The 56,234-nt window shown below is 60.8% G+C and carries 53 protein-coding genes and 1 tRNA gene (2 of these 54 running past the window's edge); 37 read left to right on the forward strand and 17 right to left on the reverse strand.

Going from position 1 to position 56,234, the window contains the following annotated elements:
* The 5 genes from AACW87_RS22265 to AACW87_RS22285 all read left to right on the forward strand — a co-directional run.
* Window positions 1-1,303, forward strand: the final stretch of a protein-coding gene (locus AACW87_RS22265; RefSeq protein ID WP_241326198.1) for a beta-galactosidase. The gene continues 1,763 nt to the left of window position 1, outside the view; the window shows 1,303 of its 3,066 coding nt (coding positions 1,764-3,066); its start codon lies beyond the left edge, outside the window; it ends in the stop codon at window positions 1,301-1,303.
* Window positions 1,304-1,538: 235 nt separating this feature from the next.
* On the forward strand, window positions 1,539-2,525 hold the full coding sequence (gene mglB, locus AACW87_RS22270; protein ID WP_043142734.1) for a galactose/glucose ABC transporter substrate-binding protein MglB: 987 nt from the start codon (window positions 1,539-1,541) through the stop codon (window positions 2,523-2,525).
* A gap of 53 nt (window positions 2,526-2,578) precedes the next feature.
* Entirely contained in the window at window positions 2,579-4,099 is a 1,521-nt protein-coding gene (gene mglA / locus AACW87_RS22275) for a galactose/methyl galactoside ABC transporter ATP-binding protein MglA (RefSeq protein ID WP_043142972.1), read from the forward strand.
* A 16-nt stretch (window positions 4,100-4,115) separates the two neighbouring features.
* Entirely contained in the window at window positions 4,116-5,126 is a 1,011-nt protein-coding gene (gene mglC / locus AACW87_RS22280; RefSeq protein ID WP_042870254.1) for a galactose/methyl galactoside ABC transporter permease MglC, read from the forward strand.
* A 51-nt stretch (window positions 5,127-5,177) separates the two neighbouring features.
* Window positions 5,178-6,911 (forward strand): methyl-accepting chemotaxis protein, encoded by a 1,734-nt coding sequence (locus AACW87_RS22285; protein ID WP_241326199.1) that lies wholly within the window; start codon window positions 5,178-5,180, stop codon window positions 6,909-6,911.
* 597 nt (window positions 6,912-7,508) lie between these two features.
* On the opposite strand, the gene AACW87_RS22290 is transcribed toward AACW87_RS22285, so the two are convergent.
* The 3 genes from AACW87_RS22290 to AACW87_RS22300 form a co-directional block, all read right to left on the reverse strand.
* Window positions 7,509-7,877, reverse strand: a complete 369-nt coding sequence (locus tag AACW87_RS22290; protein WP_043142730.1) for a hypothetical protein — start codon at window positions 7,875-7,877, stop codon at window positions 7,509-7,511.
* A 1-nt stretch (window position 7,878) separates the two neighbouring features.
* Entirely contained in the window at window positions 7,879-8,526 is a 648-nt protein-coding gene (locus tag AACW87_RS22295; protein WP_043142728.1) for an AAA family ATPase, read from the reverse strand.
* 100 nt (window positions 8,527-8,626) lie between these two features.
* On the reverse strand, window positions 8,627-8,803 hold the full coding sequence (locus AACW87_RS22300; RefSeq protein WP_103472280.1) for a hypothetical protein: 177 nt from the start codon (window positions 8,801-8,803) through the stop codon (window positions 8,627-8,629).
* Between the two features lie 747 nt (window positions 8,804-9,550).
* On the opposite strand from AACW87_RS22300, the gene arcA reads away from it, so the two are divergent.
* The 4 genes from arcA (at window position 9,551) to AACW87_RS22320 (ending at window position 14,396) form a co-directional block, all read left to right on the forward strand.
* On the forward strand, window positions 9,551-10,771 hold the full coding sequence (arcA, locus tag AACW87_RS22305) for an arginine deiminase (protein WP_042870246.1): 1,221 nt from the start codon (window positions 9,551-9,553) through the stop codon (window positions 10,769-10,771).
* A 62-nt stretch (window positions 10,772-10,833) separates the two neighbouring features.
* Window positions 10,834-11,760, forward strand: a complete 927-nt coding sequence (arcC, locus tag AACW87_RS22310) for a carbamate kinase (protein ID WP_043142723.1) — start codon at window positions 10,834-10,836, stop codon at window positions 11,758-11,760.
* Between the two features lie 102 nt (window positions 11,761-11,862).
* On the forward strand, window positions 11,863-12,867 hold the full coding sequence (gene argF, locus AACW87_RS22315; RefSeq protein ID WP_043142722.1) for an ornithine carbamoyltransferase: 1,005 nt from the start codon (window positions 11,863-11,865) through the stop codon (window positions 12,865-12,867).
* A gap of 122 nt (window positions 12,868-12,989) precedes the next feature.
* The gene (locus AACW87_RS22320) at window positions 12,990-14,396 is read left to right on the forward strand and encodes a YfcC family protein (RefSeq protein ID WP_103472279.1); all 1,407 of its coding nucleotides are present in this window, start codon (window positions 12,990-12,992) and stop codon (window positions 14,394-14,396) included.
* Window positions 14,397-14,563: 167 nt separating this feature from the next.
* Here the strand turns inward: AACW87_RS22320 and AACW87_RS22325 are convergent, their stop codons facing one another.
* From AACW87_RS22325 to AACW87_RS22340, 4 genes are all read right to left on the reverse strand, one after another.
* Window positions 14,564-15,055, reverse strand: a complete 492-nt coding sequence (locus AACW87_RS22325; protein ID WP_042870238.1) for an arginine repressor — start codon at window positions 15,053-15,055, stop codon at window positions 14,564-14,566.
* 201 nt (window positions 15,056-15,256) lie between these two features.
* On the reverse strand, window positions 15,257-15,721 hold the full coding sequence (pyrI, locus tag AACW87_RS22330) for an aspartate carbamoyltransferase regulatory subunit (RefSeq protein WP_005318436.1): 465 nt from the start codon (window positions 15,719-15,721) through the stop codon (window positions 15,257-15,259).
* A 17-nt stretch (window positions 15,722-15,738) separates the two neighbouring features.
* Window positions 15,739-16,659 carry an aspartate carbamoyltransferase gene (gene pyrB, locus AACW87_RS22335; protein WP_181003674.1) on the reverse strand — a complete coding sequence of 307 codons (921 nt, stop codon included), beginning with the start codon at window positions 16,657-16,659 and terminating at the stop codon, window positions 15,739-15,741.
* A gap of 274 nt (window positions 16,660-16,933) precedes the next feature.
* Window positions 16,934-17,476 (reverse strand): hypothetical protein, encoded by a 543-nt coding sequence (locus AACW87_RS22340; RefSeq protein WP_241326200.1) that lies wholly within the window; start codon window positions 17,474-17,476, stop codon window positions 16,934-16,936.
* A gap of 201 nt (window positions 17,477-17,677) precedes the next feature.
* On the opposite strand from AACW87_RS22340, the gene AACW87_RS22345 reads away from it, so the two are divergent.
* From AACW87_RS22345 to AACW87_RS22355, 3 genes are all read left to right on the forward strand, one after another.
* Window positions 17,678-17,754: transfer RNA gene (locus AACW87_RS22345), tRNA-Trp, on the forward strand.
* 319 nt (window positions 17,755-18,073) lie between these two features.
* Complete coding sequence (locus tag AACW87_RS22350) at window positions 18,074-19,444, forward strand: phosphatidylserine decarboxylase family protein (protein WP_241326201.1); 1,371 nt, start codon at window positions 18,074-18,076, stop codon at window positions 19,442-19,444.
* A 254-nt stretch (window positions 19,445-19,698) separates the two neighbouring features.
* Window positions 19,699-21,588, forward strand: coding sequence for a methyl-accepting chemotaxis protein (locus AACW87_RS22355; RefSeq protein ID WP_043554164.1), 1,890 nt, complete (start codon window positions 19,699-19,701; stop codon window positions 21,586-21,588).
* Between the two features lie 63 nt (window positions 21,589-21,651).
* On the opposite strand, the gene AACW87_RS22360 is transcribed toward AACW87_RS22355, so the two are convergent.
* Entirely contained in the window at window positions 21,652-22,164 is a 513-nt protein-coding gene (locus tag AACW87_RS22360; RefSeq protein ID WP_241326202.1) for a lipocalin family protein, read from the reverse strand.
* Between the two features lie 18 nt (window positions 22,165-22,182).
* On the reverse strand, window positions 22,183-23,085 hold the full coding sequence (locus AACW87_RS22365) for an AraC family transcriptional regulator (RefSeq protein ID WP_043142706.1): 903 nt from the start codon (window positions 23,083-23,085) through the stop codon (window positions 22,183-22,185).
* A 145-nt stretch (window positions 23,086-23,230) separates the two neighbouring features.
* On the opposite strand from AACW87_RS22365, the gene yqhD reads away from it, so the two are divergent.
* The 8 genes from yqhD (at window position 23,231) to AACW87_RS22405 (ending at window position 34,011) form a co-directional block, all read left to right on the forward strand.
* Entirely contained in the window at window positions 23,231-24,394 is a 1,164-nt protein-coding gene (gene yqhD / locus AACW87_RS22370; protein WP_043142968.1) for an alcohol dehydrogenase, read from the forward strand.
* Between the two features lie 507 nt (window positions 24,395-24,901).
* On the forward strand, window positions 24,902-26,425 hold the full coding sequence (locus tag AACW87_RS22375) for a Re/Si-specific NAD(P)(+) transhydrogenase subunit alpha (RefSeq protein ID WP_043142703.1): 1,524 nt from the start codon (window positions 24,902-24,904) through the stop codon (window positions 26,423-26,425).
* Between the two features lie 11 nt (window positions 26,426-26,436).
* Window positions 26,437-27,921: a Re/Si-specific NAD(P)(+) transhydrogenase subunit beta gene (pntB, locus tag AACW87_RS22380; RefSeq protein WP_043142701.1), complete on the forward strand. Its 1,485-nt coding sequence runs from the start codon at window positions 26,437-26,439 to the stop codon at window positions 27,919-27,921.
* Window positions 27,922-28,017: 96 nt separating this feature from the next.
* Window positions 28,018-28,770: a substrate-binding periplasmic protein gene (locus AACW87_RS22385; protein ID WP_241326203.1), complete on the forward strand. Its 753-nt coding sequence runs from the start codon at window positions 28,018-28,020 to the stop codon at window positions 28,768-28,770.
* 185 nt (window positions 28,771-28,955) lie between these two features.
* Window positions 28,956-29,624, forward strand: coding sequence for a helix-turn-helix transcriptional regulator (locus AACW87_RS22390; RefSeq protein WP_241326204.1), 669 nt, complete (start codon window positions 28,956-28,958; stop codon window positions 29,622-29,624).
* 25 nt (window positions 29,625-29,649) lie between these two features.
* On the forward strand, window positions 29,650-30,957 hold the full coding sequence (locus tag AACW87_RS22395) for an L-cysteine desulfidase family protein (protein ID WP_241326205.1): 1,308 nt from the start codon (window positions 29,650-29,652) through the stop codon (window positions 30,955-30,957).
* A 237-nt stretch (window positions 30,958-31,194) separates the two neighbouring features.
* On the forward strand, window positions 31,195-32,595 hold the full coding sequence (locus AACW87_RS22400; protein ID WP_241326206.1) for an L-cystine transporter: 1,401 nt from the start codon (window positions 31,195-31,197) through the stop codon (window positions 32,593-32,595).
* Between the two features lie 87 nt (window positions 32,596-32,682).
* Complete coding sequence (locus AACW87_RS22405; protein WP_241326207.1) at window positions 32,683-34,011, forward strand: CoA-disulfide reductase; 1,329 nt, start codon at window positions 32,683-32,685, stop codon at window positions 34,009-34,011.
* Between the two features lie 126 nt (window positions 34,012-34,137).
* Here AACW87_RS22405 and AACW87_RS22410 read toward each other — a convergent pair whose 3' ends face one another.
* Window positions 34,138-34,893, reverse strand: a complete 756-nt coding sequence (locus tag AACW87_RS22410) for an outer membrane protein assembly factor BamD (RefSeq protein ID WP_043119513.1) — start codon at window positions 34,891-34,893, stop codon at window positions 34,138-34,140.
* A gap of 117 nt (window positions 34,894-35,010) precedes the next feature.
* Here AACW87_RS22410 and rluD point away from each other — a divergent pair, with 117 nt between their 5' ends.
* The 4 genes from rluD (at window position 35,011) to AACW87_RS22430 (ending at window position 40,589) form a co-directional block, all read left to right on the forward strand.
* Window positions 35,011-35,991, forward strand: a complete 981-nt coding sequence (gene rluD / locus AACW87_RS22415) for a 23S rRNA pseudouridine(1911/1915/1917) synthase RluD (RefSeq protein WP_043142683.1) — start codon at window positions 35,011-35,013, stop codon at window positions 35,989-35,991.
* A gap of 194 nt (window positions 35,992-36,185) precedes the next feature.
* Window positions 36,186-36,923: a peptidoglycan editing factor PgeF gene (pgeF, locus tag AACW87_RS22420; RefSeq protein WP_241326208.1), complete on the forward strand. Its 738-nt coding sequence runs from the start codon at window positions 36,186-36,188 to the stop codon at window positions 36,921-36,923.
* Window positions 36,924-37,130: 207 nt separating this feature from the next.
* Window positions 37,131-39,704 carry an ATP-dependent chaperone ClpB gene (gene clpB, locus AACW87_RS22425; protein WP_043142678.1) on the forward strand — a complete coding sequence of 858 codons (2,574 nt, stop codon included), beginning with the start codon at window positions 37,131-37,133 and terminating at the stop codon, window positions 39,702-39,704.
* Between the two features lie 60 nt (window positions 39,705-39,764).
* Entirely contained in the window at window positions 39,765-40,589 is an 825-nt protein-coding gene (locus AACW87_RS22430; protein ID WP_241326209.1) for an MBL fold metallo-hydrolase, read from the forward strand.
* Window positions 40,590-40,920: 331 nt separating this feature from the next.
* On the opposite strand, the gene asnA is transcribed toward AACW87_RS22430, so the two are convergent.
* Window positions 40,921-41,913, reverse strand: coding sequence for an aspartate--ammonia ligase (asnA, locus tag AACW87_RS22435; protein WP_172955252.1), 993 nt, complete (start codon window positions 41,911-41,913; stop codon window positions 40,921-40,923).
* A gap of 153 nt (window positions 41,914-42,066) precedes the next feature.
* On the opposite strand from asnA, the gene asnC reads away from it, so the two are divergent.
* Window positions 42,067-42,528: a transcriptional regulator AsnC gene (gene asnC / locus AACW87_RS22440; protein WP_042870194.1), complete on the forward strand. Its 462-nt coding sequence runs from the start codon at window positions 42,067-42,069 to the stop codon at window positions 42,526-42,528.
* Between the two features lie 271 nt (window positions 42,529-42,799).
* On the opposite strand, the gene AACW87_RS22445 is transcribed toward asnC, so the two are convergent.
* The gene (locus AACW87_RS22445; RefSeq protein WP_241326210.1) at window positions 42,800-43,564 is read right to left on the reverse strand and encodes a substrate-binding periplasmic protein; all 765 of its coding nucleotides are present in this window, start codon (window positions 43,562-43,564) and stop codon (window positions 42,800-42,802) included.
* Window positions 43,565-43,649: 85 nt separating this feature from the next.
* On the opposite strand from AACW87_RS22445, the gene AACW87_RS22450 reads away from it, so the two are divergent.
* Entirely contained in the window at window positions 43,650-44,186 is a 537-nt protein-coding gene (locus AACW87_RS22450; protein WP_103472265.1) for a DUF2301 domain-containing membrane protein, read from the forward strand.
* 118 nt (window positions 44,187-44,304) lie between these two features.
* Here AACW87_RS22450 and AACW87_RS22455 read toward each other — a convergent pair whose 3' ends face one another.
* Complete coding sequence (locus AACW87_RS22455) at window positions 44,305-44,709, reverse strand: CBS domain-containing protein (protein WP_241326211.1); 405 nt, start codon at window positions 44,707-44,709, stop codon at window positions 44,305-44,307.
* Between the two features lie 133 nt (window positions 44,710-44,842).
* On the opposite strand from AACW87_RS22455, the gene AACW87_RS22460 reads away from it, so the two are divergent.
* Window positions 44,843-45,547 carry an SDR family oxidoreductase gene (locus AACW87_RS22460; protein ID WP_241326212.1) on the forward strand — a complete coding sequence of 235 codons (705 nt, stop codon included), beginning with the start codon at window positions 44,843-44,845 and terminating at the stop codon, window positions 45,545-45,547.
* Window positions 45,548-45,567: 20 nt separating this feature from the next.
* On the opposite strand, the gene AACW87_RS22465 is transcribed toward AACW87_RS22460, so the two are convergent.
* Window positions 45,568-46,080, reverse strand: coding sequence for a 2-amino-4-hydroxy-6-hydroxymethyldihydropteridine diphosphokinase (locus AACW87_RS22465; RefSeq protein ID WP_103472349.1), 513 nt, complete (start codon window positions 46,078-46,080; stop codon window positions 45,568-45,570).
* Window positions 46,081-46,207: 127 nt separating this feature from the next.
* Between AACW87_RS22465 and cydH the strand changes: the two genes are divergently transcribed.
* The 4 genes from cydH to AACW87_RS22485 all read left to right on the forward strand — a co-directional run bounded on the left by cydH (window position 46,208) and on the right by AACW87_RS22485 (window position 49,607).
* Window positions 46,208-46,300 carry a cytochrome bd-I oxidase subunit CydH gene (cydH, locus tag AACW87_RS22470; RefSeq protein WP_017409791.1) on the forward strand — a complete coding sequence of 31 codons (93 nt, stop codon included), beginning with the start codon at window positions 46,208-46,210 and terminating at the stop codon, window positions 46,298-46,300.
* Window positions 46,301-46,405: 105 nt separating this feature from the next.
* Complete coding sequence (locus AACW87_RS22475) at window positions 46,406-47,806, forward strand: sensor histidine kinase (RefSeq protein ID WP_043554143.1); 1,401 nt, start codon at window positions 46,406-46,408, stop codon at window positions 47,804-47,806.
* Window positions 47,807-47,814: 8 nt separating this feature from the next.
* Complete coding sequence (locus AACW87_RS22480) at window positions 47,815-48,330, forward strand: hypothetical protein (RefSeq protein WP_241326213.1); 516 nt, start codon at window positions 47,815-47,817, stop codon at window positions 48,328-48,330.
* Entirely contained in the window at window positions 48,327-49,607 is a 1,281-nt protein-coding gene (locus AACW87_RS22485; RefSeq protein ID WP_042870179.1) for a sigma 54-interacting transcriptional regulator, read from the forward strand. The genes AACW87_RS22480 and AACW87_RS22485 overlap by 4 nt, the downstream gene beginning before the upstream one ends.
* Before the next feature lie 72 nt (window positions 49,608-49,679).
* Here AACW87_RS22485 and AACW87_RS22490 read toward each other — a convergent pair whose 3' ends face one another.
* On the reverse strand, window positions 49,680-50,162 hold the full coding sequence (locus AACW87_RS22490) for a DUF1097 domain-containing protein (protein WP_043554141.1): 483 nt from the start codon (window positions 50,160-50,162) through the stop codon (window positions 49,680-49,682).
* A gap of 373 nt (window positions 50,163-50,535) precedes the next feature.
* Between AACW87_RS22490 and msrP the strand changes: the two genes are divergently transcribed.
* Together msrP and AACW87_RS22500 are read left to right on the forward strand one after the other, a co-directional pair.
* On the forward strand, window positions 50,536-51,540 hold the full coding sequence (gene msrP, locus AACW87_RS22495) for a protein-methionine-sulfoxide reductase catalytic subunit MsrP (RefSeq protein WP_241326214.1): 1,005 nt from the start codon (window positions 50,536-50,538) through the stop codon (window positions 51,538-51,540).
* Between the two features lie 97 nt (window positions 51,541-51,637).
* Complete coding sequence (locus AACW87_RS22500) at window positions 51,638-52,270, forward strand: protein-methionine-sulfoxide reductase heme-binding subunit MsrQ (RefSeq protein WP_241326215.1); 633 nt, start codon at window positions 51,638-51,640, stop codon at window positions 52,268-52,270.
* Window positions 52,271-52,318: 48 nt separating this feature from the next.
* On the opposite strand, the gene AACW87_RS22505 is transcribed toward AACW87_RS22500, so the two are convergent.
* A complete protein-coding gene (locus tag AACW87_RS22505) occupies window positions 52,319-52,567 on the reverse strand; it encodes a PepSY domain-containing protein (RefSeq protein ID WP_043142652.1) in 249 nt (82 codons plus the stop codon).
* A gap of 63 nt (window positions 52,568-52,630) precedes the next feature.
* Here AACW87_RS22505 and AACW87_RS22510 point away from each other — a divergent pair, with 63 nt between their 5' ends.
* The 4 genes from AACW87_RS22510 to AACW87_RS22525 all read left to right on the forward strand — a co-directional run bounded on the left by AACW87_RS22510 (window position 52,631) and on the right by AACW87_RS22525 (window position 55,765).
* Complete coding sequence (locus tag AACW87_RS22510; RefSeq protein WP_043142650.1) at window positions 52,631-52,963, forward strand: PepSY domain-containing protein; 333 nt, start codon at window positions 52,631-52,633, stop codon at window positions 52,961-52,963.
* 84 nt (window positions 52,964-53,047) lie between these two features.
* A complete protein-coding gene (locus tag AACW87_RS22515; protein ID WP_005318517.1) occupies window positions 53,048-53,704 on the forward strand; it encodes a response regulator transcription factor in 657 nt (218 codons plus the stop codon).
* 37 nt (window positions 53,705-53,741) lie between these two features.
* The gene (locus AACW87_RS22520) at window positions 53,742-55,091 is read left to right on the forward strand and encodes a sensor histidine kinase (protein WP_043142649.1); all 1,350 of its coding nucleotides are present in this window, start codon (window positions 53,742-53,744) and stop codon (window positions 55,089-55,091) included.
* 212 nt (window positions 55,092-55,303) lie between these two features.
* Window positions 55,304-55,765, forward strand: coding sequence for a hypothetical protein (locus AACW87_RS22525; protein ID WP_043142646.1), 462 nt, complete (start codon window positions 55,304-55,306; stop codon window positions 55,763-55,765).
* A 151-nt stretch (window positions 55,766-55,916) separates the two neighbouring features.
* On the opposite strand, the gene torA is transcribed toward AACW87_RS22525, so the two are convergent.
* A protein-coding gene (torA, locus tag AACW87_RS22530; protein WP_241326216.1) for a trimethylamine-N-oxide reductase TorA crosses the window boundary here: on the reverse strand, window positions 55,917-56,234 show its 3' portion. 2,163 nt of this gene lie beyond the right edge of the window; the window shows 318 of its 2,481 coding nt (coding positions 2,164-2,481); the start codon falls outside the window, past its right edge; the stop codon is at window positions 55,917-55,919.

Consider the following 56,234-nt stretch of genomic DNA (forward strand, 5'->3'; position numbering starts at 1 on the left):
CTATGGCGGTGACTTCGGCGACCAGCCCAATGACCGCCAGTTCTGCTGCAACGGCCTGCTGTTCCCGGATCGGACGCCCCATCCCGCCCTGTTCGAGGCGAAGCGGGCCCAGCAACCTTTTGTGCTGACGCTGCACAGCCAGCTGCCGCTGACGGTCGAGATCCACAATGAATACCTGTTCCGTGTGACGGACAACGAGTTGCTGCGCTGGCAACTGTGCGAGAACGGCCTTGTGCTGCAACAGGGTGAATGCCCACTCAGCCTGGCGCCCCGGGCCAGCGTGGTACTGACCCTGCTGGATGCGCTGCCGGCCTTTGCGGCGGGCTCCCTCGCCTGGCTGGATCTGGCCATAGTGCAACCCGCCGCCACGGCCTGGGCTGAGCCGGAGCATGAGGTGGCGCGCCAGCAATTTATGCTGCCAACGCCGATGGCGATACCGGCGGCGTTTAACCCCGCCGTGATAAAGGAGCTGCCGGATCATTGGCTCGTTTGCGCGGCTGGCAGCGAGTGGCAACTGGACAAAACCAGCGGCCGCATCCGCAGTTGGCAGAAACATGGCCGCGAACGGCTGCAGGATGCCATTGCCGATCACTTCTATCGCGCGCCGCTCGACAACGACATAGGTGCCAGCGAGGCGGATCACATAGATCCCAACGCCTGGATTGCCCGCTGGCAAGGCGTTGGACTCAACGAACTTGAGCATCGCTGTCTTGGGCTGGAGGTGGATCCCCATCATGGCCGCGTGCTGGTCAGGCACGGTTACTTCGTCCAGGGGACGCTCAAGCTGTCGACCCGTTGGCAGCACAGCTTCGGTGCGGACGGCGCCATGGCGCTCACCATAGCCGTCGAGGTTGCGGCCGGCATGCCGTCGTTGCCCCGCATCGGCGCCCTGCTCTGGCTGGTCGACGAGGTGGCAGAGTTGAGCTGGCTGGGTCTGGGCCCTCACGAGAACTATCCGGATCGTCTGCTCGGCGCCGATCTCGGTCGCTGGCAGTTGCCGCTGGCGAACCTGCATACCCCTTATGTGTTCCCGACCGACAACGGGCTGCGCTGTGATACCCGTCAACTGCAGCTTGGCGAGATTGCCGTCGAGGGCCAGTTCCACTTCAGCATCAGCCGCTACAGCCAGCAGCAGCTGACCCTGGCCCGTCACCAGACAGATCTGGTGGCCGAGGGGGGCCTGCATCTCTGCCTCGATGGCTTCCACATGGGGATTGGGGGCGATGACTCCTGGAGTCAGAGCGTGCGACCGGAATATTGGTTGCAGCCGGGCGGCTACTATTGGAACTGTGTTCTACGCTGAATCTGAGCCATGGTTGGGTCGACTGAGGCGGCGATAAGGCCTCAGTCGAAAATGATTACTCATAAACATATGATATTTAATTGTTTTGTTGCTATGTAACAGAGTGTAAACGTTTTCATTTTGTTGTCAGGATCACAGAACATCACACAACAAACTGATTACATTAGGCTGGCGCCAGTTCAATTGGTGTACAGCATTCCCTACAAAAAACAGATAGAGAGATCGGAGCATAACAATGAAAAAAATCACGACAATTGCCGCCGTGCTGATGAGCCTGATGGCAGGAGCCACTGCCCATGCCGAAACCCGTATCGGGGTGACAGTCTATAAGTACGACGACAACTTCATGGCTGTGGTGCGCAAGGCAATCGAGAAGGAAGCAGCGGCAAACCCGGGTGTGGAGCTGCTGATGAATGACTCCCAGAATGACCAGTCCAAGCAGAACGATCAGATCGACGTGCTGCTGGCCAAAGGGGTGAAGGCCCTGGCGATCAACCTGGTTGACCCGGCGGCGGCCCCTGTCGTGATCGAGAAGGCCCGTGGCGAAGATGTGCCCGTGGTGTTCTACAACAAGGAGCCGAGTGCTGCTGATCTGGCCAGTTATGAGAAGGCTTACTACGTGGGTACCGACTCCAAGGAGTCAGGCATCATCCAGGGTCAGCTGATCGCCAAACACTGGAAAGCCCATCCGGAGTGGGATCTGAACAAGGATGGCGTCATCCAGTTCGTACTGCTGAAGGGCGAGCCGGGCCACCCGGATGCGGAAGCCCGTACCACCTATGTCATCAAGACCCTGAACGACGGCGGCGTCAAAACCGAACAGCTGCACATGGATACAGGTATGTGGGATACCGCCATGGCCAAGGACAAGATGGATGCCTGGATCTCCGGCCCCAACGCCAGCAAGATCGAAGTGGTCATCGCCAACAATGACGGCATGGCGATGGGTGCCGTTGAATCCCTGAAAGCGCAAGGCAAGACCGCCATCCCGGTGTTTGGCGTCGATGCGCTGCCGGAAGCCCTGGCCATGGTCAAGAGCGGTGCCATGGCGGGTACAGTGCTGAACGATGCGGCCAACCAGGCCAAGGCCACCTTCGAGCTGACCAAGAACCTGGCTGAAGGCAAACCGGCCGGTGAAGGCACCAAGTGGAACATAGTCGACAAGGTCGTCCGTGTTGCCTACGTCGGTGTGGATAAAGACAACCTGTCCCAATTCGAGTAATTCCCCCCTCCAGGGCAAGGGAGATCCCCTTGCCCTTTTTTCAACCAGATGTGATGGCTGATATGACAACACAGCAACAATCAGAATGGCTGTTGGAGATGATTGACGTCAGTAAGAGTTTTCCTGGCGTCAAGGCACTCGATAAAGTCAATTTACGGGTCCGTCCTCATTCTGTGCATGCGTTGATGGGCGAGAACGGGGCAGGAAAATCCACGCTGCTCAAATGCCTGTTCGGCATCTATGAGAAGGATGAGGGCAAGATCTTCTTCAAGGGACAGGAGATCAATTTCACCTCCTCCAAAGAGGCGCTGGAGAATGGCGTCTCCATGGTGCACCAGGAGCTGAACCTGGTGTTGCAACGCACTGTAATGGACAACATGTGGCTCGGTCGCTATCCCACCAAGGGCTGGTTCATCGACCACGGCAAGATGTATGACGACACCAAGCACATCTTCGACGAGCTGGATATTGACATAGATCCCAGGGTCAAGGTGGGCACGCTTTCGGTGTCCCAGATGCAGATGATCGAGATCGCCAAGGCGTTCTCCTACGATGCCAAGATCGTCATCATGGATGAGCCGACCTCCTCCCTGACCGAGAAAGAGGTCAATCATCTCTTCAAGATCATCAACAAGCTGAAAGAGAAGGGCTGCGGCATCGTCTATATCTCCCACAAGATGGAAGAGATCTTCCAGCTGTGTGACGAGATCACCATATTGCGGGATGGCCAGTGGGTGGCGACCCAGCCGCTCGAGGGCATGACCATGGATCAGATCATCGGCATGATGGTTGGCCGTGAACTGACCCAGCGCTTCCCGGAAAAAACCAACCAGCCGAAAGAGGTGATCCTCGAGGTTGAGCATCTGACGGCCAAGAACCAGCCCTCCATTCAGGACATCACCTTCGATCTGCACAAGGGGGAGATCCTCGGCATCGCCGGGCTGGTGGGGGCCAAGCGTACCGATATCGTCGAGACCCTGTTCGGCATTCGCGATCGCAACGAGGGTGTCATCAAGCTGCACGGCAAGGTAGTGGCGAATCACACGGCGCACGAGGCCATTCAGAACGGATTCGCGCTGGTGACGGAAGAGCGCCGTTCCACCGGCATCTACTCCCGCCTCGATATCGCCTTCAACTCCCTGATCGCCAACATGGACAGCTACAAGAGTTCCATGGGGCTGCTCAGCAACAACAAGATGAAGAGCGATACCCAGTGGGTCATCGACTCCATGCGCGTCAAAACCCCGACCCAGCAGACCCAGATCGGCTCCCTGTCCGGTGGCAACCAGCAGAAGGTCATTATCGGCCGCTGGCTGCTGACCCAGCCGGAGATCCTGATGCTGGATGAACCGACTCGCGGGATTGACGTGGGTGCCAAGTTCGAGATCTACCAGCTCATCCTGGAGCTGGCCAAGAAGGACAAGGGCATCATCATCATCTCCTCAGAGATGCCGGAATTGCTGGGGATCACGGATCGAATCATGGTGATGAGCAATGGCCGGGTCGCCGGGATCGTCAATACCAAAGAAACTGACCAGAGCGAGATACTGCGCCTGGCATCTCTGTACCTTTAGAGACAGGAAGACATTTATGGAGTCGGCTAAAAATTTCAATCTGATGCAGGCGCTCAAAGAGAACGGCATCTATGTGGTGTTGCTGGTGCTGCTCATGATCATAGTGATCAAGGAGCCATCCTTCCTGAGCCTCACCAACTTCAGCAACATACTGACCCAGTCCTCGGTGCGGGTCATCATAGCGCTGGGGGTGGCGGGCATCATCATCACCCAGGGTACGGATCTGTCGGCCGGTCGCCAGGTTGGCCTGGCGGCGCTGATTGCGGCCACCATGTTGCAGGCGCTGACCAACGTCAACAAGGTGTTCCCCAGCCTGGGGGAGGTGCCGATTCCGGTGGTGATCCTGCTGGTGTGTGCCGTGGGTGCCCTGATAGGCCTGGTCAACGGTCTGATCGTGGCCTATCTCAATGTGACCCCGTTCATTACCACCCTGGGTACCATGATCATCGTCTACGGCATCAACTCCCTCTATTTTGATTCCGTGGGCGCCTCACCGGTGGCCGGCTTCGATCCTCGCTTCTCGAGCTTTGCGCAGGGCTTCATCAAGCTGGGAGGGTTCAAGCTATCCTATCTCACCTTCTATGCCGCCATCGCCAGCGTCTTTGTCTGGGTACTGTGGAACAAGACCCGCTTTGGCAAAAACATCTTCGCCATCGGCGGCAACCCCGAGGCGGCCAAGGTCTCCGGCGTCAATGTGGCGGTCAACCTGGTGATGATCTATGCCCTGGCGGGTGTCTTCTACGCCTTCGGCGGCATGCTGGAGGCGGGCCGCATCGGCAGTGCCACCAACAACCTGGGCTTCATGTATGAGCTGGATGCCATCGCGGCCTGCGTGGTGGGCGGTGTCTCCTTCGCCGGTGGCGTGGGGACGGTTGCCGGGGTGATCACGGGCGTGCTCATTTTCACCCTGATCAACTATGGTCTGACCTATATTGGAGTCAGCCCTTACTGGCAGTTCATCATCAAGGGCGGCATCATCATACTGGCGGTGGCCCTGGACTCCATGAAGTACGCCAAGAAGAAATAACGATTGGCAGAGGGGGCTGGCCATGCCGGCCCTCTCTTCTGGAGGGATCCCATGCCATTCAAGGTCAAGATTTACGTCTTGCTGCTGCTGGCCATTCTGGTCACCATCGGCACCGCCTGGCTCAGCGTGAATCACTTCATCAGTGGCTACATTCGCACTCAGGCCACCCAGAACATCAACGAACAGATAGCCCTGGTCAAAGAGAAGCTGGCGGGGGACATCAATCAGAAAATCCTGCTGGCGGCCAACCTCAACTTCGGGGTGACCAACGTCAAGAAGACCCTGGAAGAGACCGGCTTTCATAACATAGTTAAGGTGATCGGCGACATGGCGTTCGACGTGAGCGGCGTCATCAACGACACGGCCAGGGTCGACGCCCTGCGCAAGCTGATCCCTGAGGCGAACAACCGGATCACAGTCAGCCCGCTGCAGCAGCTGGATGGCAAACCCGTCATCTCCATCCTGGTACCGCGTGGTGCCGACTCTGCCTACCTTTATTACCTCGACATGAGCGAGTTCAAGAACCTGCTGGAGAAGGTGAGCGGGGAGGGGCGCTACTTCTCCCTTGCCGACGGTCAGGGCAATGTGCTCTACAGCAGCAAGCCGCAGGGTGAGAGCGAGTCACGCCCCAACCCGCTGGATATTCGCGGCAGCAGCTGGACGCTGACCGGCTACATAGACCTCGACTACATTCGTACCATGACCCAGGCGCTCAATGGCCAGATCGTCATGGCCCTGCTGGCGGTCGCCGTGCTGGTATTGCTGCTGGCCATGCTGGCGCTCAATGTCGCCTATCGTCCCATCCTCTCGCTGCGGGATCTGGTGCTGGAGCTGTCTCGTGGCAGTGGCGATCTGACCCGCCGCCTGACGGTGACCAGCACGGATGATCTGGGCCAGATCTCGGCCGGCATCAACCGTTTCATCGAGCGTCTGCAGGAGATGATGGGGGAGGTGCGGCAGGCGAGCGGCCAGCTCAACAACGGTATCGAGGGGTTGGCCAGCCAGACCGGGGCTGCGCAATCCCTGCTGGCGGACCATGTGCGCGAGACCGAGCAGGTGGTGACCGCCATCAACGAGATGAGCCGCACAGCGGTTTCCGTCTCGGAGAGTGCCGCCAGCACGGCCCAGCTGACCGGCCAGAGCCAGCAGCTGGCAAGCCAGTCCCGTCAGGTGGTTGATCAGGCGATGGCCAGCGTGATGGCGCTGGTGGACGAGGTGGAGGAAACAGCCCGCTCCATCGAAGCCATGCAGCAGGATGTGCAGCAGATTGGCTCGGTGCTCGGGGTGATCGGCAGCATTGCCGAACAGACCAACCTGCTGGCGCTCAATGCCGCCATAGAGGCGGCCCGCGCCGGTGAGCAGGGACGCGGCTTCGCTGTGGTGGCGGACGAGGTCCGCTCGCTGGCGGCTCGCACCCAGAAGAGCACCGCCGAGATCCAGACCATGCTGGCCAGTCTGCAGCGAGGTACCCGCACAGTGGTGGAGGCCATGAGCAACACCAAGCAGAGCTGTCAGGGCGCCGCCGAGAACACCACCAAGGTCAACGAGTCGCTGGACCTGATGGCCGGCGAGGTGGTGGAGATCAACGATCTCATCAGCCACATCGCCACGGCGGCCGAACAGCAGAGTGCGGTAGCGGAAGAGATAAATCGCAACATGAGCGCCATCGCCGAGGTGATCCGTCAGCTGACGCACAATGGGGAAGAGACTGTGACCAGCTCGGCTTCAATGCAGCAGACCTATCACAGACTGAGGGAGATAGTGGGGCACTTCCGGCTGGAATAACGGCATCTGGGGGGCCAGGTAAAAAAGGCCAAAAAGATGGGGGCGACTTGCGTCGCCCCCGATAGTCTTATCGCTCATGTCCTTGAACGAAGTTGCTCCCTGCAATCCCTGACTATACCTCTTCCTTTAGGTTTCCCCTTCCCAATCCTTTGGGGTGTCCTTTAGCCATCATGGCCTGACGAGTCATCCGTTCCCGTCGCACTTTCTCCGTCCTGGGAGGTGTCCTTTACCACATCCTGTGGTGAGTCCATTTGCCCAACCCTGGCAGCCAGTCTTCCTGACCGACTTCATTGCGTCCGTGCATGAGTAACTATAAGGATTTCGCAGGGGACGACAACGTCAGCATGAAAAACGTTTTTACGCATCTCGTTACGCAAGAAACTTGTTGTGATTTTTGTCATTTAAAATCATATGGTTGAGTGTTAAATGTTCAGGTTTTTAGATCCTATCTTCCGATTATCGCGGGATCTTTTTCGGCGTCTGGCTCACAGGGAGGATGGCGAATGTCTCACACGTCGTTTAACTCGGGTTCAGAAAGGGGGAAGAGGCAGATGTGTGGTTGCCGAATAAGGTGAGAATGACTACCAATATGGTGGGTCAGCTGTGCTCCTGCAGCCGTTCATAGATGGTCTGACGCTCTTCCGGGCTCAGTGAAGAGAAATAGTGGGTGAATAGGCGCAGCAACAGGGATTTGTTCATGCCGTCCTGCTGGGTCAGGCTGCCAAGCTCGTCGATGGCGGCCGTGCTCAGGGAGAAGGTGGCCTTTTTATAGCTGGGTTTCAGATAGTCGCCGCTTTCGATAAAGGCGAGTGCCGTCAGGGCTTCCTCCCGATGCAGGTTCAGCTCAAGGCTGACCACCTTGGGTTTGCCCTTGGCATAGAAGTCCGCATCCTCGATGAACTCGTCTATGGTGAACTTCTTCTGATGATGCAGATTGTGTTTCTTCTTCAGGTCGGCAAGGCCCATCTCACACCTCCAGCTCCAAAAACTCCTTGGCGATGGCCCGGATCTCCTCGGCCGACTTGCCATCGGGTTCGATCTCCATGACGGAAAGGCCCTTCTCCTCGCTGTCGTCATAGACGTTGCGACCATAGGTGATGGCGTTCAGCACATCGACCCCGAACGAGGCGCATACCTCCTTGGCCTCCAGGATCCGTTTTACCTGGTTAGGCAGGGCCGGGCACTGGGTCAGCACCACGGCGGCCTTGAGGGTGGGATTGACCATCTTGCAGGTGGTGATGAGATCTTCCATGTGTGGCAGGGTCTTGAGATCGCGGCGTTTGGGCCGCAGCGGGATCAGGCCATGGGTGGCCACCGCCATGGTGGAGCGCAGCGCCCGGTTGTCCTGGCCGCCACAGTCGACGATGACATAGTCATAGCGGTTCTTCAGGCTGAGCAGGTCGTTGCGAATATTGCCGTAGAGCTGAACGCAGTTTATCTGGGGCAGATCCGGGTTGTCGTTGCGCTCCTGGATCCAGTCCGAGGTGGTGCGTTGCGGGTCACAATCGACCAGCAGCACTTCGCCATGAAACCGGGTTCTGAGGTAGACCGCCAGATTCTGGGCCAGACAACTCTTGCCGCTCCCTCCCTTCTCTCCACCGACCAACAGGATCATGACTATCTCCTATCCCTATGAAAAATAGCTGCCTTGAGTATAGGAGGGGGTTGAAGCATGACAAGCCAAGAGGAGGTGACCTCCTCTTGGGCTCTCACTTTCAGTAGTGCTGGCTGCCGCCGTACCACTGGCACACGTACTCGGGGACCAGCATCTGGGGAGCCTGGTCGACATGGCAGACCACCATGGGGATGGCGGGCGCTCCCTCAGCGCTGACCAGCGATGGGGTCATGGGCAGGATCAGGGCGGCGAACAGGAACAGTGACTTGATCTTCATGGCTATCTCCTTGGTGACAGAACACGGCGTGATCTGGATCACTTTCTGAGTTAAGCCGAGCCGGCCCGCGACGCAAGGTTATGAAATAAATTCAACGAATGAAAAAAGTTTGAAAAGAGGGTGTAGCGGGGTCGCTGAGAAATACATGACCAAGATGCGGGCTTTGTGCATATCCATATAACAGGCATGTTGCTGACAACTTGTGCCGCGAGCCTGTGGCGGCGGCTTTGGCACAATGCCATGATCTGGGACAAGAAGCAGATTATTCAGCGCTCCACCCGCTTATGACTATTTATCTCGGTGCCCATCCCTTAAAAACCAGTGAAAAATTCAGTTTAATGCATATTAAATTCAGGTGACGAGTTTATGTTTTATATCACTTTGAAAATAATGGTTTTTTGTTTTTTGTTATATCCCTTAGTAGATATAGGTCGTGAATGAAATAGGATGAAATATGAAATAAAAGCGTGGATTAATGCGTGTTAATGCATGGTGTCTGAATGAGAGATTGTCAGTTCTGTTATCCTCATCAAAGAATAAACCGTGATTTTATTCAGTTCAGAGTGAATGTGATCAATGTCTAAGTTTATCGTGATTGGCAGGTCTAACCTCGGTCTCGAAAGGCAAGGGCAGGATAGAACACAAGCTGAGTACCCTACATAAAGAATATCCCGCCTTAGCCACGAGCATGAATAGAAGGAATCTATTCAATCACTCGCAGGGACCACTGCTAGACGGAATATAATCATGAGCAAATTTTATGTAGGTTCTGAAGTTGGCCAATTGCGCCGTGTCATGTTGCACCGCCCCAACCTCAGTCTGAAGCGTCTGACCCCTTCCAACTGCCAGGACCTGTTGTTTGATGATGTCCTGTCGGTTGAACGCGCCGGTCAGGAGCACGACAAATTCGCTCAGGTACTGCGCGATCAGAATGTCGAAGTTTTCCTGCTGACCAACCTGCTGGCTGAGACTCTGGATGTGCCGGAAGCCAAAACCTGGCTGCTGCAACATCAGGTCTCCGATTATCGCCTCGGTTCTTCCCTTGCCAACGACGTGCGCTGCTTCCTGGCTGACATGCCGCACCGCGAACTGGCCCGCATTCTCTCCGGTGGCCTGACCTACTCAGAGATGCCTTACAGCGGCGTCAACATGGTAGTGGGCATGCACGCCCCGACCGACTTCATCATAGAGCCGCTGCCCAATCATCTCTTTACCCGTGACACCTCCTGCTGGGTCTATGGTGGCGTCTCCATCAACCCCATGGCCAAGGCCGCCCGTCGCCGCGAGACCAACCATGTGAAGGCCATCTACCGCTGGCACCCGCAGTTTGCCGGTCAGGACTTCATCAAGTACTTCGGTGACGAGGATCGTGACTACGACAACTCCACCATCGAAGGGGGTGACGTACTGGTTATCGGCCGTGGCGCCGTGCTCATCGGCATGTCCGAGCGCACCACGCCGCAAGGGGTCGAGCACCTGGCGCGCAGCCTGTTCAAACACGGACAGGCCAAACAGGTCATCGCCATGCAACTGCCGAAACATCGCAGCTGCATGCACCTGGATACCGTCATGACCCACATGGACATAGACACCTTCTCCGTCTATCCGGAAGTCATCCGCAAGGATGTGAACTGCTGGAGTCTGACTCCGGGCGGTGCCACCGGCATGAACATCAAGGAAGAGGGTTACTTTGTGACCGCCATCGAGAAGGCGCTGGGCGTGGATCAGCTCAAGCTCATCACCACAGGTGGTGACACCTTCGAAGCCGAACGCGAACAGTGGAACGATGCCAACAACGTGCTGACGGTGCGTCCTGGCGTGGTTGTGGGTTATGAGCGCAACACCTACACCAACGAGAAATATGACAAGGCCGGCATCACAGTTCTCTCCATCCCGGGTGAAGAACTGGGTCGTGGCCGCGGCGGCGCCCGCTGCATGAGCTGCCCGATGGAACGTGACGGCATCTAACAAGACGGCGTGGCGCCGGCAGAGGCTGGCGCCACAGATACCAAGACTCGAGATCAACACTCATGAAAAAACCAACTGTCGTCGTCGCCCTGGGTGGCAATGCCCTGCTCCGTCGTGGTGAGCCCCTTGAAGCGGATATCCAGCGCAAGAACATCGCCACCGCCGCCAAGACCATCGCCCTGATCGCTCAGGAGTACAACGTGGTGCTGGTACATGGCAACGGCCCGCAAGTCGGCCTGCTGGCCCTGCAAAACAGCGCCTATACCAAGGTCGCGCCCTATCCCCTGGATGTGCTGGGTGCCGAGTCCCAGGGCATGATCGGCTACATGCTGATCCAGGAGCTCAAAAACCTGATGCCGAGCCGCAACGTCACCGCGCTGCTGACCCAGGTGCAGGTCGATCCCAAGGATCCGGCGTTTGCCAATCCGACCAAATTTATCGGACCCGTCTATGACGAAGCCGAAGCCCGCATCCTGGCCGAAGAGAAGCACTGGGTGGTCAAGGCCGACGGCAAGTTCTTCCGCCGCGTGGTGCCGTCCCCGCTGCCCCAGCGCATCGTCGAAGGCGATGCCATCGAAACCCTGATCGCCCAGGGACACCTCATCATCTGTACCGGTGGTGGTGGCATTCCCGTGACCTGGGATGGCCAGTGCCTGACCGGCATCGAAGCCGTCATCGACAAGGACATGTCTGCCGCCTACCTGGCCAAGCAGATCAAGGCCGATGCCCTGCTGATCCTGACCGACGCCGATGCCGTCTACCTGGATTGGGGCAAACCGACCCAGCACCCGCTGCGCGTCACCAGCCCGGCCGAACTGGCTGGCGTCAAGTTCGATGCAGGCTCTATGGGGCCCAAGGTCGAAGCGTCCTGCGAATTCGTCAAGGCGACCGGCGGCATGGTCGGGATCGGTTCTCTGGAAGATGGCCTGGCCATCCTCAAGGGCGAAGCCGGCACCAATATCGTTGCCACCCGCACCGTGAATGCCTAGTCAACAACACTGCCCGAATGGGGCCTGAACAAGTTTGTACTGTGTATGCGTAGTCAATAACACTGCCCAAATTGGTCTGAACAAATATAGAGAGAACTCATCATGGCTTTTAATCTGCGTAACCGTAACTTCCTGAAACTGCTGGACTTCACCCCGCGCGAAATCCAATACATGATCGACCTGGCCATCGACCTGAAGAAAGCCAAATACGGTGGCTATGAGCGCAAGCACCTGGTCGGCAAAAACATCGCCCTGATCTTCGAGAAGACCTCCACCCGCACCCGTTGTGCGTTTGAAGTGGCGGCCTTCGACCAGGGCGCTCAAGTCTCCTACCTCGGCCCAAGCGGTTCCCAGATCGGTCACAAGGAGTCCATGAAGGACACAGCACGTGTACTGGGCCGCATGTATGACGGCATCGAATACCGTGGCTATGGCCAGGAAATCGTGGAAGAGCTGGGTGCCTATGCCGGCGTCCCTGTCTGGAACGGCCTGACCAACGAATTCCACCCGACCCAGATCCTGGCCGACTTCATGACCATGCTGGAGCACGGCAAGGGCAAGCGTCTGGATCAGATTAAGTTCGCCTACCTGGGTGATGCCCGCAACAACATGGGCAACTCCCTGATGGTCGGCGCCGCCAAGATGGGCATGGACATTCGCCTGGTCGCACCGAAAGCCTTCTGGCCGGAAGAAGCGCTGGTTGCCAAGTGCCGCCTGATCGCCGAAGAGACAGGCGCTCGCATCACCCTGACCGAGGATGTGAAAGAGGGCGTGCTGGGTACCGACTTCCTCTACACAGACGTCTGGGTTTCCATGGGCGAAGCGAAAGAAGCCTGGGATCAACGGGTGAAACTGATGACCCCGTACCAGATCAACATGGATGTCATCAACGCCACCAAGAACCCGGATGTGAAGTTCATGCACTGCCTGCCGGCGTTCCACAACGATGAGACCACCATGGGCAAGGAAGTGGCTGACAAATATGGGATGAAAGGTCTGGAAGTGACCGAGGACGTGTTCGAATCCGAGCACAGCATCGTGTTCGACGAGGCCGAAAACCGGATGCACACCATCAAGGCAGTGATGGTTGCTACGCTGGGCGACTAAGGTCGCAGTAGTGGTGCCGGGGGGCGACCCCCGGCTTTTCGACCATGTGACGGCGGCATAATACCTCTAACCCTACGACCCGCAGCTTGCATGGATACCACACCACAGAAGGAAGCTGGACCATGACCAAATTCAAGTTCCCATCAGCCTACACCATACTGTTTGTGCTGATCGCCTTGGTGGCCGCCCTGAGCTGGGTAGTGCCAGCCGGCAAATACGACATGATCATGAACGACGCCCTCGGCAAGGAAGTGCCGGTGGCTGGAACCTACAAGCTGGTAGAGGGGAATCCCCAGGGGATAGTCGACGTGCTGCTGGCACCCATCGATGGTCTCTACAACCATGATACCTATCAGGCAGGCGCCATCGACGTCTCCCTGTTTATCCTGATCATCGGTGGTTTTCTTGGCATTGTGACCAAGACTGGTGCCATCGATGCCGGGATCGAGCGCGTTACCGACCGCCTGCGCGGCCGTGAAGAGTGGATGATCCCGATCCTGATGGCGCTGTTCGCCGCAGGCGGCACCATCTATGGCATGGCTGAAGAGTCGCTGCCTTTCTATACCCTGCTGGTCCCCGTGATGATGGCCGCCCGCTTCGACCCCGTGGTTGCCGCCGCGACCGTGTTGCTGGGCGCAGGTATCGGTACTCTGGGCTCTACCATCAACCCGTTTGCGACCGTGATTGCCGCCAACGCCGCCGGCATCTCCTTCACCGACGGTATCTGGCTGCGCGTCGCCATGCTGGTTGCCGGCTGGCTGCTGTGCGTGGCCTATGTCATGCGCTATGCCAAGATGGTGCGCAACGACCCCAGCAAGTCCTTGGTGGCTGACAAGTGGGAAGAGAACCGTGCCCACTTCCTCGGCAACAAGAGCGATCAGATGCTGGAGTTCACTCTTACTCGCAAGATAGTGCTGGGTATCTTCGTCGCCGCCTTCGCCGTGATGATCTACGGGGTGGCCGTGCTCGGCTGGTGGATGGCGCAGATCTCCGGCGTCTTCCTGGCCGCCGCCATCATAGTCGGCGTCATCTCCCGCATGAGCGAGGAGGAGCTGACCTCAAACTTCATCGACGGTGCCCGTGACCTGCTCGGTGTGGCCCTCATCATAGGTATCGCTCGCGGTATCGTAGTGGTGATGGACAACGGCATGATCACTCACACCATATTGCACAGCGCAGAAGGCATAGTGACCGGCCTCTCCACCGTAGTGTTCATCAACGTGATGTTCGTGCTGGAGCTGGTGCTCTCCTTCCTGGTGCCGTCCTCCTCCGGTCTGGCCGTGCTGACCATGCCGATCATGGCGCCCCTTGCCGACTTCGCCAACGTGGGTCGTGAGCTGGTGGTGACCGCTTATCAGTCCGCCTCCGGCCTGGTGAACCTGGTGACGCCGACCTCCGCCGTGGTCATGGGTGGCCTAGCCATCGCCAAGGTGCCCTATGTACGCTGGCTGAAGTGGGTTGCGCCGCTGCTCGGCATCCTGACAGTGCTGATCGTAGCCTGCCTGAGCCTGGGTGCCGTGCTGGCATAACAGGTGAAAGACGACATGAAACGGGAGCCAGTGGCTCCCGTTTTTTATGGCCGAGAAACAGGACAGGACGGGGAATCCGGCGCTCCCCTTACATGAGCCCGCAATCGGGTGGGCAAGACAACAAAAAGGCGACCCCGGGGTCGCCTTGTGCATTCAGGGGAGGAACGTCAGCGCGCCTGCTCCAGGGTACGCACCACGGCCGCGTGGGCCAGGCGGGTGCGGCTGATATGGCGCGGCGCGACCAGAACCACATCGTTGCCCGCGACGGCGCCCATGATCTCGGGATTGGCGTTGCGATCCAGCAGGCGGGCCACCACAGTCGCGGCACCCGGGGTGGTGTGGATCAACACCATCTGCTGGTTGTGCACCACCTCGCGCACCATGTCGTGGATGGAACGGGTGCTGCCGGCGGGCTCCAGCTGCTCGTCCACCAGGGTGTAGACCTTCTTGCCGTTGGCATTCTGGGCCTTGGCCACGCCGAGGCGGCGCAGCAGACGGGAGATGGTGGACTGGCTGATGTCGGCAAAGCCGCGCTCCGCCAGCTCGCGGCGGATCTCCTCCTGGGTGCTGTAGCAGTGCTGGCCGATGATCTGGCGACAGGCATCCAGCTGGGCCAGATCGGGCTCTTGTTCAACGGGACGACTGAGGGTTTTGACCACGGCGATTTCCTTTGACTGTGACCGAAGGCTATCGCTCGAAATCTGCCACCAATGCCTTTTAATAGCTAAAAGTTCTGATGGAAAGGAGTGAGGCAGGGAATGAGCGATGTTTAGCCTTTATAGGATGGCAAATTATAGCTAAACGGAAAATCTGTGATGTGACAGGGGTCAAAAATGGGCCCCACAGGGCCCATTCAGATATCAGTAACGTTCGCTGACTATGTCCTGGGTGAAGGACTTCTCGCAGTATTTGCACTTCATGCGCACCACGCCTTTCACCTCCCGCACCCGGAAGTAGCTGTCCACCGGCTCGTTGTGGGAGATGCAGTTGGAGTTGGGGCAGTGGAACACGCCCGTGATGAACTCCGGCAGTTCCAGCTGGTGCTTCTTCACCACGGCGAAGTCTTCGATGATGTTGACGGTTGCCTTGGGGGCAAACAGGGCCAGCTGGTTGGCCTGTTCCGCGGTCAGGCGGGTGTTCTCTATCTTGATGAGATCCTTCTTGCCCAGCGCGCCGGATTTCAGGTTGAAACCGACGGTGATCCGCTCCTGGGTCTCGATCAGCTGGAACAGCTTGAGGATCTTGATGCCTTGGCCGGCGGGGACGTGGTCGATGACGGAGCCGTGACGGATGGCTTCGACTTGCAGTTGATTCTTCTCGGACATGATGTTCCCCTTTTCCCTTAGACGGTTTCGTTCAGTACCAGAGCCAGCAGTGCCTGGCGCGCGTAGACCCCGTTCTCCGCCTGCTGGAAGTAGTAGGCGTGGGGAGTCTTGTCGACCGCCACCTCGATCTCGTCGACGCGGGGCAGGGGGTGCAGGATCTTCATGGTGGGCTTGGCCCCTTCCAGGGTGGCCAGCTCCAGCACGAACTTGGCGGCCATGTGCTTGTACTCGGTCTCGTCGAAGCGCTCTTTCTGGACCCGGGTCATGTAGAGGATGTCGAGCTCAGGCATCACCTCTTCCATGGTCTCGTGCACGCTGAACTGGATGCCCTTCTCTTCCAGCTCCTCGCAGATATAGTCCGGCATCGCCAGCGCTTCCGGGGAGATGAAGAAGAAGCGGCAGTTGAACAGGCTGAGGGCCTGGGCCAGGGAGTGGACGGTGCGGCCGTACTTGAGGTCGCCGACGAAGGCGACATTGAGGCCGTCCAGCTTGCCTTGCGTCTCATGGATCGAGAAGAGGTCGAGCAGGGTCTGGGTCGGATGCTGGTTGGAACCGTCACCGCCGTTGATGACAGGCACGCGGGAGAACTCGGAGGCGAGGCGGGCGGCACCCTCTTTCGGGTGACGCATCACCACGGCATCCGAGTAGGAGCCGATGATCTTGATGGAGTCGGCCAGGGTCTCGCCCTTCTTGGCGCTGGTGTTGCCACCGTCGGCGAAGCCGATGATGTTGCCACCCAGGCGCTGAACCGCGGTCTCGAACGAGAGGCGGGTACGGGTGGACGCTTCGAAGAAGCAGCTGGCAACCAGCTTGTCTTTCAACAGGCGGGTGTCGGGCTCGGCCTTCAACCGCTGTGCGGTTGCGACCACCAGTTCCATGTCGGGCCGGGTCAGGTCCGAAATGGAGATGACATGTTTCTTATAGAGTGGATTGGTCATCGTCTGCATTCCCTTTGACATCAATGAAGGTTTTTCGGGCACAAAAAAAAGCCCCTGAAACAGGGGCTTTTTTTAAAAATAACTGGGGATCTGTGGGTCGGGAACCGGAAACAACGGGGCCGCTCTGGTGCGCTCCACCCGTCTGCAAGGCTGTTTTCTGAATCAAAAACTGCATCGTCTCGTCTCGACCTTTTTCAAAACCGGACAGATTATAGAGTCGCATTTTGAATTGTCAAAAATTTATTTCAAAGGCAAGATTTGCACGGGAAAACGTTTAAGTGTCGTGAACGGGTCGGCAAACCCACACGCTGTGTTCCGTTTGCAGGGGCAGGGCATCTTCGGCCATGCAGCGCAGATAGGCGAGTCTGTGGTGCCCTTCCAGCAGGCAATAGGGTTGCGGCAGCGGCTGTCCGTCCGGGTAGCGGCTATCCGGTGCGGGGGCCAGCACTATGATGGGTTCGGACCAGGAGCCCTGGGTCAGCATGTATTCGCCGAGCCAGGATCGACGCACGTAACGATTGTGGCGCAGCATCTCGCCCCAGCGCTCGACCACCTCCATATGGCGGGAGCTGACCTGGGTCACGATCTGCTCCGTGGGCCAGCTCTCGCACTCGAACTGGTGACGGGCCAGGTCGATAAAGCTCCAGTTGGACTCAAAACCGCGCCAATGGCGATAAATCCACTGGGAAAGCACGCTGTGGGGAATGAAGGGCACTCGCGGCGCGACCCGGTCGAGATAGTCGGGCAGGGACTCCGTCTTGCGTTCATCCCTGAAGTTGAGCGGTGCCAGTTGTTGGAGCAAGCGGTAATTGAGCATGAGTAGCCTCCCGGATCCAGACTTAACCCTACCCCCATTTATGTGGCTTTCCTACCCTGACAAGGCTGTAAATACAGCAAGTTACCCCGTCAGGCTGCGCAAATTGCCGCGAGTTGCTCGTCATTTGTGCAATCGAATCGAAAGTGAGAAAAAAGCCTTTACCTTTGAACCCGGCTTTGTATAATTCGCCTCGTTTGTTGCAGGGGCGTAGTTCCAATTGGTAGAACAGCGGTCTCCAAAACCGATGGTTGCGGGTTCGAGTCCTGCCGCCCCTGCCATTTTCAGAAAAGCCAGCTCATTGAGCTGGCTTTTCGCATTTCTGCGTTCCCGGTTTTTCCTCCCGTCATACCTGCTCCTATGGTTGCCGTTTTACGGCGGCGTCAGCCCGTTCCCGGCGCCTCTTTCCCTTCAGATCCCGCACCGCCCCTGACCGCTAGTCGCTATTGCGCCAATTTGCCCTGTCGTTTCTGGCAATCGTGCTTCACTGGCTCGTGTGCTACACCACATGGGCGGTGTCATTGCGTGTTGATGGCAAACCGGTAGCCAATGCTCAAGCCGTGGATTGTGGGCGTGAACATCATTTGAGGAGATAGACTCATGAACAAGGCAGTTGAAACCCGACTGAACAAGTCTCGCCCCGGCGGCTGGGTGCCACAGGATAGTGCCCATATCGAGCGCTGGATCCGGCGGATCAGGCACTATGTCGCCAACCAGCCGAGCGCGCTTGTGCCGCCCATCGCCGAGCTGCGGGATCTGGTCAACGCCGACCCTTCGCTGCATGTCCAGGCCGAAGCCATGTTCAAGGAGGCCTGGCGCCACAAGCACCTGACCCCGCTCGGTCAGATCGAGGTGCGATCCTTCGAGGAGTTTCTGGGGCTGCTCAACGGCATCATGACCACGGCCCCCGAGGCGTATCAGGACATTCCGACGCACGAGCCCTCCGGCCTCATAGGTTTTCCCATCAATGCGCTGCTCGACTGGCCCATGGCGACCCAGTCCGGTTATCACTTCTTCGCCAACGCCCTGATCAACCAGCAGTTCAAGAAGATCCTCGATTACTGGGCGTTGTTTCTGCAAAGCCCGGCTTCACGCTACGTGTTGAACGAGCCGGTCAGCCGGCTGGATCATGAGACACTGGTGGTGCCCTGGCTCGGCAAGGTGGCCAAGGCCGAAATGGTCAAGGTGGCGACCGGCGCCCTGGGTGAGGGCCCCAATCCCACGCCAGCCAGCTTTGAGCAGATCTTCCAGTGCGATCCGGCGGCCGAGTATCATGGCTTCGGCAGTTGGGATGGGTTCTTCACCCGCACCTTCCGCCCCGGTGTGCGGCCTGTCTCGGCGCCGGCGGATGACAACGTCATCGTCAACGCCTGCGAATCGGCGCCGCTGCAGGTGAGAAAAGAGGTGAGCAGCAGCGATCAGTTCTGGCTCAAGGGTCAGCCCTATTCGCTGGACAACATGCTCGACTTCGATGATCTGGCGCCTCGCTTCGACGGCGGCACAGTGTATCAGGCCTTCCTCAGCGCCCTCAGCTATCACCGTTGGCACAGCCCGGTGAGCGGCACCATTCGCAAGGTGCGCGTGGTCAACGGCACCTACTATCTGGAGAACCAGTTCGAGGGCTTTGTCGACCCGCAGGGGGCGGATCCCAGCGCCCCCAACAACTCGCAGCCCTTCCTCACCTCGGTGGCAACCCGGGCGCTGATCTTCATCGAAGCCGACAATCCCAAAATCGGGCTGATGTGCGTGGTGCCTGTGGGCATGGCCGAGGTATCGAGCTGCGACATCACTGTGCGGGCGGGGGACAGGGTGAAGAAGGGGGATCAGCTCGGCATGTTCCACTTCGGCGGCTCGACCCACTGCTTGCTGTTCCGCCCCGGGGTCAAGCTGGAGTTCGACTTTTACGGCCAGACCCCGAGCCTGGATGCCGGCAACATGCGGCTCAACACCGCCATAGCCCGGGTGCGCTAGCGCGTTTTTCTGCGGGTTGAATGCACGCAGGCCACCTCCTGGAGGTGGCCTTTTTTACACCTGCTGAGGGGCATCGGCCGGGGTTCTGAGGGGATTTTCCCATGCCGGATGGCAAGGGGCATTGCCAGGGTTCACTTACTGATTCATTTAAAATCAACGGATTGAAATTCATGGATCGGGATTTTCTGTCGATATAGTCCACACAGGGCGTGCAGCTTTGTTTGACGCCATTGAGACAGCCATAAGGATATCCCATGAATCTCTCCCTTCGCGGCAAGTTGTTGGCCACCAGTCTTGGCGTGGTCCTGATCACGGTCTGCCTGCTGGGCATGACCGCCTTCTATACCCTGAAAAACCAGACCCTGAGCGCCATCGACAGCGAGGCGCGCAACTATGCCAGCGCCTACGCGGAGGGGATAGGCAAATGGATGCAGGACAGGCGCGAGAGCCTGACCGCCCAGGTCGATGTCATCGCCAGCCACCCGACCTCCGAACTGGTGCCCCATCTGCAGCAGACCCTGCGCTCCGGCGGCTTCGGGCTGGCCTACTACGGCTCGGAGGAGGGGGTGATGACCCGCAACGATCCCTCTCTCAACAAGGGCAACTATGACCCGCGCGAGCGGCCCTGGTATCAGGACGCGGTCAAGGCGGGCAAGCTCATCATCACCGAACCCTATGTCAGCGTGACCATGCAGCAACTGGTGGTGACCCTGGCCGAGCCCGTGATGCAGCAGGGCCGGCTGGCCGGGGTGGTCGGTGCCAACCTGGCGCTGGAACAGCTTATCAAGGATGTGCTGGCGATGCGGGTACAGGGGGATGGCTACGCCATGCTGCTGGACAAGGGCGGTCTCATAGTCGCCCACCCGGACAAGGCGCTGGCGCTCAAGAAGAGCCAGGATCTGGCCCCCGAGCTGGATGCCGGCCGACTGGTGAGCATGAGCCAGCAGGGCGGCCTGCAACTTGTGCAGATCGGCGGACGGGATGCCCAGATGCTGGTGCTGCCTATTCCCAACACCGACTGGCTGCTGGCCATGGTGATGCATGAAGATGTGCTGATGGCGCCGCTGCAGAGCCTGCTGTGGGAGCTGTCACTCATCAGTGCCGGCCTGATCCTGGTATTTGGCCTGGTGCTGACCAGCACCTTCAAGTTCCTGTTCCAGGATCTGGGGCGGGTGGCCGGGGCCTTGCACGACATAGCCCACGGCGAGGGGGATCTCACGGTCCACATCAATACCCGCAGCAAGGACGAGGTGGGCCAGCTGGCTGAGAGTTTCAACCAGTTCGTGGCGCGGCTGCACGGCATCGTCAGCCGCCTGCGTGACGTGACCCTGGAGCTGACGGCCCAGTCCCGCACCCAGGCGGCCGGTGCCCAGGCCCGCAGCCAGCGGGTGCGCCAGCAGCAGGACGAGATCGTCATGGTGGCGACCGCGGTGACTGAGATGGCCTCCGCCACCCAGGAGATTGCCGGCAACGCCGAGTTCGCGGCCACCACCTCCGGCGATGCGGTCAAGCTGGCCGTCGCCGGTCAGTCCCAGGTCGGCCAGAGTCAGCGCAGCATCACGGGGCTGGCGGACGAGGTGGCCGATGCCAGCCAGATCATTGTGGAGCTGGATGCCCACGCCCAGAAGATCAGCGGCATTCTGGCCACCATCAGCGGCATCGCCGAGCAGACCAACCTGCTGGCGCTGAACGCTGCCATCGAGGCGGCCCGGGCCGGTGAGCAGGGGCGCGGCTTTGCGGTGGTGGCGGACGAGGTGCGGGTGCTGTCGCGCCGTACCCACGACTCCACCGACGAGATCCAGCAGATGATAGAGACGCTGCAGCAGACCACTCGTCGCGCCGTAGGGGGCATGGAGACCAGCCGTCAGCTGGCGGGCACCAGCGTGGAGGATGCGGAAGCCGCCAATCTGAGCCTGGGGCAGATCAACGAGGCGATCGGCGCCATCAGCGACATGGCGACCCAGATAGCGGCGGCGGCGGAGGAGCAGACTTCGGTCACCAGCGAGATCAGCCGCAACACCGAGAACATACGCCACGTCTCCCAGGAGCTGGCCGAGCAGGCCAATCAGGAGGCGGCCCAGGCCGCCGAGCTGAAGGCGCTGACCGAGCGGCTGGAACAGGAGATAGGCCGCTTCCGCCTCTGATCATCCCGCCACTCCATCAACAAAAAGGGCAGCCTGCGGGCTGCCCTTTGCCATTTCTGGCGCTTATCCCGGCTGTTTGACCCAAATCAGCTGGTCGGTGGCAAAACCCAGCCCCCTGGCCTTGGCGATCAGCGCATCCACCTTGGCTTTCGGCGGATTGGGGGAGCGGGAGAGGATCCAGAGGTAGTCGCGGTTGTAGCTGGTCACCAGGGAGAGCTGGTAGTCAGGGTCCAGATCGATGACGTTGTAGCCGCCGTAGAAGGGGCCGAAGAAGCTCACCTTGAGCCGCGCCTCGTCCGGCTTGCCCACGAAGTAGGCCTTGCCCTCGGCCTCGCGCCAGCTGCCATCGCTTTGTTTGCCGCGATTGAGCACCCTGACGCCGCCATCGTCACGCAGGCTGTAGCTGGCGCTCACCTCTTCCAGCCCCCGCTCGAAGCTGTGGTCCAGGCGGGCTATCTCGTACCAGGTGCCGAGGTAGCGATCGAGCTGGAAGCCGGTGACGGGGCGTATGCCCTCGGCCACGCCGGTACAGGCCGTCAGTAGCAGGGCGGTGAGCAGGCAAAGCAGTGAACGCATAGGTAATCTCCCTCGTCTTTATCCTTCGATGATGCGCAGCTGGCCATCCCGAAAGCGGGAGGCCTGATCCGTCGGCGTACTGCCGAAGAAGCGCTTGTACTCCCGGCTGAACTGGGAGTTGCTCTCGTAACCGACCCTGGCCGCCGCGGCACCGGCCTTGATGCCGTCGTGCAGCATCATGATGCGCGCCTTGTGTAGGCGAAACGACTTGATGTACTGCAGCGGCGAGGTGGCCGTGACCGCCTTGAAGTGGTGATGAAAGGCGGAGACGCTCATGTTCACCTCCCGCGCCAGCTCCTCCATGGTGAGGTTGTCGGCGAAGCGCGACTCTATCATACGCAGCACACGGGCGATCTGGCCCACATGGTTGTGACGGTTGGCCAGCGCCTGCAGCGCCGGGCCGCCGCCCTCGTGCAGGGCGTAGAACAGCATCTCCCGCACCGTCTGCGGTCCCAGCACCCGGGCGTGGTGGGGCTTGTCCATCAGGTCGATCAACCGCTCGGCGGCGCAGAACATGGCCTCCGACAGGGGCACAGAGTGGACGCCGCTCTTCTGCGGGGCAGGGGCGGGCAGGGCGTCGCCCAGCTCCAGCAAGAGTGCCTGCAGGGTGACCAGATCGATCTCGAGAGAGAAGCCAATGAGAGGCTGCTCGGGGGAGGCGAAACACTCGCACTCGCACGGCAGCGGCAGCGTCATCAGCAGGTAGTGGTTGGGGTCGTAGCGAAACACCTGATCCGCCAGATAGCCCACCTTGTGCCCCTGCAATATCACTATCATGCGTGGCTGGTAGAGCACAGGAGTACGGCCGTGGTACTCGGTGGTGTAGATGAGGTTCACCTGCTCCACCGGAGAGGGGGTGATGCCGGGGGCTGTGACGTGACGGGTCAGCTTGGCGGCGAGGTCGGCGTAGCGGCTCTGCATTGTCTCTCTTTTGTTGTGGTTCTGGCCGCTTTGTAGAAATAGGCAAGAATCAAGCAGGATGTTGCCTTGATGGTAGAGGCTGTCTGGAGAAAAATGCAATCACATTTCGCGGCCAGACCGCTAGGAACATGAAAAGGCAATGTCGATGAACAATTTTACCCTGCATACCCCGACCAAGATCCTGTTCGGCAAGGGCCAGGTTGCCCAGCTGCGCGAACAGCTGCCTCCCGACGCCCGCATCCTCATCACCTATGGCGGTGGCAGCGTGGTGCGCACCGGTCTGCTGGCGCAGATCCGCAGCGAGCTGGCTGGCATGACACTGTTCGAGTTCGGCGGCATCGAGCCCAACCCCACCTATGAAACCCTGATGGGGGCGGTGGCGCTGGCCCGTGCTGAGCGCATCGACTTCCTGCTGGCCGTCGGCGGCGGTTCCGTGCTGGACGGCACCAAGTTCATCGCCGCCGCAGCCCACTACGACGAGGCCAGAGATCCCTGGCACATACTCGAGACCGTGGGCAACGAGGTGCGCTCCGCCATTGCGCTCGGCGCCGTGCTGACCCTGCCGGCTACCGGTTCCGAGATGAACATGGGTGCCGTGGTGACCCGTCGCAGCACCGGCGACAAGGTGCACTTCTTCTCGCCCTTCGTGATGCCGCGCTTCGCCGTGCTGGATCCCGTGCTCACCTACACCCTGCCGGCCCGCCAGGTGGCGAATGGCGTGGTGGATGCCTTCATCCACATTCTGGAGCAGTACCTCACCTATCCGGTCAACGCCAAGGTGCAGGATCGCTTCGCCGAAGGCCTGCTGCTGACTCTGGCCGAGGAGGGCCCCAAGGCGCTGCTGGAGCCGGAAAACTACGAGGTGCGCGCCAACATCATGTGGAGCGCCACCCTGGCTCTCAACGGCCTGATCGGGGCCGGTGTGCCGCAGGATTGGGCGACCCACATGCTGGGCCACGAGCTGACTGCCCTGCACGGTCTCGACCACGCCCAGACCCTGGCGGTGGTGCTGCCCGCCCTGCTGCAGGCCAAGCGCCAGCAGAAGCATGCCAAGCTGCTGCAATACGCAGAGCGGGTGTGGGATCTGCGCACCGGCAGCGAGGAGGATCGCATCGACGGCGCCATCGCCGCCACCCGTGACTTCTTCGAGCGGATGGGGGTCAAGACCCGGCTGCGGGACTACGGTGTCGCCTCGCTGGGGATAGACACCCTGATCGGCAAGCTGGCGGAGCACGGCATGACCGCCATCGGCGAGCACGGCGACATCGACCTGGTACAGAGCCAGCATATTTATGAAGCGGCCTGGTAAGAGCGTCGCGCCAGGGCATCAGGATCGAAACGATTGAACCTAGGGGGCCGGATCCTGCCATTTGGCGGGGGATCGGCCCCTTGTCTGTTACAAAACAGTTACTTTTTCCACTTTCACCCCGATATCTGTGATCGGAGTGAATTTCGTAAGAACAAAAAGCGCTAAGATAGAGGGCCGGTAAAACATTTTTTTTGACTGGTTGGATCACTTTTTCCAGCGCTTTTTACTGGTATAAGTCGCTAATTTGGTTTGTTTTTTTAAATCATGCTCCGGGATGGGCTGAATTCTGTACGCGCACCATCGGGACTGCGGTTGTAATAAAACTCCAAAATTTGATACTAATCACCTTCGCGCCTGAAAAGCGGGGGCCTGGCCATGACAGGAGGTTGAGGTAAAGCCTACTGATTTTCATAACAAAGGGCCCGTGACCTGCACTTTGGTCATGTCTTGTTTCGCCAGAAATGCGACACTGGGCAGCGATTGTTTATTAACCATCAGGGAATAGTCATGCAGATTGGAATACCGAGAGAGAGTCTCGCCGGTGAGACCCGGGTCGCAGCGACCCCGGCCACCGTTGAGCAGCTGAAAAAGCTCGGCTTCGAGGTCGCCATCGAGGCCGGTGCCGGCCAGCTGGCCAGCTTCGATGATGCCGCCTTCGAGGCTGCCGGTGCCAGCGTGGTGCCGAGCGTCTGGCAAGCCGACCTTATCTTCAAGGTCAATGCGCCGACCGATGCCGAGATCGCACAAATTAAAGATGGTGCCACCCTGGTGAGCTTCATCTGGCCTGCCCAGAACCCTGAGCTGGTCAAGAAGCTGTCCGAGCGCAACATCAATGTGATGGCGATGGACATGGTGCCGCGGATCTCCCGTGCCCAGTCCCTCGACGCCCTCTCCTCCATGGCCAACATAGGCGGCTATCGCGCCGTGGTCGAAGCCGCGCACCAGTTCGGTCGCTTCTTCACCGGTCAGATCACCGCCGCCGGCAAGGTTCCGCCTGCCAAGGTACTGGTGATAGGTGCCGGCGTGGCCGGCCTGGCTGCCATAGGTACTGCCGGTTCCCTCGGCGCCATAGTGCGGGCGTTCGATACCCGTCTGGAAGTGGCCGAGCAGATCGAATCCATGGGGGGTGAATTCCTCAAGCTGGACTTCGGCAGCGAAGACGGTGCCTCCAGCGATGGTTATGCCAAGGTCATGTCCGATGAGTTCATCGCGGCCGAGATGGCGCTGTTTGCCCAGCAGGCCAAGGAAGTGGACATCATCATCACCACAGCCCTAATCCCGGGTCGCCCCGCTCCCAAGCTGATCACCAAAGAGATGGTCGACAGCATGAAGCCGGGTTCCGTGATCGTGGATCTGGCGGCGGCCACCGGCGGCAACTGTGAATACACTGTGCCGACCGAGCTGTTCGTGACCCCCAATGGCGTCAAGGTGATAGGTTACACCGATCTGCCGGGTCGTCTGCCCGCCCAATCCTCCCAGCTCTACGGTACCAACCTGGTCAACCTGATGAAGCTGATGTGCAAGGAGAAGGACGGTCAGGTTGCCATCAACTTCGAAGACGTGGTGCAGCGCAACATGACGGTGATCCAGGCCGGTGAAGTCACCTTCCCGCCGCCCGCCATCGCCGTCTCCGCCGCGCCGCAGAAGCCTGCCGCTGCCCCGGTCAAGAAGGCCGAGGCGAAGCAGCCGTCCAACAAGAAGTTCGTGTTCGGTGCTCTCGGCATCGCCGCCTTCGGTTGGGTCGCAGCCGTGGCGCCTGCTGCCTTCCTCTCTCACTTCACCGTATTCATCTTGGCCTGCGTGGTCGGTTACTACGTGGTGTGGAACGTCTCTCACGCCCTGCACACGCCGCTGATGTCGGTCACCAATGCCATCTCCGGCATTATCGTGGTCGGTGCCCTGCTGCAAATCGGGCAAGGGTCGACTTTGGTCACCGCATTGGCCTTTATCGCCGTGCTGATTGCCAGTATCAACATCTTCGGTGGCTTCACAGTCACTCAGCGCATGCTGAAGATGTTCCGTAAGGATTAAGGGGGTTTAACGTGTCTCAAGGACTGGTAACAGCATCCTATATCGTTGCCGCCGTGCTCTTCATCCTCAGTCTCGCGGGACTGTCGAAGCAAGAAACGGCCAAGCATGGCAACTTGTTCGGTATCGCGGGTATGGCCATCGCCCTGCTCGCCACCGTCTTCAACCCGGAAACCAGTGGCGTGCACTGGATCATCCTGGCCATGGTCATAGGTGGTTCCATCGGCGTGCGGCTGGCACTCAAGGTCGAGATGACCGAGATGCCCGAGCTGGTCGCCGTGCTGCACAGCTTCGTGGGCATGGCTGCTGTGCTGGTGGGCTTCAACAGCTTCATCGATCTGCACCCGTCTGCTCCCGCCGAGGTGGTGGTTTCCGTCGGCTCCAACCTGGATGCGACTCTGGCTGCGGCCCGGGCGGCGTTCGAACAGGCGGCCAGCGTCGCTCAGGTCGAGCACCTCTCCGGCGCCATGCTGAACATCCATCTGGTCGAGATCTTCCTGGGCGTCTTCATCGGTGCCGTGACCTTCACAGGTTCCGTGGTTGCCTTCGGCAAGCTGCGTGGTCTCATCTCTTCCAAGCCGCTGATGCTGCCGCACCGTCACAAGCTGAACCTGCTGGCCGTGGTGGCCTCGCTGGTACTGATGATCTCCTTCGTCAACGCCGGTGGCTCCACCTTCGCCCTGTTGGTGATGACCCTGATCGCGTTCGCCTTCGGCTGGCACCTGGTGGCCAGCATAGGTGGCGCCGACATGCCGGTCGTGGTCTCCATGCTGAACTCCTACTCGGGTTGGGCGGCGGCGGCGGCGGGCTTCATGCTCTCCAATGACCTGCTGATCGTGGTCGGTGCCTTGGTGGGTTCCTCCGGTGCCATCCTGTCTTACATCATGTGCAAGGCGATGAACCGCTCCTTCATCTCGGTGATCGCCGGTGGCTTCGGCTCCGACGGCGTGGCCTCCACGGCCGACCAGGAGATGGGCGAATACCGCGAGACCAACGCCGAGGAAGTGGCTGACCTGCTGAAGAACGCCAGCTCCGTCATCATCACCCCGGGCTACGGCATGGCGGTGGCGCAGGCCCAGTACCCGGTGGCCGAGATCACCCACAAGCTGCGCGAGCGCGGCGTCAAGGTGCGCTTCGGTATCCACCCGGTGGCCGGTCGTCTGCCAGGCCACATGAACGTGCTGCTGGCGGAAGCCAAGGTTCCTTACGATATCGTGCTGGAAATGGACGAGATCAACGAGGACTTCAACGATACCGATGTGGTATTGGTGATAGGTGCGAACGACACAGTCAACCCGGCCGCTATGGAAGATCCGGGCAGCCCCATCGCCGGCATGCCGGTGCTGGAAGTGTGGAAAGCGCAGAACGTCATCGGCTTCAAGCGTTCCATGAACACTGGCTACGCCGGTGTCCAGAACCCGCTGTTCTTCAAGGAGAACACCCAGATGCTGTTTGGCGATGCCAAGGCCAGCGTCGAGGCGATCCTGAAAGCGCTGTAAGCGTGGTTCGGGAAAGACAAAAGGAGGCTCAGGCCTCCTTTTTTATTACTTACTTTTTGGTATATCCTCAGCCAATGCATGGGTGGAGAGAACGGCATGGTGTGGCGTAAAGGATGGATCCTGATCTGCCTCTGGTGGGGTTTGGCGGCACAGGCAGCTGAACAGCCAACCCTGACCCTGTTGACCGAGTTGTGGCCGCCCTATGTGATGCGGCTCGATGACGGCAGCCTGGGGGGCGCCGATCTGGAGCTGGCCCGCACCGTGCTCACGCGGATGGGTTATCGCACCACGGTCAAGGTGCTGCCCTGGAAGCGGGTGTTGCAGGAAGCCAGGTTGCAGCAGGGGGATGGCATAGTCGATGCCTTCTTCGAGGAGCGGCGACTGGAGTGGCTGCACTACCCGGATGAACCCCTCTCCCAGAGCGGTGAAGTGATCTTCTTCCCCCTGGACAAACCCGTGGATTACCAGAGCCTGGCCAGCCTCAAGGGGCTGCGCGTCGGTACCCAGACCGACTATGCCTATGGCGAAGCCTTCCTGACCGCCGCCGGGTTCACCCGGGTTCCCATGACGGGGGAGAGCAACATGATCAAGCAGTTGCACCTGATGATGGCGGGGCGGCTCGATGCCGTTGTGATGAACCAGATGGTGGGCCGCTACCTGGTCAGGGGGCAGGGGCTGCAGGATCAGATCGGCCATAGCGACAAGACGGTGACCGACAGCAACCGCAACTTCCTCGCCTTCACCCACAAGCCCGGCCACGAGAAGCTGGCCTATCAGTTCTCCCTCGCCCTCAAGGCCTTCAAGCAGACCCCAGATTACCAGGCCCTGTTGACCCGCTACGGACTCTGAATCGGGACGTTCAGGTTCCGTCTGTTGAGCCCTGCGACCCGTTCAGACCCTGCCGTTGTGCGCCAGTTCACAATCTGTGGCGCTTTGCCGCCAGTTGGGCATAATGCCTGCGAAAAAGCGATGCGGCTCAACTTTATTTGAGTCCCTTTGCTTTAGAGTTACCCCAAGTTGACTGGATGACCCCTATGATGCAGGCCACCCCATTACGCCAAGCCAGTGCGCTGACCGATGAAGAGCGTCACCTGATCGCCAGCTTCGAACCCGCCGTGGAGGCGCTCTCCGCCTTGTTCGGCCCGGGTTGTGAAGTGGTGCTGCACGCTTTCGACAGCCTGCACGCCTCCGTCATCAAGATCGCCAACGGCCATATCACAGGCCGGGAGGAGGGGGCTCCCGTCACCGACTTCGCCCTCAACAAGCTGCAGAGCGCGGCGGGCAGTCAGTGGAGCAGCTACTTCTCCCGCACTCGCGAGGGGGTGCTGCTCAAGTCCTCCTCCATCACCATCAGTAACCGGGAGGGCAAACCCGTCGGCATGCTGTGCGTGAACTTCAGCCTGGATACGCCGCTCGGCGCCCTGCTCGATACCTTCTCGTTGCCCGCCGCGCCGGCGCCGCTCAACAACGAGACCTTCGCCAGCTCGGTGGACGATCTGGTGGCCCAGGTGATCGACAAGGTGGATCAGGATGCCAGCCTCGGCAGCAGCGTGCGCAACAAGGCGATCGTGCACCGGCTCTACGACATGGGCATCTTCGAGATCAAGGAGGCCGCCCAGCTGGTGGCCGAGATGCTCGGCATCTCCCGTCATACCGTCTATCTGCATATCCGCAACCGCAAAGCGGATCTGACCGAACAATAAGAGCCCGCCCGTGGGCGACATGAACATGAGAAACATCGCAATGAAAGCACAATGGACCGACTTTATTACCCTGCTCAAGCGTGAAGTGGTGCCGGCCCTGGGCTGCACCGAGCCCATGTCGGTGGCGCTGGCGGCGGCCAACTGCCGCAAGCTGCTGGGGCAGGATCCGACCCGCGTCAGCGTCTGGGTCAGCGGCAACCTGTTCAAGAACGGCATGGGGGTCGGCGTGCCCGGCACCGGCATGATAGGGCTGCCGGTAGCGGCGGCGGTCGGTTTCACCGGGGGCAACCCGGATGCGGGGCTGGAGGTGCTCAATACCCTGACCCCGGCCCAGGTGGAGGCGGCCAAGGCGCTGCTGCCCATCATCAAGGTGGACGTGAAGGATGTGGCTGACGTGCTCTATGCCGAGGTCTTGGCTGAGGTGGAGGGCCACAGCGCCCGTGTGGTGATCTGTACCGACCACACCCGCATCGTCTTGATGGAGCTGGACGGCGAGGTGCTGATGGAGCAGGCCAGCGCCCCCGGCGTGCAGATCCAGCCCGCCAAGTCCGGCAAGCCCGCCATGACGCTGCGCGAGATAGTGGCGTTTGCGCTTGAGGTGCCGCTGATGGAGATCGACTTCATTCGTGCCGCGGCCACCATGAACCAGGCGCTGGCGGATGAAGGGCTGCAGGGCTATGGCTTGCAGATCGGCAAGATCCTGACCGAGCAGGTGGAACGCAAGCTGCTCTCCGACGATCTGATGACGCTGGCCATGCGGCTCTCCTCGGCGGCCTCCGATGCGCGCATGGACGGCGCCATGCTGCCCGCCATGTCCAACTCCGGCTCCGGCAATCAGGGCATAGCCGCCACCATGCCGGTGGTCGCCGCCGCCCGCTTCCTTAAGGCGAGCGACGAGCAGCTGACCCGGGCGCTGGTGATGAGCCATCTGGTGGCCATCTACATCAAGACCCATCAGAACAAGCTGTCGGCCCTCTGCGCCGCCAGCACGGCAGCCATGGGGTCGGGGGCCGCCATCACCTGGCTGCTGGGCGGCCAGTTCGAGCAAATTAGTCACTGCATCAACAACATGATCGGTGACGTTTCCGGTATCATTTGCGACGGCGCGGGCAGTGCCTGTTCCATGAAGGTCTCTACCTCCACCTCGGCGGCGGTCAAATCGTCGCTGATGGCCATCAACAATCTGCACGTACCCCAGAGCGAAGGCATAGTCTCCGACGACGTGGACCAGACCATAGCCAACCTGGGTCGCCTCTCCAAACTGGGGATGCTGGATACCGATATCGAGATCATCAACATCATGCGGGCCAAACAACAGGGCAAGGCCCAGTGATGCACGGGGTGGCGCAAGCCACCCTCTGTTTTTCTGTCTGCTGACGCCGCCCCGGCCACGGGGCGTCCGATGCGGTCGATGTCAGGGTTGCGCCTGCCAGGCGTGGCCCGGTTTTGTGTCACCCCGGTTGCACCGGGGGGCAAGTCGCCACGATGCGGCACGTTTCAGGGAGGAGTGTGCACTGGACACTCGTCCGTATACCTCGGGCCCGGCCCGATTATTTTGGGGAATATCGTCATGACTCTTAGCGTTATAGGTAATCTGGCCATCCTGGTCATGTTGCTGCTGTTTCTCTATCGGTTGCAGCAAACCCACGTCAGCTTCACCCGCCGGGTCTTCTCGGGGCTGGGGCTCGGCATCCTGTTCGGCGCCGCCTTGCAACTGCTGTATGGTGCCGGCTCCTGCGTGCTGGTGCAGACCGGTGACTACCTGGATATCGTCGGCAGCGGCTATGTGAAGCTGCTGCAAATGATCATCACCCCGCTGATCATGGTCTCCATCATAGGCGCCATCCTTAAGCTCAACGGCGGCACAGCCCTTGGCAAGATCAGCGCCATGACCATAGGCGTGCTGATCTTCACCACCATGATTGCCGCCGGGGCGGGCATACTGATGTCCAACCTGTTTGGCCTGACGGCGGAAGGGCTCACCGCCGGCGCCGCCGAGACCGCTCGTGGCGCCGCGCTGCAGACCACACTCGGCAGCGTCGAGGGAATGTCCTTTGCCAAGATGGTGCTGGAATTCATCCCGGCCAATCCCTTCCTCGACATGACGGGGGCGCGCAAGACCTCCACCATAGCCGTGGTGATCTTCTCCATCTTCATCGGCCTGTCAGCCACCGGCATCGCCCGCAAGAAGCCCGAGATCTTCGCGAGCTTCGGCCACTTCATGCAGGTTGCCCACGTCATAGTGATGCGGATGGTGACCCTGGTGCTGCGCCTCACGCCCTATGGCGTGCTGGCGCTGATGACCAAGGTGGTGTCCGGTTCCAACTACGCTGACATCCTCAACCTGCTCAGCTTCGTCATGGCCTCCTACGGCGCCATCGCCATCATGTTTGCGGTGCACCTGCTGCTGGTGAGCCTGGTGGGGATCAACCCGGCCCGTTACCTGAAGAAGATCATGCCGGTGCTGGCCTTTGCCTTCACCTCCCGCACCAGTGCGGGCTCGATCCCGATGAACGTGCAGACCCAGACCAAGGCGCTCGGCATTCCGGAGGGGATCGCCAACTTCGCTGCCTCCTTCGGCTCGACCATAGGCCAGAACGGCTGCGCCGGCATCTATCCTGCCATGCTGGCGGTGATGATAGCCCCGACCGTGGGGGTCAACCCCATGGATCCCGGCTTCATCATGACGCTGATCGCCATCATCACCGTCAGCTCCTTCGGGGTGGCCGGGATCGGTGGCGGTGCCACCTTCGCCGCGCTGATCGTGCTCTCCGCCCTGGACTTCCCGGTGGCGCTGGCGGGCCTGCTCATCTCCATCGAGCCGCTGATCGACATGGGCCGCACCGCGCTGAACGTTTCCGGCTCCATCACCGCCGGTACTGTCACCAGCCGCCTGCTGGGCGAGACCGACATGGCGGTGTTCAACAGCGAGCACGAGGTGTGTCTGGACGGCGAAGAGTCCACCATCTGATCCGCTTGCCAGGGGAGGGGTCAGCCCCTGCCCGTCTATAGACAGAAGGGAGGGCATGCCCTCCCTTCGCCATTGAAAGGAGAGAGTATGAGAATCCTGATCATAGGTGGCGAAGCTGCCGGTATGAGTGCGGCGGCCAAGGCCCGTCGTCTGGCCAAGGATGCCGAGATAGTGGTGTACGAGGCCTCCGAGGTGATCTCCTTCGGCGCCTGCGGTCTGCCCTACTTCGTCGGCGACGAGTTTCAGGAGCCGGGCTTCATGGCCGAGTTCACCCCCGAGCAGTTCGCCGCCAAGGGGATAGAGGTCAAGACAGGCCACCGGGTGCTCGGTATCGATGCGGCCGCCCAGACCCTGCGGGTGGAGCACAAGGGCGACACCTTCACCGATCGTTACGATCGGCTGATGATAGCCACAGGTGCCCGTGAAGTGATGCCCCCCATCCCCGGCCTGCAGCAGCAGGGGGTATTCGGCCTGCGGCGCATGGCCGACGGGCTGGCGCTGAAGGAGGCGGTGCAGGAGAAGCGCCATACCCGCGCCCTGGTGATCGGCTCCGGCTTCATCGGGCTGGAGGTAGTCGAGGCCCTGGTGCATCAGGGTAAAGAGGTGCGGCTCATCGAGCTGGCGGATCGGGTCATTCCCGACGCTTTTGATAGTGAAATCACCTGCCACATAGAAACCGAACTGCGCGAGCAGGGGGTCTGTGCCCATCTGGGTGAGCGGGTTGAAGCTCTGCTGGGGGATGGCAGGGTCACGGGCGTGAGAACCAGCCAGGGCGAGTATGAGGCCGATATCGTGGTGGTCTGTACCGGGGTCAAGCCCAACACCGAGTTCCTGGCCGACACCGGCATCAAACGGCTGGCCAATGGCGCCATCGAAGTGGACAGGCAGGGCCGCACCTCGCTGGCCAACGTCTGGTCTGCCGGCGACTGCGCCAGCGTCTGGCACAGCGTCAAGCAGCAGCAGGTCTATGTGCCGCTCGCCACCATAGCCAACAAGCTGGGCCGCATGGTGGGCGAGAACCTGGCCGGGGCCGAACAGGTGTTCCCGGGCACCCTCGGCTCTGCGGCGCTCAAGGTGCTGGGGCTGGAGGCGGGTCGCACCGGTCTTTCTGAGCAAGAAGCCAAGGCGATGGGCATCGACTATCGCACCGTCGTCATCAAGGACAAGTGCCACACCAACTACTGTCCCGGTCAGTCCGACATCCACGTCAAGCTGGTCTATGAGGCGGGCAGCAAGCGGCTGCTGGGGGGCCAGATCCTGGGTCGCAAGGGGGCTGTCCACCGCATAGATGCGCTGGCGGTCGCCATCACCATGGGAGTGACCACGGAGCAGCTCGGCATGCTGGACTTTGCCTACGCCCCGCCCTTCTCCCGCACCTGGGATGTGCTCAACGTGGCGGGCAATGTGGCCAAATAGCTGACTGACGATGGCGGCGCATACACGGCGCCGTCATGCCAGTTGCACTCTGCAGGTAAATGGCAGACATAAAAAAACCGATGCCTGGGCATCGGTTTTCTGTTGCGACCGGTTTGGCCGTTGAACTCAGCCGCGGCCGAGACGGTTATCCGGGTAGTTCTTGGCCAGCACTTCGCGGGCATGCTGGGCCAGGGCCGGCATCTTCAGCGTGTCGTAAGACTCGACCATGATCTCCAGTGCCTTCTCGGTTTCGGCCGTGTCGGGATAGGTCTCGACAATCAGCTTGGCCCGGTTGGCGGCGGCGATCAGCGCATCGCGCTTCACGTAGTACTCGGCCACGCTCAGGTCGTAGCGGGCAAGGCGGTTCTTCAGGCCGATCATGCGAGCACGGGCATCGGCGGCATAGACGCTGTTGGGATAGTTCTGCAACAGGGTCTTGAAGTCCTGGAAGGCCTGACGGGCATAAGAGGGGTCTTTATCGTCCCGATTGATGCCCAGGAAGTCCTGGAAGAAGTTGTAATCGCCGGCCATGTTGGTCAGGCCGCGCATGTAGAACACATAATCGATATTTTTATGCGCCGGATTGAGGCGGATAAAACGGTCGATATTGGCGATCGCCTGGGCGGTATCGTCCTGTTTGTAGTAGGCGTAAATGAGGTCAAGCTGTACCTGGTTGGAATAGGCGCCGAAAGGATAGCGCGAGTCCAATGCTTCCAGTAATTCGATAGCATTCAGGTAGTTACCGGCATCCAGCTTGAGGCGTGCTTTCTGGTACAGGGTCTCCGGCGGTTCGTCGGGGACCTTGGGTTTGGTGCTGGAACAGCCCGTGATCAAGGTAGCAACCAAGGCGAGCGACATCAGCAGGTGAGACTTCTTTCCCATCAACAACATCCGGTCCATTTCCACGAAATTGGCAAAGTATCCGTTATGCTTGGCTAAAAGAAAAGCTAGAATACCCGGATTATTTCGAATTGATACCCCCCGCTCAAGAGACCATACATGAGCCAGCATATTGAACTGACAGGCGAATTTCAGGATCACCAATTCGGGCAGCGACTCGACCAGGCCCTGGCCGAATTGTTTCCAGACTACTCCCGAACCCGCATCAAGGAGTGGATTTTACAGGACAGAGTGACCCTGGATGGTCAGGTTGCGAACACCCCGCGCGAGAAGGTACTGGCCGGGCAACAGGTGCATGTAGATGTCGAGCTGGAAGATGACACCCGTTGGGATGCTCAGGACATAGCGCTCAACATCGTCTACGAAGATGAACACATTCTGGTGATCGACAAACCGGCCGGTCTGGTGGTTCACCCGGGTGCAGGCACGCCGGATGGCACCATACTCAACGCCCTGCTGCACCGCTATCCGGGCATCGCCGAGGTGCCCCGCGCCGGTATAGTGCACCGTCTGGATAAAGACACCACAGGCCTGATGGTGGTTGCCAAAACCGTGCCCGCCCAGACCCATCTGGTGGAAGCGCTGCAGGCGCGCCAGATCACCCGTGAGTACGAAGCCATCGCCATCGGTCACATGACCGCAGGCGGCACAGTGGATGCTCCTATCGGCCGTCACCCGACCCAGCGTACCCACATGGCTGTGGTGCCGAACGGTCGTCCTTCCGTGACCCACTACCGGGTACACGAGAAATTCCGTGGCCACACCCGTCTGCGTCTGCGTCTGGAAACCGGTCGTACCCACCAGATCCGTGTGCACATGGCTCACATCAAGCATCCGCTGGTGGGGGATCCCGCCTACGGTGGCCGTCTGCGCCTGCTGCGCAATGCGACCCCTGAGCTGACCCAGATGCTGCGCAGCTTCAATCGTCAGGCGCTGCATGCCACCATGCTGCAACTGGCGCACCCCATCACGGGTGAAGTGATGCAGTGGCACTCCGAGACGCCGCAGGACATGGTGGATCTGATGGAAGTGCTGCGCGCTGACACCCTGGCCAATCCGGACGATTTAGTCTGGAATTGATGAGCTGATGGAAGTGCTGCACACCAAGATCACCCTCATCAATCTGGATGAGCTGGTCTGGAACTGATGAAGAGGGTGGCTCGGCGACGATTCCTGCCGTAGCCCTGCCCTTGAATCAGGCCTGAAACGGGGCTCCTTGACTGGCAACAGCTAAGGAGCCCCGTTTTTATATGAATAAATGAAAGGAGCCACAGATGAAATGGATCGAACCCGACTGGCCGGCACCGGCTCGTGTCAGAGCCCTGTCGACCACCCGGGATGGCGGCGAGAGTGAAGGGGTCTTCGCCGGCCTCAATCTGGGCACCCATGTGGGGGATGCGGCGGTGCGGGTCGAGGCCAATCGTGCCCGCCTGCAGCAGGTTGCGGATATTCCCGGCCCCCTCAACTGGCTCAACCAGGTGCATGGCACCGCAGTGCATCCGGTCAGCAACCAGTATGATGCCGTGCCGGATGCCGATGCGGCTTGCGCCCATGAGGCGGGGCAGGCCTGCATAGTGATGACCGCCGACTGCCTTCCCGTGTTGTTTTGCGATCGGGCAGGCACTGTGGTGGCTGCCGCCCATGCCGGTTGGCGCGGGCTGCAAGGAGGCGTATTGGAAGCCAGCATCGCGGCCATGGGTTGCGATCCTCGCGATCTTCTCGCCTGGCTTGGCCCGGCCATAGGCCCCACGGCGTTTGAGGTGGGGGGCGAGGTACGCGACGCCTTTATGGCGGAGCAGGCCGACGCCGCCGCTGCCTTTGTGCCTTCCCCCAACGAGGGCAAGTGGCTGGCGGATATCTACCGGCTGGCTCGGCTGCGGCTGGCCCGGGCCGGTGTGAGCGCCGTCTACGGCGGCGAGTTCTGCACCTTCGGCGATGGCGAGCGGTTCTACTCCTATCGTCGCGACGGTCAGACCGGCAGAATGGCCTCCATCATCTGGTTGGCCCGCTAAGAGCCGGACAAGCACCCGGTCAGCAATCATCCCGCTCTTCTCACGACCAGATCAGCGTGAGAGGGGCGGGGATCCTGCCTTCTCCCCGCTTTGCAGAAAAAATAACCAGTCCAGGCCCTTGAAATAACCCGTACGGGCCGCATCTTTCTTGTCAGAAAGTCATGTTGTTTGCCGCACGAGCGGCGTCTGTCTGAAAGGGGGAGTGCGATGCGCCTCGATCGCCTGACCAGCAAATTCCAAGTTGCTATTTCCGATGCCCAGTCTCTTGCACTGGGTCGTGATCACCAATTTATCGAACCCGTCCACCTGATGACCGCCCTGGTCAATCAGGACGGCGGTTCCATTCGTCCACTGCTCACCCTGACCGGGATGGACATCAATGCCCTGCGCTCTCGCCTCGGCGAAGAGCTGGATCGGCTGCCCAAGGTGAGTGGCGTGGAGGGCGATGTGCAGCTCTCCAACGGCCTGGGTCGCCTGCTCAACGTCTGTGACAAGCTGGCTCAGCAGCGCAAGGATCAGTTCATCTCGTCCGAGCTGTTCGTGCTGGCCGCCCTCGACGAGAAGGGCAACCTGGGCGAGCTGCTGCGTGCCCAGGGCTTGAGCAAGGAGAAACTCGAAGCCGCCATCGACAAGGTGCGCGGTGGCAGAAAGATCGAAGATGCCAACGCCGAGGAGAATCGCCAGGCGCTGGAGAAGTACACCATAGACCTCACGGAGCGGGCCGAGATCGGCAAGCTGGATCCCGTGATAGGTCGCGATGAAGAGATCCGCCGTACCATCCAGGTGCTGCAACGCCGTACCAAGAACAACCCTGTGCTGATCGGTGCCCCCGGCGTCGGCAAGACCGCCATCGTCGAAGGGCTGGCCCAGCGCATCATCAACGGCGAAGTGCCGGAAGGGCTCAAAAACAAGCGGGTGCTCTCTCTGGACATGGGCGCCCTGGTGGCCGGTGCCAAATACCGCGGCGAGTTTGAGGAGCGGCTGAAAGCCGTGCTGAGCGATCTCGCCAAGGAGGAGGGCAACGTCATCCTCTTCATCGACGAGCTGCACACCATGGTCGGCGCCGGCAAGGGCGAAGGGGCCATGGACGCGGGCAACATGCTGAAACCTGCGCTGGCCCGTGGCGATCTGCACTGCGTCGGTGCCACCACCCTGGACGAGTACCGCCAGTACATAGAGAAAGATGCCGCGCTGGAACGCCGCTTCCAGAAGGTGCTGGTGGAGGAGCCGAGCGTGGAAGACACCATCGCCATACTGCGCGGCCTGAAGGAGCGTTACGAGCTGCACCACCATGTGCAGATCACGGATCCGGCGATCGTGGCGGCGGCCCAGCTGTCGCACCGTTACATCGCCGATCGCCAGTTGCCGGACAAGGCCATCGACCTGATCGACGAGGCGGCCGCCAGCATCCGGCTGCAGATCGACTCCAAGCCCGAGTCCCTCGACCGGCTGGAGCGGCGCATCATACAGTTGAAACTCGAGCAGCAGGCGCTGATGAAGGAGGATGACGATGCCAGCCGCAAGCGGCTGGATCTCATCAATCAGGAGATTGGCGAAAAGGATCGGGAATACAACGAGCTGGATGAGGTGTGGAAGGCCGAGAAGGCTGCCCTCGCCGGAACCCAGCACATCAAGGCGGCACTGGAGCAGGCCCGTCAGGATCTCGACGTGGCGCGCCGTGCAGGCGACTTGGGTCGCATGTCCGAGCTGCAATACGGCCGCATTCCCGAGCTGGAGAAGCAGCTGGATCTCGCCACTCAGGCCGAGATGCAGGAGACCAGTCTGCTGCGCAACCGCGTCACCGACGTGGAGATAGCCGACGTGCTGGCCCGTGCAACCGGCATTCCGGTGGCCCGCATGCTGGAAGGGGAGCGCGACAAGCTGCTGCGGATGGAAGATCAGTTGCACAGCCGGGTGATAGGTCAGGAGGAAGCGGTCGAAGCCGTCTCCAACGCCATTCGCCGCTCCCGTGCCGGGCTCTCGGATCCGAACCGCCCCATCGGCTCCTTCCTGTTCCTCGGTCCCACCGGGGTGGGCAAGACCGAGCTGTGCAAGGCGCTGGCGGAGTTCCTGTTCGATACCCAGGACGCCATGGTGCGGATCGACATGTCCGAGTTCATGGAGAAACACAGCGTGGCCCGTCTGGTGGGTGCACCTCCGGGATACGTGGGCTATGAGGAGGGGGGTTATCTGACCGAGGCGGTACGCCGTCGCCCCTACTCTGTGATCCTGCTCGATGAAGTGGAGAAGGCGCACCCGGATGTGTTCAACATCCTGTTGCAGGTGCTGGACGATGGCCGCCTGACCGATGGTCAGGGGCGTACCGTTGATTTCCGCAACTCGGTCGTCATCATGACCTCCAACCTGGGGTCGGATCTGATCCAGGAGCACCACTCCGAGAAGGATTACGACGAGATGAAGGCCATGTTGATGGAGGTGCTGACCCGCAGCTTCCGGCCCGAGTTCATCAACCGGATCGACGAGACAGTGGTGTTCCACCCCCTCGACGAGGCTCACATCAAGTCCATCGCCCGCATCCAGCTCAAGAGCCTGATGGGCCGCCTGGAGGCTCAGGGTTACGAGGTGGAGGTGAGCGAGGCGCTGCTCGAGAAGCTGGTGCACGCCGGGTTCGACCCCGTCTACGGGGCACGGCCCCTCAAGCGGGCGATCCAGCACAAGGTGGAGAACCCGCTGGCCCAGGCGCTGCTCTCCGGTCGCATCGTTCCCGGCAAGAAGTTGCTGCTGGGGGCCGACAGCAACGGCCTGACCATGACCCAGTAACGGGATTGTCGATGAAAAACGCAGGCCTTGTGCCTGCGTTTTGTTTTCAGGGGGAGCGAGATGCTGAAGTTTTCCGTGCTGGTGGATGACGACGTTCATCTGCCTGGCTGTCTGCCGGAGAGGGGGTTGGCGCTGGTGCTGGAGTGCGATGGCCTCAAGGTGCTGTTTGACAGTGGGAGGGGGAGGGCCTTGCGCCATAACGCCGGGGTCATGGGGATGGATCTCGCCTCGCTCACCCACGTGGTACTGTCCCACGGTCATTACGACCATGTGGGCGGTATCGGCTCGCTGCCGGTCTATCCCGACCCTGTCCCCTTGATAGCCTGTCCGGATGTGTTCCATGAACGTGGCTATTTCCTGCCGCTGCCGTTTCGCCGCTGCAACCTCTATCGACTCTCGGGCGATCTTGCGCCGGAGGCTCTGGTGGCCAGAGGGCTGCTGCCCCGCTGCTCTGCCGAGCCTGTCTGGCTGTCCGAGCGGTTGGTATTTCTGGGGAGTATCCTGCGGCGCGACAAGACGGCGCCTTCCCTGCTCGGCTACATACTGCGTGGCGGTCGAATAGAGAAGGATGCCATATCGGATGATTCGGCGCTGGCCTACAAGAGCCCACGTGGCCTTATCATCTTTATCGGCTGCGGCCGCTCAGGGGTCGAGAACATAGTGCAACGGGCCAGGGAGGTGTGCGGCGATGAGCGGGTGCATGCCGTCATCGGTGGTCTGCACCTGAAGTTTTCCGGCCCGCAGCGGGCGGCGGCGCTAGGCATGTATCTGCAACAGGAGGGCGTGGAGAGCCTCTTTGCCTGCCATTGCACCGGCAAACGGAAGGCAGGGCTGCCACGGCAGACCAACATAGGTGCAGGGTTCACACATGTATTCCCGCCATAAAAAAGCGGCAATCCGAAGATTGCCGAGAGGAATGTAGTGACGCGACCTGACGTGGGTTGAGCGGATCGCAGGGGCAAGCCCCGGTTTCGCAAAGGGCCATCAGGGATGTCCACTCTGCTTACAGCATGCCCGTGATGCGCTCTCTCATCCTGGGCGGCCACACACCTGTCAGGTCTGACCCGCGCGCCGCGGCTCGCAGGCCAGACCCATTGAATTATCCTGCTTACAGTATGCCCGGCACGGCGGCCTTCATTTCGGACGGCCATACCCCGCCCTGTGCATGCCTATGTACTCCTTTGCGGCGACATGAGATGACCAAACACTCATGTGCTTACAGCATGCCCGGGATGGCGGTTTTCATCTCCGCCGGCCAGACGCCGACCTGCACCTGACCTATGTGTTCCTTTTGCAGCAGCAACATGGCCAGACGGGATTGGCCTATGCCGCCGCCTATGGTCTGCGGCATACGCGCGGCCAGCAGATCCTGGTGCCAGTCGTATTGCAGGCGATCTTCATCGCCCGTGATGGCGAGCTGGCGGCGCAGGGCCTCGGCGTCTACCCGGATCCCCATGGAGGAGATCTCGAAACTGTCTTCCAGCACAGGGTTCCACACCAGGATGTCACCGTTCAGGCCGGCCAGCCCCAGCTCGCTGTGGCTGCTCCAGTCGTCATAGTCAGGGGCACGCACATCATGGCGCTCGCCATGGGAGAGGGCGCCGCCTATGCCGATGAGGAAGACGGCACCCAGCTCCTTGGCGATGGCGCGTTCGCGCCCCTTGGCATCGAGATCCGGGTAACGGGTCAGCAGCTCTTCGCTGTGCAGGAACTGGATCTCGCCTGGCAGGAAGGGGGTCAGCGCGTGTTCGGCACAGACGGCGCGCTCGGTGGCCTTGATGGCAGCCCAGATGCCGCGCACCGTCTCCTGCAGATAGGCCAGATCGCGACGCTCGCTCGGCATCACCTTCTCCCAGTCCCACTGATCCACGTAGACGGAGTGGATGGGGGTGAGGCGATCCTCGTCCGGACGCAGCGCCTTCATGTGGGTGTAGATGCCTTCGCCCGGGCCGAAACCGAAGCGACCCAGGGTCTGGCGCTTCCACTTGGCCAGGGAGTGGACCACCTCGTAGCTGTGTTCAGGCAGGGTCTTCACCTTGACCTGCACCGCATTCTCGTGGCCAGAGAGGTTGTCTTGAGTGCCATCACCGACCCGGCTCAGAATGGGGGCTTGCACCTCCATCAGGCCCAGTTGCTGGGCGAGTTGGCGGGAGAACATCTCTTTGACGAAGCTGATCTGTTGCTGGCTGCGAATGTAGTGCTGTTTCATGCTGAATACCTGTCTCAAATCCGTTGGATGTGACGATTCTTCAACAGATTGCCAAGTAAATTCAATATTCGATAATAGAAATAGGCTTTGTGTGTTTTTTTCTTCAAAATAAACCCATTATTAATGAAGTATCGTCAACGGGAGTGCAAAAAAGTGCCGGAAAATTATCGGATCGATAATCTCGATCAGGCCATCCTCACCGCCCTGATGGACAATGCGCGGATCCCTTACGCCGAGTTGGCCAAACAACTGGCGGTCAGCCCGGGCACCATCCATGTGCGGGTGGAGAAGATGAAGCAGGCGGGGATCATCGAAGGGACGCGGGTGCAGGTGAATGCCAAGAAGCTGGGTTATGACGTCTGCTGCTTTATCGGCATCAACCTCAAGAGCGCCAAGGATTACCCCTCGGCCCTGGCCAAGCTGCAGGCGCTGGACGAGGTGGTGGAGGCCTACTACACCACGGGCCACTACAGCATCTTCATGAAGGTGATGACCCGCTCCATCGACGAGCTGCAGACTGTGCTGATCCACAAGATCCAGACCATAGACGAGATCCAGTCCACTGAAACCCTGATTTCACTGCAAAACCCGATCTTGCGAGACGTGAAGCCCTGAGGCTTGTTGCGTGGGGGGATGTGCGAGATCCATTTCACATGCGAAACCCTGATCTCGCTGCAGAACCCGATATTGCGAGACGTGAAGCCCTGAGGCTTGTTGCGTGGGGAGGGATGCGGGAGATCCATTTCACATGCGAAACCCTGATTTCATTACAGAACCCAATATTGCGAGACGTGAAGCCCTGAGGCTTGTTGCGTGGGGGGATGCGCGAGATCCATGTCACATGCGAAACCCGATCTTGTGTGATGTGAAGCCCTGACTGTCGGGATCAGGGTTCGATATAGGGGATGCCGTACTTGTCGTAGATGGCCTTGAGCCTGCCGTCGCGCTTCATGTGCAGCAGTTCGGCATCATAGGCCGCCATCAGGGCCGGGGTGCCGGCATCGGCCCTGGCCTTGGTCCAGACGGTGTAGTAGGGGCTGGCCTTGAGTGGCTTGGGCAGGTAGTCGAGCTTGCCCTCCAGCCCCTCCTCCTTGATCTGGGCGAAGGCGGTGACCAGCGGCATGGGCACGGCATCTATGCGTCCGGCGATCAGCTTGCGCAGTTGCAGCTGGTTGATGGGGATCTCCTGGAAGTGATAGGCCGGATCGGCCAGGGCCGCCGTCAGCTCAGGGGTGTAGGAGAAATCTTTGGTGACGCCGATGCGCCAGGGTTTGAGATCGCTCAGGGTGTCGTAGCGGATCTTCATCATGTCGGCCTTGCGCACGAAGAAGTGCCAGCTGTGGCGCAGGTGGGCCTGCTGCGGGTAGAGCAGATAGCGCTCTCGCTCCGGTTTGTAGGAGTGGGTCATCACCAGGTCATACGCGCCGGTTTCGGCATTGCGGGTGAGGCGGGCGCCCGAGTCGGTCAGCTCGATCCTGATGGGGACCTTGAGCTTGCCGAAGATGGCGGTGACCACGTCCACATCCAGCCCGCAGGGGCGGGCCTGGTCGTCCAGAAATTTCAGCGGCGGCTCCAGCGTGCCACCTATGATCAGTTCTTTGGCCTGGAGCCAGAGGGGAAGCAGCAGGCAGAGCAGAATGAACCTTCGCAAACCACATCTCCTGCACGGAATAGGGAATCGCCCACGGGCATAATTCAAGTATATTGGCCCGGATATTCAACAGAGACGACCCCGGATGGCAAATCCTGAAATCGAAAGTGAACTGGACGGTATCGACAGCTTGTCGGTCTGCCTCTATCGCCTTGGCCTGAGTCTGGCAGCTTTATTGCTTGTGTGTCGAGGGGCCAGCCTGCTGATTGGGCAGGATTTTTTACCGCCTGCGATCTGGCTGGCTGCCATGGCGGTGGCGAGCGGGGTGTGCGGGCTCTGCCTGCATATCTATGACAAGCGTATTCGCTTCATCCTGCAGGCGACGGCCTGGGGCGGCCTGATGTTGAGTGCCTGCGGGGCGCCGGACGTGCTGGTGCTGGGGGCTGTGCTGGCCACGCTCTCCGGCCTGGCGTTCAAGGAGCAGTTCTGTTTCGCCATTCCTGGCATCAAGGCGGTGCCCCTGCTGCTGCCGCTGTTATGGGGGCTGGAGTGGGCCCGGCTCGGCTGGGCCGCCGCCCTGGTTGCCCTGGCGTGCGGCCTGTTGCTCTGCCTGCTCAGTCTGGCCAAGTGGCGCATGCCCCTGCACTTCGACATAGGTGACAAGGGGCGCTACCAGAGCTAGGTCTGCTGGCTGCCCTTCATCTGGCGGTTGAGTGCCTGCATCACCTGATGGCGGCTGATGATGCCGATCACCTTGCCCCCTTGTACTTCGACATAGGTGACAAGAGGCGCTACCAGAGCTAGGTCTGCTGACAGCCCTTCATCTGGTGGTTGAGAGCCTGCATCACCTGATGGCGGCTGATGATGCCGATCACCTTGCCCCCTTGCAGCACCGGATAGATCTTGGGCCTGGCCTCGCTCATCTGGCGCGCCAGGTCCAGAATGCTGTCGTCCGGGGCGACCGAGAGCGGCGTGTGGCTCATCAGATCTTCCACCCGGGTGCGGGTGTCGCAGTGATAGCTGCCGGTGAGCAGGCTGGGTATGCAATCCTGTTCGGAGAGAAAACCGATCAGCCGCTGTTGCTCGTCCAGCACCGGCAGGCCGCTCAGCCCTGAGTGGTGCAATCTGTCCAGCGCCTCGGCCAGGCCGAGTTGCGGGGTGAGGGAGTGGGTCAGGCGGCTCATGTGATCGCGGATCTGCAGCATCTGGGTGGCTCCAAAACGGGTAAAGTGGTGTCACTATGGCCGCTGGGCGGCGGACGGGGCCAATGGCTTGTGCCGTGGAGATTGATAGGCAGGGCCCTGCCACGGGTCGGCAAGCAATGACAAAGGAGAGGTTATGCGTGCATTGGTGACGGGATGTGGCCGCCGGCTCGGCTTCTATCTGTGCGAGCAACTGGTGGCGGCCGGCTGGCAGGTGACGGGCAGTTATCGCAGCGAGCGGCCCGAGCTAGCCAGACTGGCGGCGCTCGGGGTCGAGCTGGTGCAGGCGGATTTCGCTCGTGAAGAGGAGGTCGGCAGGCTGATCGAGGTGCTGGCCGCCCATCAGGATCTGGCGCTGGTGATCCACAACGCCTCGGCCTTCGAGCCCCAGGCGGCGGATCCGGCGGTGCAACTGGCCCAATTCGAGCAATTTTATCGGGTGCACATGGCGGCACCCTTCCAGCTCAACCGGGCGCTGGCGCCCCAGCTGGCGTGCAACGCCAATGCCGGCATCATCCACATCACGGATATCTATATTCACGCCCCGGCCCCCCAGTTTGCCAGCTATGTGGCCACCAAGGCGGGGGCTCACTCCCTTGCCATGAGCTTTGCCCGTGAACTGGCACCCGCCATCCGGGTCAACACCATAGAGCCTGGCCCCATCCTGTTTCTCGATGAACATGGCGATGCGTGGCGCCAGCAGGTGCTGGCGAAAACGCCGCTGGCGCGGGAAGGGGGGCTGGAGCCCATCTGGCAGGCGGTGCAGTTGCTGATGGAGAACGACTACATGACGGGCGCCAGCATCCGGGTCGATGGCGGCCGCAGCCTGGCCGTCATCTGAGCCCTGACCCGGAGCTGCGCTCAGCTTCTGGCGACAGAGGCCTCTGCCGCCTGATGCAGGGCCAGGGGGGTGAGGCCGACCTGCTGCTCCTCGATCACCTTGCCCGCCATCAGCCGGGTGTGCAGTGGCAAGGTGACCTTGCGATCGCGCACCTCCCCCTGCCCATACAGCTCGGCCAGCAGCTCGTTGAGGTAGGCATCGACCCGGGTGGCGGCGAAGTCATCGGTCGGGTTGCTGGCCAGAATGTCGATGTCCAGCGGCCGGTCGAGCACCTTGCAGTTCGGATCGCTGCGATCCCGGCCGTGGGCCAGCTCCATGGCGATGAAGACGGTTTTCAGCTGCAGGGGCGTCAGCGTGCTTTCGGTGACGAACAGGCAGTTGAGGAAGTCGTGGCGGGAGTGCATCCCCACCGGCTTGGTCTGGATCACCGAGCTCAGTTGCAGGCGACCGAAACGCTCGAGCAGTTCGCCGACCGCCTGGCTGACATGCTGGTGGGGATCCAGATTCGATCCAATGCTGCACAGATAGAACATCTTCATCGGTCCTTGAGTAGGGCTCATCTGAAATGTATACACGGCTCACGGTAATCGGATTAACTATGCATTAACATCAAAATGTCTGTTGTGATCAGGCTCTATGTTGGCAAGAAAGGAGGTTTGCATGAGTGTGGAACTGAAGTGGGCACTGTTGACCGCGTCTGGCGCGTTGGCGATGATCCTGATTATCTGTGTGGCATCCGTCGGTCTGGCGTGAACCCCATCCCTCATTTTGCAGTATGAACCGGCCTCCTGGCCGGTTTTGCTTTTTGGGGGAGTGCGGATATGCTGGCCCACCCATGATGAATCGAGACAGCCCAAGATGACCAAGGTACGTCCACGCTCCCTGTTGCAAGTGGTATTGATGGGCTTCGTCCTGGTATTGATGCCGCTGGGCGGCATGATCTGGCACGACAGCCAGGCCCTCGAACACCTCAGCCAGTTGACCAGCGACGAGCTGGAACGGGCGGTGCGCGATACCCGGCGGGCGACGCTGCTCACTACCCAAGCCATTGATCTGGAACGTACTCTTCGTCGTTATGCCGTGCTGGGGGATGATCGCATCCTGGCCAGCTATCAGCAGCAGCTGGCGAGCTATCGCGGCCTGCTCGCCGCCCATCAGAGTTCGATCCCGGATGCCGAGGCCTACACGGGTCTCGAGCAGGCACTGACCTGGCTCGACAGCCTGCAGGATCTGGCTCGTGCCAAGGCAGAGTCGACCAGTCCTAAGTTTGATGATTTTAATCATGTTAATCAGCAGCTTGAGATCATCACCCGCAGTCAGGTAGACGAGCATGTCAGCCGGGTGCGAGCCACCATCGCCGACCTGATGACGGAGATCTGGTGGGTCAGCGGCTTCGTGGCCGTACTCAGCCTGCTGCTGGTATTGCTGTTTACCTATCTGATCATCCACCCGGTACGTCAGATTGAGTCGCGGATCTTGAGCCTGGGTGCCGGTGTGGAACCGGACAAGCGCCCGGTGGACGGGCCTGCCGAGCTGGTGTTGCTGGGGGAGCGGATCGGCTGGCTGCACGACAAATTGAAGGAGCTGGAGCAGCAGAAATACCAGTTCCTGCGCCACGTTTCCCACGAGTTGAAGACCCCGCTGGCGGTGCTGCGGGAGGGAGCGGATCTGCTCTCAGAGCAGCTTGTAGGGCCCTTGACCCCGGATCAGCAGGAGATCTGCCAGATGCTGGAGGAGAACAGCCGCCGGTTGCAGACCCTGATCGAACGCCTGCTCGATTTCAACCGCCTCAGCCAGCAGGAGGTGTTCAGCCTGACCCCGGTGGCGCTGGCGCCCCTGTTGTCAGAATTGTCTGCAGAGTACCGGCTGGCGCTGGAATCCAAACAAATCAGTGTACACTTGCCGACCGATCCGATCATGCTGCAGGCCGAGCCGTATCGCTTGCGGCTGATCCTCGATAATCTGTTTTCCAACGCGGTCAGTTATGGCGCCATGGGCGGCCAGATCTGGATCCGCGCCGGGCAGGATGCCGATGGCGGCTGGCTGGAGGTGGCCAACGAAGGGCCCTCCATTCCGGTGGCCGAGCGGGAACGGATCTTCGAGCCGTTCGAGCAGGGCAGCATAGTGCGGCAAGGTTTGTTGAAGGGCTCCGGCATGGGGCTCTCCATCGCTCGCGAGTCGGCGATGAGCCTGGGCGGCGAGTTGGTATTGGTTGAAGATGAACAGGCGGATGTCTGTTTCCGGTTGACGTTGAAGTGAAGCCTAAGATGAAACAATGTGTTGTTCCGGTATTGATGATGGGTCTGCTCACAGGCTGCTCCCTGTTGCCCGCGGGTGAACCGGCGGCGTCGTCGGATCTCGCCCTCGCCAAGCGGATGGAGTTTGCCAACAAGGAGATGCAGGTGCGCCTGCAGTACTCGGACTGGCTGGTGGCCAGCCATGCCCAGCAGCGGGTGCAGGAACGTCAGCGCCTCAAGGGGGCGAGCGACATCGAGAGCCGGGTCAGCCTGGCCATGGTTAATACCCATCCGTCCGAGTCGGTGGCAAATCGCCGGGCCGGACTGGACAAACTCAAGAGCCTGCTGCCCGAGCTGGGGCTGGATGCCCAGGCCTTCCTGCGCAGCTGGATTGCCCTCGGCGAGGAGCTGCTGGCCCGCGACAGCCGGCGCGACGATCAGAGTCAGGAGGTGCAGCGTCTGCGCCGCCAGATCGAACAGCTCTCCGCCATCGATGAACAGCTCAATCAGCGCAAGCTGAACGGCAATGGCGAGGCGCTAAAATGAGTCGCATCCTGCTGGTCGACGACGATGTCAGCCTGCTCAAACTGATGAGCATGCGCCTGCGCAGCCAGGGCTACGAGGTGGATACCGCCGACAGTGCCGAAGGGGCGCTGGACAGACTGCGCCAGCAGCGGGCCGATCTGGTACTGAGCGATCTGCGCATGACCGGCATGGACGGACTGGCGCTGTTCGAGCGCATCCAGTCCCAGTGGCTGGGGCTGCCGGTCATTATCATGACAGCTCACGGCACCATACCCGATGCCATTCAGGCCACCCGTTCCGGGGTATTCAGCTTTCTCACCAAGCCCATCGACAAGGATGAGCTGTTTGCCACCATAGAACATGCGCTGAGCCTGACTCGCCCAAAGCAGCGGCAGGATTGGCAATCGCTGATCCTGACCCGCAACCCGCAGATGGAACAGTTACTGATCCAGGCCAACAGCATAGCCGGCATGGAAGTGCCCGTGCTGATCATGGGTCCTTCCGGTTCCGGTAAAGGGGTGATGACCCAGGCATTGCATCAGGCCAGCAGTCGCCGTGACAAGCCGCTGCACGCCATCAACTGCGCCGCCTTGCCGTGGGCCGCGCTGGACCTGCAACTGTTCGGCGAGGACGGTCAGTCCGGCCTGTTCGAGCAGGCCAAGGGGGCAACCCTGTTTCTGGACGAGATAGGAGATCTGTCGGAGTCATTGCAGGCCAAGCTGCTGCAGGTGCTGCAGGAGTACGGTCAGGGCATCCCCGAGGTGCGGGTCATCAGCTCCAGCCATCAGGATCTGGTGGCGGCGATGGAGGAGGGGCGCTTTCGGGAGGATCTCTTCTACCGCCTCAACGTGGCCAACATCACCTTGCCGCCCCTCAGTGCCCGCAGCGAAGACATTCCGCTGCTGGCCAGACAGGCGCTGGACGAATATCGCAGCCGTCACGGCGACTGCGCCGCCCTCGGCTTCTCGCCGGAGGCGCTGGCCCTGCTGGCCGCGGCGGGCTGGCCCGGCAACGTACGCCAGCTCTACAGCGTGGTGGAACAGCTGGCCAGCCTCTGCTGCAGCCCTGTGATCGGCGCCGCCATGGTGGAGTCCGCCCTGAGCGGCGGCAGCGGCGGCATCCCCTCGTTCAACGAGGCGCGGGCCGAGTTCGAGAAGGAGTATCTGATCCGCCTGCTGCGTACCACAGAGGGCAACGTGACCCTGGCGGCCAACATGGCGGGCAGAAACCGCACCGATTTCTACAAGCTGTTGAATCGGCACGGTATAGAAGCGGCAAACTTCAAGTCGAAGGGATAAATGACAGAGGGGCGGCCCGTGGATGACGGACCGCCCCTCTTGTTTCAGAGCGAATCGGCCAGATCGTCAGGATCAGGCCGGGTCGGTAACGCCAGCCGTGGCCTGGGCTTTCTGGGTTTTCTGGGAGAGCCAGAGGCCGCTCGCCTTCATCAGGTAACCGAACAGCGCGCCTATCACCAGGGAAGGCAGTATCAGTCGCCACTCTCCCGCCGCCCCGAAGGTGGCGCAGCAACCGGCGAAGGTACCGGGAATGTAGCCGAGCCACTGCTGCTTGGCCTGCACGCACATCAGGGTTGCGACCACCCCCGTCATCATGTAACCCGCCACACCGGCTCCCCACCAGGCATCCCCGTGGATCAGCAGCAGGGCCCACAGCATGCCGCTCACATTGCACAACATGGTTTGCAGCAGCGCCTTGTAGCCACCGCTGGAGGCGAAGTAGCTGGTACAGCCGAGGAAGCCGACCCAGGAGATGAGGCCGAGAGCGACGGCGACCCAGCCCCAGATGGCGGAGAGGATCCCGGTCGTGATGGCGATGGCGATCAATGGGCTCATGGTGTGACTCTTCAAAGTAGTGACATCTGGAAAAAGGGGGAGCCTACCCCTCGCAGGGGGGGCGGCAAGCAGGGGCGGAATTGTGTGTGATCTTCATCACTTATTTCAACTCAGGAATACGCTTGCGCTCGCGAAAAAAATTCATTGGTGGCGTCTTTGGCCCTGCACCATAGTTAGAGGCCCTGTCCTGCTCATGGAGTGAGTCTGATGGTGCCTAATGTGATCGTTCCTCTGCTGGTGTTCGTAGTGCTGTTCCTGGTCGGAACCATGGCCAAGGCCCTGCCCCTGCACCAACTCATGTAAATTTGTGTGAAATAAAACTCGGCCGGGGCGGGTCTTATGATTATCACCCTCATAGCCCCGGGAGTTTTTCATGTTGATCAAGCGCCGCTCTTTCCATCACCCCACCGAGCAGGATGTCACCCCGGAAGCCGTCTATCAGGATCGCCGCCTCATCCTGAAGGGGCTCGGGCTGGGGGCTGCGACCCTGGCGTTTCCCACTCAGGCGAGCGTGCTCGATCTCTTCTCCGCCGACAAGCCGACCCCCGCCGCCGCGACCAGGCCGCTCAACATCCCTTCCGCTACCCGGCCCGAGGGCGTGATCATCACCCCGGAGGAGAAGGCCACCACCCACAACAACTTCTATGAGCTGGGCACCGACAAGGGGGATCCGGCCCGCAATGCCCATTACCTCAAACCCGAGCCCTGGACCCTCAAGGTGGAGGGGGAGGTGGCCAAGCCGTTTACGCTGGACGTGTGGGATCTCATCAACAAGAGCACGCTCGAAGAGCGCATCTACCGGCTGCGCTGCGTGGAGGCCTGGTCCATGGTACTGCCCTGGAGCGGCATCTCGCTGGCGGACCTCATTCGCCGTGCCGAGCCCAACAGTCGCGCCAAGTTCGTGGCCTTCGAGACCCTGTATGACCCCGAGCAACTGCCGGGCCAGGCCTCCCGCTCCCTCGGTGGCGGCATCGATTATCCCTACGTGGAGGGGCTGCGCATGGACGAGGCGATGCACCCGCTCTCCTTCCTGGCGATGGGCCTCTACGGCAAGACGCTGCCCGCCCAGAACGGGGCCCCGATCCGGCTGGTGGTGCCCTGGAAATACGGCTTCAAGAGCATCAAGAGCATCGTCTCCATCCGGCTGGTGGAGGAGATGCCACCCACCACCTGGAATCTGCTGGCGTCGAACGAATATGGCTTCTACGCCAACGTCAATCCACAGGTGGATCACCCGCGCTGGAGCCAGGCCAGCGAGCGCTTCATCGGCGAGGGGGGCATCTTCGGCGCCAAGCGTCAGCCGACCCTGATGTTCAACGGCTATGCCGACGAGGTGGCCTCGCTCTATCAGGGGATGGATCTGCGCAAATGGTATTGAAACTGACGCTCTGCCCGAACGGTGTCTTGCCCCCTTCTCCCCTTGCGGGAGAAGGGTTGGGGATGAGGGGTGGGAAAAACATAACGGGAACTGCGATATGACGCCGAGACTGAAAACAGCCCATATCAACGGCTTGCGCCTGCTGGTACACCTGGCCTCGCTGGGCTTTCTGCTCTGGCTGGGATACGCCCTGCCAGCCGGATTGCTGGGGGGAGACCCGGTGCAGGGGCTGACCCACTACCTCGGCAAGGGGGCGCTGCATCTGCTGCTGCTCACCCTGCTGGTGTCACCGCTGGCCAAACGCTGGCGCCAGGGCCAGCTCATCAAGCTGCGCCGCCCCCTCGGGCTCTGGTGCGCGGCCTGGGCCGGGTTGCACTTTATGGTCTGGCTGGGGCTGGATCTGCAGTTCGACTGGGGCCTGATTGGCGGCGAGCTGGTGAAGCGCAGCTACATACTGGTGGGGGCGCTGGCGCTTTTGCTGCTGGTGGCGCTGAGCATCACCTCGATCCCGGCCCTGCTGCGGATCATGGGGCCGGCCTGGCAGAAGCTGCACAACTGGATCTATGCGGTGGCCCTGCTGGTGCCTGTGCACTACTGGTGGTCGGTCAAGAGTGGCTGGCAGGAGCCGCTCATCTATTTGCTGCTGGCCTGTGCCCTGCTGTGGCCACGGCGGGACAAGCTGCTGCGCCCCTGGCGCCAGCGTCAGCCACAAAAACTGAAAGAGGCGTGACTCGTCGCGCGCTCATCCGGCGCGCGCAGCGCACATAGCAAAAGAGGCCTAGTCGGCCTCTTTTTTGGTGATCTCCCCGCTGTAGGCATCGACCAGCAGCTGAACGCGCTGCTCCTGGGCGTCCAGGGTTTCTACCTCGAATTTATCCCCTTCCAGCTCCACTTCCCGAATGTCGTGGTACCCTTGGGCCAACAGCAGCTTGACCAGCGCCGGCATGTCGAGACGCGTCTGGGCCGCCCAGCCAAGGGTGGAAAAGAGGCAAAGGATCAGCAGGATACTGCGTGGGATCATATTCATTCCGGATTCATGGCTGGCAGACTATAAACGGCATTATGTTAGGTTTTTGGAGATGAATCATCCATGAATAGAGCCCTGTCTCTGCTTGGGTTGCTGCTGCCCGTGATGGCGCAGGCAACCACGCCGAACGAGGCCTTGCTGCAACAAGCTGTCAGCGAGGGTCGGATCAGGCCCTTTCATGAGGTGATGGAGGTGGCCTCTCGCCTGCCGGTGCGCGTGCTGCGCGTCGATCTGGGGGAAGAGGACGGCATCTGGTTGTATGAGCTCAAGCTCATCGACAGCGAGAACAGCGTCATCAAGGTGGGCTATCGTGCCGACAACCTGGAGATGGTGTGGCTCAAGGGCCATCATCTGGAGCGGCTGTTCGAGCCTCGTCCTCCACCGGAAGAAGAGTGACCCGGTTGGGCGCTCTGGCAGGCATGGCTGCCCGACCCCCTCTCCGCTGACGCAAGTGTAACCCTGCTTTGGATACCCATTTATATGCGCATTCTGATAGTTGAAGATGAGAAGACACTGGCGGGCCAGCTGGCGGAACAGCTGCGTCTGTCCGGTTTCGTGACCGACCTTTGTCATGATGGCAACGAGGCCGGCTTTCTCGGCGAGACCGAGCCCTATGACGCCATCATCCTGGATCTCGGTCTGCCGGGTCGCGATGGCCTGAGCGTGCTGAAAGAGTGGCGCAGTAAGGGGATAGATACCCCAGTGCTGGTGCTGACCGCCCGCGGCCAGCTGCACGAGAAGATTGAAGGGCTCAATGCCGGTGCCGACGACTACCTCACCAAGCCGTTCCAGGTGGCCGAGCTGGTAGCGCGGGTGCAGGCGCTGGTGCGGCGGGCGGCGGGCAATGCCAGCTCGATCCTGGAGATAGGCGGAGTGCGGCTCGACATGGCGGCCTCCCAGGTGTGGTACGAAGGCACCCCCATCAAGCTCACCGCCCACGAGTTCCGGGTGCTGGGTTACCTGATGCAGCACAGGGGCAAGGTGGTGTCGCGCAGCGAGCTGATCGACCACATCTATGCCCAGGATTTTGACCGCGACTCCAATACCGTCGAGGTGTTCATCGGCCGGATCCGCAAGAAGACCCACGCCGATCTGATTGAGACTGTGCGTGGCCTCGGATACCGGATCAACGAATGAGTCGGGCCTTGATGCAACTGCGGCAAGGGCACGCTGAATGAGGCTGGTTCGGACCCTGCGGGGGCGGCTGGTGGTCATAGCCCTGGTCTGGTGCGGCCTCTTCCTGTTCGCCACAGGTTTCAGCCTGCAGACCATGATGCGCAACTACTGGCAGGAGGCGGAGGCCGACGGCCTGCGCCTGCAGCTCTATGATCTGCTCTCCCGGCTCGAGATCCAGCCAGACGGTCTGCCCATAGTCACCGAGCCCATGGCCGATCCCCGTTTCCGTCAACCTTACTCCGGCTACTACTGGCAGCTGGAGCTGGGAGATGCCGTGGTCAGCCGCTCCCGCTCCCTGTGGGATGTGCACCTCGACGTGCATGGCCTGAAGTCGGCGTTTGGCGACCCGGATCTGTTCGTCGGCAAGGGGCCCAACAAGGAGCCGCTGCTGATCATGACTCGCGCCGTGTTGCTGCCGGGCTCTGACAAGGTGTTTACCCTGGTGATGGCCAAGGACAGCAGCGCCCTGACCCAGACTCTGAAGAAGACCCGGATCAGCCTGTTCCTCGGCCTCGGCTTTGCCGCCACCGGTCTGGTACTGGGCTTCATGTTCCAGATCGTCTATGGTCTGCGCCCGCTGCATCTGCTGCGCCGCGAGCTGGGACGGGTGCATCAGGGGCATCAGGAGGGGTTTCGGCTGCGCTATCCGCTGGAGATCCAGCCGCTGGTGGAGGACATCAACCGCCTGCTGCACCACTACGGCGAGCTGCTGCAACGGGCCCGCTCCCACACCGGCAACCTGGCCCACGCCCTCAAGACGCCGCTCAGCATAATGCGCAATCAGGTGGCCCAGTTGTCACCCGAGGATCAGGCCGCCATCGGCGAGCAGCTCGACCAGATCCAGCGCCACATCGACTATCACCTCGGCAAGGCCCGGGTGACGGGCGCCGCCAAGATCCTCGGGGTGTCGACTCCGGTGCGGGCGCGGGTGGAGTACATCTGCCGCGCCTTCTCCCGCCTCTATCCGGGCAGGGAGGTGGATCTGCAGGTGCCGGCCAATCTGGCGGTCGGGGTGGAGGAGCAGGACTTCGACGAGATGGTGGGCAACCTGCTGGAGAACGCCTTCAAGTGGTCGGCCGGCCAGCTGCGCATCTCCAGCGCCGAGCTGGGAGGCTGGATCACATTGCGCATCGAGGATGACGGCCCCGGCATGAGCGAGGATCAGATCGCCAAGGCGGTGCTGCGCGGGGTACGGCTCGACGAGAAGGTGCCGGGCTCCGGGCTCGGCCTCAACATAGTCTCCGATCTGGCCGAGGCCTATAGAGGCAATCTCATCATGGGTCGGGCGGAATTGGGTGGCCTGGCGGCGTCTCTGTCACTGCCCAAGGTGGCAAGGGTGGATAGCTAGGGATCAAGCCCATTATGGGGCGGATGAAATAATTGGGGTGGCCCGTTCCCCGTCTCCGCTCAAGGTGGCCTGGGTAGAGAGCCAGGTATTATCAAGCCTCGTCATGAGGCAATGGAATTGGGGTGGTCCGCTCCCCGCCACCGCTCAAGGTGGCACGGGGAGCGGGCCAAGCATAAGATAAGACACTTGTTCAAGCCTGAGGAAGGGTAGCAATGACAGACGATCCATGGGCACTATGTCATCTTGATGACTCGTTCGATTCCTCTGTACTGGGGATCAAGGGGGCTCAGCTCCAGTGGTTCGAGGACAGAGATAGCCTGATCGCATTCCTGCTGGAAGATTTCATCGATCTGCTGGCCGATGTGGGTGAGCTGGACGAAGACGAAATCGCCAGCGCCCGCGAGCGCTTCACCCTGCTGGTGGAGCAGATCAGAGACGATCGCGGTCTGGTGGATGCGCTCAACGATCTCGCCTCCGGCCTGCGCCGCATCGCCTGGCTGGGGCCGCTTTCCGAGCTGGCTGAGGTCAGCGACGACTTCGCCGCCGGCCTGCGCCGCTATTTCTGGACCCAGTACGACGGCGACGAAGATGACCCGGATGCCTGGGTGCCGGAAGAGCTCTGGCCCCAGCTGGTCGAATGTGCGGAAGAGTACATGCAGGAAGGGGACTTCTGAGTCACCTTGTCCGTGCTCCGGCTGCAGAGCGGGTGGCGTGTGCGGAAGAGTGCATGCAGTAAGGGGGCTTCCGAGTCACCACTGCCACAGCAAATTGACAGCAATAAAAAACGGCGCCTGATGGCGCCGTTTTTGTTGGTCGAGTGTGGACTCAGCCGTTGGCCGGGACCGCGTGGGCGGTATTGACCAGTGCCGGGCCCCTGTACTTCTCGATCTGCAGCTGGGCCATGTGGCCGCAGTTGCCCTGCGCCAGGCTGGAGGTGCCCTCGTCGAAGGTCAGGCAGTTGACGTTGCCGTTCTTGCAGATGGCCCCCGCTTCACCCGGTTTGGCCGGGTCGAACCAGGCCCCTTCACAGATGCGCACCACGCCAGGACGTATGTCTTTCGACACCAGGGCGCCCACCAGGATCTGGCCGCGATCGTTGAAGGCGCGCACCAGGTCTCCATCCTGAATGCCACGGGCCTTGGC

Origin of the sequence: Aeromonas sp. MR7 (assembly GCF_963899385.1) — a bacterium.
Classification (GTDB): Bacteria; Pseudomonadota; Gammaproteobacteria; order Enterobacterales; family Aeromonadaceae; genus Aeromonas; species Aeromonas bestiarum.

What these genes read in the sequence shown, in the direction of transcription:
- mglB (WP_043142734.1), top strand. Translation starts at nt 1,539, where the DNA reads ATGAAAAAAATCACGACAATTGCCGCCGTGCTGATGAGCCTGATGGCA.
- mglA (WP_043142972.1), top strand. Translation starts at nt 2,579, where the DNA reads ATGGCTGATATGACAACACAGCAACAATCAGAATGGCTGTTGGAGATG.
- mglC (WP_042870254.1), top strand. Translation starts at nt 4,116, where the DNA reads ATGGAGTCGGCTAAAAATTTCAATCTGATGCAGGCGCTCAAAGAGAAC.
- AACW87_RS22285 (WP_241326199.1), top strand. Translation starts at nt 5,178, where the DNA reads ATGCCATTCAAGGTCAAGATTTACGTCTTGCTGCTGCTGGCCATTCTG.
- AACW87_RS22290 (WP_043142730.1), bottom strand. Translation starts at nt 7,877, where the DNA reads ATGGGCCTTGCCGACCTGAAGAAGAAACACAATCTGCATCATCAGAAG.
- AACW87_RS22295 (WP_043142728.1), bottom strand. Translation starts at nt 8,526, where the DNA reads ATGATCCTGTTGGTCGGTGGAGAGAAGGGAGGGAGCGGCAAGAGTTGT.
- AACW87_RS22300 (WP_103472280.1), bottom strand. Translation starts at nt 8,803, where the DNA reads ATGAAGATCAAGTCACTGTTCCTGTTCGCCGCCCTGATCCTGCCCATG.
- arcA (WP_042870246.1), top strand. Translation starts at nt 9,551, where the DNA reads ATGAGCAAATTTTATGTAGGTTCTGAAGTTGGCCAATTGCGCCGTGTC.
- arcC (WP_043142723.1), top strand. Translation starts at nt 10,834, where the DNA reads ATGAAAAAACCAACTGTCGTCGTCGCCCTGGGTGGCAATGCCCTGCTC.
- argF (WP_043142722.1), top strand. Translation starts at nt 11,863, where the DNA reads ATGGCTTTTAATCTGCGTAACCGTAACTTCCTGAAACTGCTGGACTTC.
- AACW87_RS22320 (WP_103472279.1), top strand. Translation starts at nt 12,990, where the DNA reads ATGACCAAATTCAAGTTCCCATCAGCCTACACCATACTGTTTGTGCTG.
- pyrI (WP_005318436.1), bottom strand. Translation starts at nt 15,721, where the DNA reads ATGTCCGAGAAGAATCAACTGCAAGTCGAAGCCATCCGTCACGGCTCC.
- pyrB (WP_181003674.1), bottom strand. Translation starts at nt 16,659, where the DNA reads ATGACCAATCCACTCTATAAGAAACATGTCATCTCCATTTCGGACCTG.
- AACW87_RS22340 (WP_241326200.1), bottom strand. Translation starts at nt 17,476, where the DNA reads ATGCTCAATTACCGCTTGCTCCAACAACTGGCACCGCTCAACTTCAGG.
- AACW87_RS22350 (WP_241326201.1), top strand. Translation starts at nt 18,074, where the DNA reads ATGAACAAGGCAGTTGAAACCCGACTGAACAAGTCTCGCCCCGGCGGC.
- AACW87_RS22355 (WP_043554164.1), top strand. Translation starts at nt 19,699, where the DNA reads ATGAATCTCTCCCTTCGCGGCAAGTTGTTGGCCACCAGTCTTGGCGTG.
- AACW87_RS22360 (WP_241326202.1), bottom strand. Translation starts at nt 22,164, where the DNA reads ATGCGTTCACTGCTTTGCCTGCTCACCGCCCTGCTACTGACGGCCTGT.
- AACW87_RS22365 (WP_043142706.1), bottom strand. Translation starts at nt 23,085, where the DNA reads ATGCAGAGCCGCTACGCCGACCTCGCCGCCAAGCTGACCCGTCACGTC.
- yqhD (WP_043142968.1), top strand. Translation starts at nt 23,231, where the DNA reads ATGAACAATTTTACCCTGCATACCCCGACCAAGATCCTGTTCGGCAAG.
- AACW87_RS22375 (WP_043142703.1), top strand. Translation starts at nt 24,902, where the DNA reads ATGCAGATTGGAATACCGAGAGAGAGTCTCGCCGGTGAGACCCGGGTC.
- AACW87_RS22385 (WP_241326203.1), top strand. Translation starts at nt 28,018, where the DNA reads ATGGTGTGGCGTAAAGGATGGATCCTGATCTGCCTCTGGTGGGGTTTG.
- AACW87_RS22390 (WP_241326204.1), top strand. Translation starts at nt 28,956, where the DNA reads ATGATGCAGGCCACCCCATTACGCCAAGCCAGTGCGCTGACCGATGAA.
- AACW87_RS22395 (WP_241326205.1), top strand. Translation starts at nt 29,650, where the DNA reads ATGAGAAACATCGCAATGAAAGCACAATGGACCGACTTTATTACCCTG.
- AACW87_RS22400 (WP_241326206.1), top strand. Translation starts at nt 31,195, where the DNA reads ATGACTCTTAGCGTTATAGGTAATCTGGCCATCCTGGTCATGTTGCTG.
- AACW87_RS22405 (WP_241326207.1), top strand. Translation starts at nt 32,683, where the DNA reads ATGAGAATCCTGATCATAGGTGGCGAAGCTGCCGGTATGAGTGCGGCG.
- AACW87_RS22410 (WP_043119513.1), bottom strand. Translation starts at nt 34,893, where the DNA reads ATGGGAAAGAAGTCTCACCTGCTGATGTCGCTCGCCTTGGTTGCTACC.
- rluD (WP_043142683.1), top strand. Translation starts at nt 35,011, where the DNA reads ATGAGCCAGCATATTGAACTGACAGGCGAATTTCAGGATCACCAATTC.
- pgeF (WP_241326208.1), top strand. Translation starts at nt 36,186, where the DNA reads ATGAAATGGATCGAACCCGACTGGCCGGCACCGGCTCGTGTCAGAGCC.
- clpB (WP_043142678.1), top strand. Translation starts at nt 37,131, where the DNA reads ATGCGCCTCGATCGCCTGACCAGCAAATTCCAAGTTGCTATTTCCGAT.
- AACW87_RS22430 (WP_241326209.1), top strand. Translation starts at nt 39,765, where the DNA reads ATGCTGAAGTTTTCCGTGCTGGTGGATGACGACGTTCATCTGCCTGGC.
- asnA (WP_172955252.1), bottom strand. Translation starts at nt 41,913, where the DNA reads ATGAAACAGCACTACATTCGCAGCCAGCAACAGATCAGCTTCGTCAAA.
- AACW87_RS22450 (WP_103472265.1), top strand. Translation starts at nt 43,650, where the DNA reads ATGGCAAATCCTGAAATCGAAAGTGAACTGGACGGTATCGACAGCTTG.
- AACW87_RS22455 (WP_241326211.1), bottom strand. Translation starts at nt 44,709, where the DNA reads ATGCTGCAGATCCGCGATCACATGAGCCGCCTGACCCACTCCCTCACC.
- AACW87_RS22460 (WP_241326212.1), top strand. Translation starts at nt 44,843, where the DNA reads ATGCGTGCATTGGTGACGGGATGTGGCCGCCGGCTCGGCTTCTATCTG.
- AACW87_RS22465 (WP_103472349.1), bottom strand. Translation starts at nt 46,080, where the DNA reads ATGTTCTATCTGTGCAGCATTGGATCGAATCTGGATCCCCACCAGCAT.
- cydH (WP_017409791.1), top strand. Translation starts at nt 46,208, where the DNA reads ATGAGTGTGGAACTGAAGTGGGCACTGTTGACCGCGTCTGGCGCGTTG.
- AACW87_RS22475 (WP_043554143.1), top strand. Translation starts at nt 46,406, where the DNA reads ATGACCAAGGTACGTCCACGCTCCCTGTTGCAAGTGGTATTGATGGGC.
- AACW87_RS22480 (WP_241326213.1), top strand. Translation starts at nt 47,815, where the DNA reads ATGAAACAATGTGTTGTTCCGGTATTGATGATGGGTCTGCTCACAGGC.
- AACW87_RS22485 (WP_042870179.1), top strand. Translation starts at nt 48,327, where the DNA reads ATGAGTCGCATCCTGCTGGTCGACGACGATGTCAGCCTGCTCAAACTG.
- AACW87_RS22490 (WP_043554141.1), bottom strand. Translation starts at nt 50,162, where the DNA reads ATGAGCCCATTGATCGCCATCGCCATCACGACCGGGATCCTCTCCGCC.
- msrP (WP_241326214.1), top strand. Translation starts at nt 50,536, where the DNA reads ATGTTGATCAAGCGCCGCTCTTTCCATCACCCCACCGAGCAGGATGTC.
- AACW87_RS22500 (WP_241326215.1), top strand. Translation starts at nt 51,638, where the DNA reads ATGACGCCGAGACTGAAAACAGCCCATATCAACGGCTTGCGCCTGCTG.
- AACW87_RS22505 (WP_043142652.1), bottom strand. Translation starts at nt 52,567, where the DNA reads ATGAATATGATCCCACGCAGTATCCTGCTGATCCTTTGCCTCTTTTCC.
- AACW87_RS22510 (WP_043142650.1), top strand. Translation starts at nt 52,631, where the DNA reads ATGAATAGAGCCCTGTCTCTGCTTGGGTTGCTGCTGCCCGTGATGGCG.
- AACW87_RS22515 (WP_005318517.1), top strand. Translation starts at nt 53,048, where the DNA reads ATGCGCATTCTGATAGTTGAAGATGAGAAGACACTGGCGGGCCAGCTG.
- AACW87_RS22520 (WP_043142649.1), top strand. Translation starts at nt 53,742, where the DNA reads ATGAGGCTGGTTCGGACCCTGCGGGGGCGGCTGGTGGTCATAGCCCTG.
- AACW87_RS22525 (WP_043142646.1), top strand. Translation starts at nt 55,304, where the DNA reads ATGACAGACGATCCATGGGCACTATGTCATCTTGATGACTCGTTCGAT.